Origin of the sequence: Streptomyces sp. NPDC058620 (genome assembly GCF_042717135.1) — a bacterium.
Taxonomy (GTDB): Bacteria; Actinomycetota; Actinomycetes; order Streptomycetales; family Streptomycetaceae; genus Streptomyces.
In genome coordinates, this window is record NZ_JBHXQO010000012.1 from 57,672 (window position 1) to 113,809 (window position 56,138).

Genomic DNA, 56,138 nt, shown 5'->3' on the forward strand with positions numbered 1-56,138 from the left:
CATGAAACCCGGATCAGTCTCTACTCCTTCGACCACAAGGTGGAGAACCTGGTCTGGGACATGGACGTGAAGCACCTGCCGTCCATGCGGGGCCTGTACAAGGTCAACAACGGCGCTACGGCACTCATCGAGGCCTCTCTGAAGTCCCTGGACGACCTGGGCCACATCTGGGAGGCGTACGGCGAGCACAGCTTCCTCCAGATCGTGGTGACGGACGGCGAGGAGAACGCCTCCGGAGGCGACAGGCGGCATGACGGCGACATGACCATCCTCGGTCCCTGGCTCGACAAGATCGCGGCGAAGATGGGTGCGCTTCCGGGCCACTGGACTTCCGCGATCCTCGTTCCGAACTCCCTGGCGAAGCGAACGGCCCAGAACTACGGCTTCCCGGCCGGAAACATCGCCATCTGGGATGCGGATTCCCAGGAGGGTGTCGAGGAGGCGATCGGTACCGTGCGCGCCGCCGCCACCAGCTTCCTCCGTGGCCGCGAGCAGGGCGTGCGCGGCACGAAGAACCTGTTCGCGGTCGGCCAGGACATATCGGTGGACGACGTGCGGGCGAACCTCGAACCGGTCCCGGCCGACAGGTATCGACTCCTGAAGGTCGATACGGAGGTCGAGATTCGATCCTTCGTTGATTCGCATCCGGGCGTGACGTACGAACGCGGGTCGTGTTACTACCAGCTGGGCACACGGGTTCAGGTCCAGCCCGACAAGGAAGTCATCGTGGTCGAGAAGGACACGGACCGCGCATACACGGGCGACGCGGCGCGCAGTCTTCTGTTCGGCACGGGTATTCAGGGGACCGTCTCCGTGAAGGCGGGGCGTAATCCCAAGTTGGAGGTATACGTCCAGAGTCGCTCGGTGAACAGGAAGCTCAAGCCGAAGACGCGCCTGCTCATCATGCTCTGACCTTCACGAAACGGGCTATCGCCACGATCACCAGCGCCGAGGCAGGCCGGACCACATCCCGTAGAGGTGTTGACGGACTGCGAGGGTTCCGACGAGCGGGTCAGATCCTCGTGTCGCGCCCAGGGGGCGATGCTACGGCGTGATCACGCCGGGCCGGTCCCCCGCTGCCCCGCGGGCCGTGACCAGGCCCGATTCGTAGGCCGCGATGACCGCCTGCGCGCGGTCGCGGACGGCGAGCTTGTCGAAGATGCTGGTGATGTAGTTCTTGACCGTGGAGAGGCTGATGTCCAGGGCGCGGGAGATCTCGGTGTTGTCGAGGCCGGTGGCCATCAGATGCCACACCTCGACCTCGCGGGGCGTGAGTTCACCCAGGCCGGTGGGGGCCGGCCGCGCGCCGTGGGGTGCCCGTACGTAGGTGGAGATCAGCCGGGTAAGCAGGCGCGGCGCGACGGCGGCCTCGCCGGCGTGGACGGTGCGGATCGCCGCGCTCAGGTCCTCCGGGGAGCTGTCCTTGGGCAGGAACCCGTAGGCTCCGGCGCGCAGCGCGCCCACGACGTACTCGTCCATGTCGAAGGTGCTGAGTGCCAGGACCCGGCAGTCGGGCACGGTGGAGGCGAGTTCCCGGGTCGCGGCGACCCCGTCGAGAACGGGCATCCGGATGTCCATCACCACGACATCGGGGCGCAGTTGGCCGGCGAGAGTGACGGCCTGCGCGCCGTTCTCGGCCTCGCCCACCACATCGAAGGACGGGTCGGGGGCGAGGATCAGCGACAGGCCGCGCCGCACCAGCGGCTGGTCGTCCACGATCAGCACCCTGATCCTCGGCGGCGTCGGCCCGGTCCCGGTCATCGGTGTACCCCGTCGTGCTGGACGGCAGCCTCGGCCGCCTCGTCCGTGGTCAGCGGCAGGTCGGCCACCACGGCGAATCCCCCATCGGCCTGCGGGCCGACGGTGAGGGTGCCGCCGTGCAGGGCGACGCGCTCGCGCATGCCGATGAGGCCGTAACCGCCCGAGCCCACCGCCGACGCCCCCTCCTGCGGCGGTGCGCCTCCGCCGTCGTCCCGCACCTCGACGGTGATCCGCTCCTGGTGGTACGTCAGTTGCACGGTCGCCCGGGCGGCCCCCGCGTACTTCCGGGTGTTGGTGAGGGCCTCCTGGGCGATCCTGAACACCGTGAGGCCGACGGTCGGCGGCAGCGGGCGCTGCGGCCCGCGGACGCTCAACTCGGTCGGCAGTCCGGCAAGGCGGGACTCGGCGACCAGGCCGTCGAGGTCGTCGACACCGGGCTGGGGCAGCGACGGCGCGGCCTCCGTTTCGTCGTCGGACCGCAGCACGTCCAGGAGTTGGCGCATCTCGCGCAGCGCGAGCCGCCCGGATGCCTCAAGGGTGACCAGTGCGTCCCGGACCACCTCCGGTTCGGCGAGGTTGGCCCGGGCTCCACCGGCCATCAGCTGCATGGTGGTGATGTGGTGAGCCACGATGTCGTGCAGCTCCCGTGCGATGCGGCGGCGTTCGTCGGCCACCGCACGGTCGGCAAGGAGTCTCCGGTTGGCCGCCACCTCCCGCTGCCAGCGGTTGACCGCCATGGCGGTGCCGACGACGATCAGGGTGCTGAGGGGCGAGGAAACGGCGTCCTGCCAGGGTGGAACCCATCCGTCGCTCTGGCTCAGCAGCGTCAGCGACACCGTCGCGACGGCCGCGACCGCCGTCACCCGGCCGGGGCAGGCCCTGGCGACCGAGTACAGGGCGACCACCAGGACGGCACCGAAGTGGCTGGGCAGCGGTACGGCCAGGGCGGCCGTCGCGTCGAGTGCCAGTACGGCGGCGAGCGCCGCCACCGGGTGGCTGCGCCGGGCGAGCAGCGGCAGGGCCGTCAGCGCGACGAGGAGAAATCCGGCCACCCTCACGTCGTGCTGTCCGTCGGGGTCGTTGACGAACACGTAGCTGAGCAGGTTCATCACGCAGGCCCCGCCGGTCACGAGTGCGTCGTTACGCGTCCACGGCGGCTCGGCGCTGTCGATGTGCAGCGGTTCCCGGGCATCGTTGGGCCCGATGTGTCGAATGCTGAGCATGTCTGTTCCCCCTGTGTCCGCCCTCCCCCCGGGACAGGGTTGCACAGCACCCGCCGTGCCGGCACCGGCGGCAGCGGTTGGCGGCCCCTGCCCCGGACGCGGGCCCCCATCGGGACCAGGACCAGGGTCCTGGTCGCGGGCCGGGGGAGGACCCAGGGCCCCGGTCCGGTTCATCCGCTGCCCCGACGCTGGGCGGCCCCTCCCAGTGATGGTCTGGAGACCGGCCGGGAGCCCCCGGCAGACGTCCGCACTCAAGACCGTCCGCCGGAGGACATCGTGATCCGCGCCCTGACCGGATACTCCACCAGACACCCATGGAAGGTCATCGCCCTCTGGGCGGTGCTGGGTGTCGTACTGAGCGCCCTGACCCCGACACTGATCGCCCGCGTCACCCAGCACCAGACCGGGGACTTCCTGCCCCGCAGCTACGACTCGGCCGCCGCGCTGCATATCGCCCAGGAACAGTTCGGGGTGGACCCCGACGCCACCACGGTGACCATGCTGGTAGCCCGGTCCGACGGCAAGGCCCTCGGCGCCGCCGACGAGACGCGGGTCGAGGCCGAGGCGGCGAAGCTGGCCCAACGCCGGGTGATCATGCCCAGGGAGGACGACGTCCCGCAGTTCCTGGTTCCGGACCGCTCACAGACGCCCCGGATCACCCCGGCGATGATGGCGCCCGACCGGAGTTTCGAACTGCTCTCCGTCCAGCTGACCGGGAACCCCTCGGACAAGGGGGTCCAGGGCGTCTACCGGGCCTTCCGGGACGCCGCCCAGGTGCAGTTCTCCGAGGCGGGAATGCGCACCGGCTTCACCGGGAGTCTCGCCGAGACCGTCGACACCACCGATGCCCACGAGACCGCCGCGACGGTCGGGAGCGCCCTCGTCATGGGGCTCATCGTCCTGCTCAACGTGCTGGTGTTCCGCAGTGTGCTGGCGGCCCTGCTGCCGCTGCTCGCGGTGGCCGTCATAGGCGGTGTGGCGGCGGGCGCCGTGGCGGGTGCGGCGATGCTCACCGGGCGCGATCTCGATGCGGGCACCCCGGGGCTGATCAGCGTGGTCCTGCTCGGCATCGGCGTCGACTACCTGCTGTTCCTGCTGTTCCGCTTCCGCGAACACCTACGCGACCGGCCCGAGCAGTCCGCACGCGAGGCGGCCGAACAGGTCTCCGGCCGGGTGGGCACCGCGATCACCTCGGCGGCGCTGACCATCGTGGCCGCGTTCGCCACGCTGGGCCTGGCGACCTTCGGGCAGTTCCGCTCGTTGGGGCCCGCAATCGCCGTGGCGGTCCTGGTGATGCTGCTCGGCAGTCTCACCCTGCTGCCTGCGCTGCTCGCGGCCGCCGGGCGCAAGATGTTCTGGCCTTCCCGAACTCTGCGCCACGAGCCGGGCGAAGGTCGTGCCGCCCGCTTCGCCGTGCTGGTCACGCGACGACCGTTGATGATGCTGATGGCCTCGGTCGCCCTGCTTGCCGCGCTGGCCGCCGGGCTGACCGGCATCCGCATGGACTACGGCCGGGGCGACTCCGGTGACCGGACCGCCGCCGCCGTCACCGCGGCCGAGATCTCCCGCACGCTGCCGGCCGGAGTGTCGGACCCGACGAGCGTCTTCGTCACCACCACGGACGGTGGCACCCTCACCACCGCCGGACTCGACGGCCTCTCCCGTGCGCTCACCCAGGTCGACGGCGTCGGCAAGGTCGCGCCGACCGTCCTCAACGAGGACCGCCGCGCCGCCCGGATCGACCTCTACCCGACCGCTGACCCGCAGAGCCAGGAGGCCCGCGACCTGGCCTCCGGACCGATCCGGGCCACGGTCGCCCAGCACACACCCGCCAGGACGACGGCACACGTGGGCGGGACGGCGGCGATCTTCGCCGACGTCTCGACCGCCGTCGACCACGACCTGAAGATCGTGTTCCCGGTCGCGGCCGCGCTGATCGCGCTGATCCTCCTGCTGCTCCTGCGCAGCCTGCTCGCACCGGTGGTCCTGATGCTCTCCGTCGGGCTCGGCTTCGCCGCCACCCTCGGCGCGGCCACACTGCTCTTCCAGCACACCCTCGGCAAACCGGGCGTCAACTTCACCCTCCCCCTGGTGCTGTTCCTGTTCGTCGTGGCACTGGGCACCGACTACAACATCCTGATCGCCGACCGGATCCGGGAGGAGATGCGGCGACCGGGCCCGGCCCGTGACGCCGTGGCCCGCGCGGTACGGCACACGACACCGGCCATCGCGACGGCCGGGCTGGCGCTGGCCGGCTCCTTCGCCACGCTCGCCACGACCCCGGGAAGCGAACAGGTCGCCTTCGCGATGGCGCTCGGCATCATGCTCTCCGCGCTCGTCCTCTCGCTGGTGCTGGTCCCCGCCGTTGCCGCACTCCTCGGCCGGGCCATCTGGTGGCCGGTCCGCCCGCGGCCCACCGCGGGCGGCCACCCGCAGCACCGTGCGACCACGCCTGCCCCAAAACCGGACCAGGTCACGGCGTACTGAGGCTCGGACCGGAGTGCCACGGGGGCGTATGAACCCGGTGGCAGCGGCGCGCACCCGGTCGCCCTCCGAACCCGTTGACCATGTGGCGGACCGCGCTACGGCAGGTCCAGGTCATCGGGTTCGGTGGCCGAGCGGACCGGACGTGTCCGCGACGTTCAGCGAGCCAGGAGTACGGGCGCCAGCACGACCAGGGCCGGAATCGTCTGGACGAAGAGAATCTTGCGCGACGCCGTCGCGGCACCGTACAGGCCCGCGACCGCTACGCAGATCACGAAGAAGACCCGCACCTGGAAGCCAACCGGGTCGGAGGCGAAGGCACCCCACAGGAGCCCCGCTGCCAGGAAGCCGTTGTACAGGCCCTGGTTGGCGGCGAGGGCCTTGGTCGCAACCGCGAACTCCTCCGTGGTACCGAAGGCGGCTCGCGCCCGTGGGCCGGTCCACAGGAACATCTCCAGGACCAGGATGTACACGTGCAGCAGGGCGAGCGCGACGACAGCGACCACGGCGAGGGCGTTCATAGCGGGCACACTATGTCACGCCATCACAGGCCAACGCTCAAGTCGTGACCAGCAGATCCTGTCGAGGTCGGGTAGCGCGGCGGCCCAGAAGCAGCCGCCCGCGAAGAGCGGGGTCTGTGCGTAGGTGAGCCGGCGTTCGGTCAGCGCCCACAGCCGCGGGGTGCCCGGCGCAGGGGCTCGTGCCGGGCGTACGACGGCCTCGGAGAACTCTTCGCGCGCCGTCTCGGCGGCGGCCAGTCGCAGGTTCTCCTTGGTCCCGAACAGCGTCGGGATTCCGCTCTTGCTCAGTTCCAGGTCGGTGGCGAGGCGGCCGATGGCGATTCCTTCCAGACTCCCAGTCGACCTCGCTCCCCGACTCCCGTTCGGCAGCGGCCCCTTCGGCCGGCGCGTGCTGTTCGGGGCCACGGGCGGGAGCCTCCACGGTCCGCGGCTGCACGGCGACGTGCTGCCCGGCGGCGACTGGGCCCTGTTCGGTCCGGACGGCACCATGACCCTGGATGTACGGCTGACATTGCGCGCGCACGACGGCGCGCTGGCGCACATGACCTACGGGGGCCGCTGGGTCACGCCGCCCCCGCTGCGCGAGGCGCTCGCCGACCCCGCCGAGCGGCTCCGGATCGACCCGGCCCGCTACTACTTCCGCACCACTCCCGTCTTCGAGCCCGGGGCCGAGACGTACGTATGGCTCAACGGCATTGTCTGCGTCGGGTCCGGCTGCCTGGTCCAGGACGGGATCGCCTACAAGGTCTCGCAGGTGCTGTGACCGTCGGCCGCCCCGTTCCTCCCTTGCCGCCGGGCGGCCGCCGCACCCCCACCACGAGGGGCGACGCCGACCGGAGTAGGAATAGGGCCATGACTTCCGTAAACCCCTCATCCGCACCCTCCGACGACAGCGTTCACCCGTTCCGCCTCCACATCCCGCAGGAGGAGCTGACCGATCTGCACGAGCGTCTGGATCGCACGCGCTGGCCGGATGAACTGCCCGGAGTGGGCTGGGAGTACGGCGTCCCCCGGGGCTACCTCAGGGAACTCGTCCGGTACTGGCGACACGAGTACGACTGGCGTGCCGCCGAGGCCAGGCTGAACACCTGGCCGCAGTTCACCACGACAATCGACGGGGCGCTCATCCACTTCGCCCACATTCGGTCCCCCGAACCGGACGCCACACCGTTGCTCATGACGCACGGCTGGCCGGGCTCGTTCGTCGAGTTCACCGAGGTCGTCGGTCCCCTCACCGATCCGCGGGCGCATGGCTGCGACCCGGCGAACGCGTTCCACCTCGTGTTGCCGAGCATCCCCGGCTTCGGGCTGTCGGGCCCGACACCTGAGACGGGCTGGGAGTTCCGACGGGTGGCCGGCGCGTTCGCCGAGCTGATGCGGCGCCTCGGCCACCAGCGGTACGGGGTGCAGGGTGGTGACTGGGGTGCGGCCATCTCACGGGAGTTGGGCCGGACGCTGCCTGACCAGGTCATCGGCGTACACCTGAACCTGCTTCCGAACTCGGGCGCCACACACGAACCCGATGCCAGGGAACTGGACGCGCTGAGCCCGCACGAACGCAAGCGCACGCTGGCTTCCTGGGAACGCTTCCAGGAATGGTGTCGTGAACGTCAGGGTTACGCGGACGTCCAGTCGACCCGCCCGCAGACACTGGCGTACGGCCTGACCGATTCGCCGGTGGGGCAACTGGCCTGGATCACAGAGAAGTTCAAGGAGTGGACCGACTCCCGGGACCGCCCGGAAGACGCCGTCGACCGCGATGTGATGCTCACCAACGTGATGCTGTACTGGCTGACCGGAACCGCCGGTTCGTCCGCACGCATCTACTACGAACGCGCCCACGCCGACTACTGGGGCACGCCACCCGGACCATCGACAGCGCCGACCGCCGTGGCCGACTTCGCACACGACAACTTCATCCCGCTGCGGCACATCGCGGACCGGACGAACAACATCGTGCAGTGGACGGAGTACGACCGGGGCGGTCACTTCGCGGCAATGGAGCAGCCTGACCTGCTGGTCGACGACGTACGAAGGTTCTTCCGGAAACTCCGCGAGACTCCCCCGCGATAAGGGGCGGCAGGTCCGTCACCGACGAGGGCGGCACGTAGACCGACCGCGATCGTTGATCAGCGATCGCGCTAGGTCGCGACGCGTTCCCCCGACGGTTCGGCCACCACGATCTGGATGTGCGGCGGCGCGTACTTGCGCGCCTTGCGGACCATCTTCGCCAGATCGAACCTGTCAGCCGGCACGGCGACGTGGATCGGTGCGGGCATGGACGGGTTCTGCGGCGGGACGACCGCACCGGCCGGCAAGGCCGCGCCGGGACGCAGTCGTGCACCGATCAGCGCGCACTGGCCGTTCGGCGGCGCGGCCACGACGAACTGGGTGACGTCGGTCCACGGCAGCAGTACGTTGCCGAACCGGGCGCCGGCGGCGTCGAACTGGAACGCTGTGCGTCGCTTCTCGTACCAGGAGATGATGAAGGGGGCCGCCGCGACGATGACCACACCACCCTTCGTGTCGAGTGCCCAGCCGAGCAGGACGGCGAGTGCCACGACACCCACGATCGCGCCCCACAGACCTGCCTGGTCCTGGGCGGAGAACGGGTGGGCGACCCGGTAACGCTCCCATCGCCCACCACGACGGGTGGGCTGTGCGCCGGGCGGGCGATTGACGTGCGACATAGTGATGTGGCCCTTCTCGATGATGTGGTGGATGGACTTCGCAGACCACGTGTTGCTCGGTGGTGGCCGGCTCCTCGCGCCGGGCAGTGCACCTCGGCGAACCCTGTTCGGACGCTCGCCCGGTTCACCAGGGGCCTCGGAGCCGTCACCGAATCCGTCGGCCCGGCCCGGACCTCTCAGCCCGGTTCGTCGACACCCGGCGCAACTTGGCACACTCTGTTCCGAGGCGCTGGAATGCCGATGAAATCCTGCTGAAGCAAGGCGCCTGCGACACTGCGCGGGCAAAGGGCGCACGGGGAAACGGGGAGAGTTCGGAATGGACGTGGATTCAGCGGGTTCCGGCGCGCATCCGGCCGACGCGAGGGGGCGCGTGCGGATCGATCTCCTCGGACCGGTCCTGGCGCGCCGGGGCGGTGCGCCGCTCGCGCTCGGCCCCGTACGACGGCAGGCGGTTCTCGCCGCCCTGATTCTCCGTGCGCCCGCCCTGGTGACGTACCGGCAACTCCTCGACGACGTATGGGGAAGCGAACCCCCGGGGACGGGCCACCGGGTCCTGCCGAGCTACGTCTACGCGCTGCGGAAGGCGTTGGACGCGCCGGGCGCCGGGCAGCCCGGCGCGTCGGTGATTCACGGTGAGCGCGGCGGATATCGTTTCGTGTCCGGCGGGGCCCGGACCGACCTCGCCGAACTCGCCGAACAGGCCGCCGAGGCGCAGCGCGCGAGGGCCGCCGGTGATCTCGATTCCGCGCTCGACCACGGCAGTCGGGCGCTGGAGCTGTTCCGGGGCGAGCCCCTGCCCGGTCTGCCGGGGCCGCTCGCCGACACGGAACGGCAACGCCTCGCCCAGCAGCGCCGCACGTTGCACCAGGGCCGGGCGGAGTGCCTGGTCCTGCTAGGCCGCTACCCGGATGCCCTGAGCGACCTCATGGCGGCGCCCCTGGCCCTGCCGTACGACGAACCGCTCGCCGCCCTCAAGATGCGCGCACTGTACGGCAGCGGTCGGCAGGCCGAAGCACTCGCCGCCTATCAGGAGATCCGGCGTCGGCTCCTCGACGAGCTGGGCGTGGAGCCGGGCGAGGAACTGCGCCGAGTGCACCAGGCGGTCCTGCGCAGGGAAGACCGGCTGGTGCTCGGCCGGGTGGCGCGGCCGAGCACCAGCGACGCCTTCGCTCCCGAGGGCGCGCAGCCTCCGTCCCCAGACTCCCCGGACGACCCCCGACTCCCCCACGCGTCCAACCCTCCCGGCCGCGTCCACCCCCGTCCCCACCCCCGCCGGAACGAACTGCCCGGAGACACCGCCTGTCTGGTCGGCCGCGAGAGGGAACTCGCCCTGCTCACCGCCCCCGCACCCCCAGGGGCTGTGTCCGTGGTGGCGGTCGACGGAACGGCGGGCGTCGGCAAGACCGCCCTGGTGGTACGCGCCGCCTGGGCACTCGCCGACGCCTACCCCGACGGCTGTCTGTTCGTGGACCTGCACGCGCACGGCGCCGCACACGAGAGCGTCGGTCCTCAGCGGGCCCTTCGCCGCCTCCTGCGCACCGTCCGCGGCGGCGGCGGTGAACTCGGCGATGAGGCCGACGACTTGAGTGACCTCGTCACGGCCTGGCGGACGGCCACGAGCGGACTGCGGTTGCTGCTGGTCGTGGACGACGCCCGGAGCGCGGAGCAGGTGCGTCCGTTGCTGCCCGCCGGACCGGGGAGCCGGGTCCTGGTGGCAGGCCGCCAGCGTCTGCCGGGCCTCGACGCCGATCTGCGGCTCACCGTGGAGCCGCTGGTCACCGCCGATGCCGTCGGTCTGCTCCGCGAGCTCCTCGGGGGGTCCCGGGCGGACCGTGAACCCGACGCCGCGCGCGACCTCGCCCTGCGCTGCGGCGGCCTGCCGCTGGCGTTGCGCATCGCGGGCGCCCGGCTGCAGAACCGCCCGTCCTGGACCCTGGCCTTTCTGGCCGGCCGGATGTCCGACGACACGCAGAGCCTCGGTGAGCTGCGGGCCGAGGACCGCAGCGTGGAAGCCGCCTTCAGGATGTCGTACGACCAGCTCGCGCCCGAACTGCGGCGCGGCTTCCGCGCGTTGGGCCTGGCGCCGACCGTGCGCTTCGACGGACTCACGCTCGCGGCCATGCTGGGCCGTCCTCGTGCGGACGCCGAAAGCCTCCTGGAGGATCTGGTCGACGCCAGCCTGTTGCAGCAGCCGCAGCCCGGCCGCTACCGGCTGCACACCCTCGTACGCGCACACGCGCGGCGCCTCGCCGCCGAGGCGCCCGCGGAGGCCGCTGCGGACCGTGTCGCCGTCCTGCACCTCTATACGGCTGCCGGACGTATCGCCGGCGACGGGGAACCCGAGGGCTTCCTGACCGGCCCCGACGTCACCGGTTCGCCCTTCCACAAGTGGCGGGAAGCCTCGGCGTGGCTGGACGCGGCGGGCGGAGAACTGGTCGACGTGGTGGCCTACGCGGCCGCCGCCGGCCAGTTCGACCATGCCTGCTGGATCGCCGAAGCCCTGGTCGACCACCTGGTCCGCCAGGGCCATTACCACGAGTGCCGTGCCGCCCTGGAGCATGCGCTGCCCTGCGCGGACATGGCTGACGACCGGCGGATGCCCGCAGCGTTGCGCAACTGCATGGGAATGGTCGACGTCTATCAGGGACGGTTCCGGCAGGCACACACCTGGTTCACCGACGCACTGCGCCACGGGGCAGGGCAGGACGACCAGCGGGACCGGGCCAGGGCGGTCGCCGGGCTGGGCGCGGCCATGTGGCCCCTGGGCCGCACCGAGGAGGCGGTCGCCCACCTGAGCGAGGCGGTGGAGCTGGCAGTCCGACTAGACGACGACTGGCTGGCCGTCATAGCGACCTGCAACCTCGGCGCGATCCACTGCCGGCACGGACGGTACGAGCGGGGGCTCGAGCACTACGCCACCGCCCTCACCCTGGCCGAGAAGAACGGCCGCCCCAGAATGATCAGCAAGACCCTGTGCTTCGCCGCAGACGCCCACGTCGCCCTCGGCCGGCACACGGAGGCCACGGCCCTGCTGCTACGGGCGGCCGAACTGGCCCGCGAGGCCGGGGACCTGCCCCTGCGCACGGTGTGCCTGTCCCAGCTCGCCGCCGCAGAACATGTCCAGGGCAACCTGCTCTCCGCGGTCGACACCCACCACGAGGCACTGTCCACGCTCACCGAGCACACGAGCACGTGGCTGGAGATGGAGGTGCGCATCCGTCTCGGCAGCACGTACGTGGCGGCGGGTCGGCGCGCGGAGGCACGCCAGGAATTCCGGACGGCGCTCTCCCTTCCCGGAGCCCGCGACCACCCCAGGGAGTACGGCATGGCACGCGACGGGCTGAGCGGCACGGCGCCGGCTGCGCGACCATCGGGCACCAGCACACGGGACGGGGGCAGCTGAACATCGCAGGAGTCCCCGCCGACCGGTTCCAGGGCACTGTCAGTGCCTCTGTCCACGCTCCGGCCACAGGCTGACGCTGCCCCGCTCCACACTGACCTCGACCCATGTGCCGTCGACCGTGTCCGGAGGCGGCGGGTCGGCGAGGTCGAAGAGGATCTGGGTACCGGCCACCTCCAGCACGCCCCGCACCGACGCCCGACCGACCGGTGAGCGCGGACCGGTGACGCGGGCCGGACACGTGAGGGGGGCCAGGCTCCCCGGTGGGGCGGGGGTTGTCCCTACGTTGCATGGGCGTGCTGCCGGGTTGGCCCGGCTGATCTTGAACGAGCAGGCTGGACTCATCCGGTTCACCGGTGCAACCAGCAGGCTCTACAGGGGAGTTCAGCCATGTCGGATCGTTCCCAACAGCGCGTTCGTGTTCGTTCGGAGTCCGGGCGGCGGCGAGGTATCGCGGCGGTGGCGGTGATCGCTGCCGCGCTGGCGGTCGGCGGCACACTGCCCTCGTCGGCGGCGCAGCCTCACGGCCCGCGTGATGCCGTACGCAAGGGGATGGAGCGGCTGGTGACCGAGGGCAGGTTCCCCGCCGCGCTGGCCGCCACCGTGGACCGCCAAGGCCGCGCCCGCAACTACACCGCCGGGGTCGCCGACCTGAGGACCAGGGCCAAGGTACCGGTCGACGGACAGGTACGGGCCGGCAGCAACACCAAGACCTTCACTGCCACCGTCATCCTGCAACTCGTCGGCGAAGGCAAGGTCGACCTCGACTCCCCCGTCGAGACCTACCTGCCCCACCTCCTACGAGGCCAGGGCATCGACGGCCGGGACATCACCGTCCGCCATCTCCTCCAGCACACCAGCGGACTCCCCAACTACACCAGCTTCATGCTCGAAGCGGTCCTCGGCAAGGACCGGCACACGTACTACCAGCCCCGCACCCTGCTCGACCTGGCCCTGGCCCGGAAAGCGCAGTTCGAGCCGGGCACCGGCCTGGCGTACAGCAACACCAACTACGTCGTTGCCGGGCTGCTCATCGAGAAGGTCACCGGCCGCCCGCTGGCCGAGCAGATCACCGAACGCGTCATCGACCGCATCGGACTGCGCCACACCTACTTCCCGGGCATCGGCGACCAGGCCATCCGCGAGGCCCACCCCCGCGGCTACCACGCGACCGGCCCCGGAGCGCCGCTGGAGGACATCACGGAGATCGACCCCTCATGGGCTTGGGCCGCCGGGCAGCTGATCTCCACCCCGAGCGACTTGAACCGCTTCTTCTCCGCTCTCATTGGTGGCAAGCTCCTTCAGCCCGCCCAGCTCACCGAGATGCGCACCACCGTGAAGGTCCCCGACGATCTGGGCTTTGTCCCGGGCACCCGGTTCGGACTGGGGCTGATCAGCGTGCCGCTGAGCTGTGGCGGCCTGATGTGGGGCCACGGTGGCGACACCCCCGGCTACCACACGTCTCCCGGCGTCACCGACGACGGCCGAGCCGCCACGATCGCCGTCACCGCCGACCCGCCGCCCACCGAGCAGGGCTTCACCCAGGCCGACGCCCTGCTCGACACCACCCTGTGCGGGTGACGGCCGGCGGCCTGCCGGTCGAGTGAGGCGCCGCCGGCCGCAGAGGCGGCGGAGGCGGCCGTACTCCTGTGACCGTTGCCAGACCGGCGGCCAGCAGGGAGCTTGCCGCCGGCGCCAGGAAGAGTGCGTCGTATCCGCCGAAGGGGCCGGAGAGGACGGTGCCGGCCCATGGAGCGAGGGCGGCGCCCAGGGAGGCCGGGACGGTGAGGAGGGCCGAGAGACGCGCGTAGTGCGTCGTGCCCCAGCGGGCAGGACGGCGTGGGGGGGGGGGGGCCCGCCCCCCCCCCCCCCCCCACGCCGTCCACCATCGCGACCGAGGTGAGTTCCCGGTCCAGGCCGGGATGGTGCCAGGTGTGGTTCAGCCAGTCCTCGTAGTCCGTGAACTCGGTGGGGGTGTCGCTCGGCTCGTCCGCCGTCGCCTCGGCGTCGGCCTCGAACAGCGGTCGCGGGTCGTCGCCGAAATCGGCGGCCGTACGCAGTTCGACGCCTGCCGGGACCACCTGGCGTTCCGGCAGGGTTCCGTTCGCCAGGTCGAGGTGGAGGAAGTGCGCCGGCCGGCTCGCCACGTAACCGCGCCTGCGGGCGAACTCCCGGTTGGCCGGCTCGTCGAGCACCCACGTGTAGACCGCGACCGCGCCGGCCTCGGCGAGGTACCCCTCGGCGGTGCTCAGGAGCAGCGAGCCCGCACCGCGCCCGAGCCGGTCCGGGCGGGTGTACGGATTGCAGAAGCCCTGCCCGGGCTCGGGAGTGTCGTAGGCGAAGCCGACCTGCGCCGTGCCGATGATCTCCCCGTCCTCCTCGGCGACCAGCAGGCGGTACTTCTTGTCGGGATGCGCGTGGGCCAGGTCGAAGGCGACCTGTTCCGCGGTGGTCACCATGTACGGCAGCGCGGCACGCCGCACCGCCACCCATGCCTCGGCGTCGGCGGGGCCGAAGTCACGAACGATCACAGTCATGCGCCGGAGGCTACGCGGACCGCCGCACCGGTCGCCTCCGATTTTCCGGCCGTGGGGACAGCCGCGGCGGACGGCCGTGGGAGACAATCGTGCGGTGACCCTGAAGATCGCTCTTGAAGCGGACGCCACCACCGCCCCGTACGAGCAACTGCGCACCCAGATCTCCGAACAGGCCCGCTCCGGCGCCCTGCCCGTCGGCTACAGACTGCCGACCGTACGCGGCCTCGCCGAAGAGCTGGGCCTCGCCGCCAACACCGTCGCCAAGGCTTACCGGGCACTGGAGGCCGACGGGGTGATCGAGACCCGTGGCCGCAACGGCACCTTCATCGCGGCCGCGGGGGACGCGGCCGACCGCAACGCGGCGGCGGCCGCGCAGGAGTACGCACAACAGGCGCGGCGCCTCGGGCTGTCGAGGGCGGAGGCGCTGTCGCTCGCGGAGGACGCCGTGCGGGCGGCGTACCTGCGGTGACCGGGGTGTCCGGTGGCCGCAGGCGTTCCCGGCCGTCGGCGGGGCCTGAACTGCCCGCTCGCGTACGGCGATGAAGCGCGCCCGCAGCACAGATCGCATCACAGATCGCGTCAGAGGCCGTGTCGGCCGTGTCAGACCCCGTGTCAGAGGCCGTGTCAGAGATACAGCCCCGAGTCCGCGCCCACGTCCTGCTTCGGTACCGACGCGGGCCCGTTGCCGCGCCGCAGGGCGTACAGCTCGGCGAGTGTCGCGCCCTCCCTGCCCAGACCTTCCTCCGTGCCCAGCCAGCCGGCCGACTCCTCGCGGGTCAGCGCGCCCACCTCGATCCGGGCCAGACAGCGGCCGGGCCTGACGACCGCCGGGTGGAGCCGCTCCAGGTCCTCGTTGGTCGTCACCCCGACCAGTACGTTGCGGCCTTGGCCCAACAGCCCGTCCGTCAGGTTCAGAAGGCGCGAAAGCGCCTGGCCCGCCGTGTGCTTGGCCTCGCCGCGGATCAGCTCGTCGCAGTCCTCCAGGAGCAGCAGCCGCCACCGCTCCCTGGACGTCCCGTCGTCCTCGCCGATCGCGATGTCCATCAGATAGCCGACGTCGTTGAAGAGCCGCTCCGGATCGAGCACGCAGTCCACCTGGCACCAGTCCCGCCAGGACCGGGCGAGCGTGCGCAGCGCGGAGGTCTTGCCCGTGCCCGGCGGGCCGTGCAGCAGGAGGAGACGGCCCGCGATGTCGTCCGGTGTCACCTTCATCAGCCGGTCCATCGCATCGGCCACCGGAGCCGTGTAGTTGCGGCGGACGTCCTCCCACGTACCGGCGGCGATCTGCCGGGTGGTGCGGTGCGGACCGCGGCGGGGGGACACGTACCAGAAGCCCATGGTCACGTTCTCGGGCTGCGGTTCGGGTTCGTCCTGGGCGCCGTCCGTCGCCTGCCCCAGGATCTTTTCGGCCAGTTCGGGGCTGGTCGCGGTGACCGTGACATCGGCACCCCGGTTCCACCGGGATATCAGCAGCGTCCATCCCTCGCCCTCGGCGAGCGTGGCGCTCCGGTCGTCGTCGCGGGCGGCCCGCAGCACCGTCGCGGCCGGGGGCAGCAGCGTCGCCGCCTTCTTGACGCGGTCGAGCGAGGAACTGTGCGAGTACGGCTGCTCGCCCGTCGCGAAGCGGCCGAGGAACAGCGCGTCGACCACATCGGCCGGTGAATCGCTGTCGTCGACATTCAGCCGGATCGGCAGTGCGGACTCGGGGTTGGCAGACATGGCGTCCATGATCCGGCACGCGACCACCCGGTGCACCCAGGTTTCGTCAGCCGGTGCCGTCCGCCTCCTCCGAGGTGACGCGGACTCAGAGGGGCGTCATGAAGCACTCGTCCAACGTTCTTGGCATGAACACTTCCAATAGTGCCGGAGGTACTGCTACCACGGAGTAGGCAGAAACCCTGCTCAAGGAGGTTCCATGAAAATGTCCAGACTCGTGGCGTTCTCGTCCTCTCTCCTCTTCGGTGCCGTCCTCGCCCTGACCGGCGCGGGTGCCGCGCAGGCCGGGGAATCCGCGGCCGTCGACTACGTCGCACTCGGCGACTCGTACTCTTCCGGAGTCGGTGCCGGCAGCTACATCAGCTCCAGCGGAGACTGCAAGCGCAGCACCCGTGCCTACCCCTCGCTCTGGGCCGCCGCCAACTCGCCCACCTCGTTCGCCTTCACCGCCTGCTCGGGTGCCCGCACGAACGACGTGACGGCCGGCCAGCTCGGGCCGCTGAACTCCTCGACCGACCTGGTCTCGATATCCATCGGCGGCAATGACGCGGGCTTCGCGGACGTCATGACCACCTGTGTCCTCCAGTCGGAGGCCACCTGCCTCAGCCGGGTCGCCACGGCCCGTGCCTATGTCGACTCGACCCTGCCCGCCAGGCTCGACTCCGTGTACTCGGCGATCAGCGCCAAGGCCCCGGCCGCCCACGTCGTCGTTCTCGGCTACCCCCGCTTCTACAAGCTCGGCGGCAGCTGCCTCGCCGGTCTCAGCGAGAACGAGCGCGCCGCCATCAACAGTGCCGCCGACTACCTCAACACGGCCACCGCCAAGCGCGCCGCCAACCACGGCTTCACCTTCGGTGACGTCACCCCGACCTTCACCGGCCACGAGATCTGCTCCGGCAGTGCCTGGCTGCACAGCGTGAACTGGCTGAACATCGGCGAGTCCTACCACCCCACCGCCGCCGGACAGTCGGGCGGCTACCTGCCCGCCCTGAACTCGGCCGCCTGACCGCACCCGCCCCGCTCGATCACTCCCCGGCCGACTCCTCGGCCGCCGGGTGGGAGGCCCCGTCCGTCGGGGTCTCCCGCTCGCAGGTCACCGAGAACTCCACACCGTTCGACGTCACCGCGACGGGGGAGCGGACCTCAAGCACGATCGTTCCCCGGTACGTGCCCCCGGGCGTCCCGTCCTGCTGATACGTCAGTTCCGTGTGGGAGACCTGCTTCGGTTCCCTGTCGCCCGCGGCGAACTCCAGGGACTTCCAGCCCGGGTCGGAGCCCGTGCCCTCCTTGAGCGCCCAGCGGTACTCGACCGTCGCCGGCGTGCGTCCCACGGTGACGGTCGCGGTGACCGCCGGCGCGAGGCCCTCCGGCGGCGGGCAGCCGCCCTCGTAACTGCCGCGCACCGCGCTCAGGTACACCGTCACCGACTGCGGCCGCTCCGTGGCCCCGCCGTGGCCGTTGCCCCCGTCCGTCCGCCCGCCGCCCTGCCGCGTGCTCGCGGCAGGCTTCGCGGGGGAGCTCGCGGCCTGCTTGTCCGGAGCGTTCGTGGCCGGGGCCGGAGCGCTGCTCGTCGCCCCCGCCGTCCTGCCCGCGCCCTTGATTCCCGGTTCCTTCTCGTCGCCGTCCGCGAGCGCCCAGACGACCCCGCCCACCGCCAGCAGCACCGCGACCCCCAGGGCCGCCGCGGCACCGGCCCGGCGCGGGCCGGCGGTGGGCGCGCTACCGGGAGGCGGGGTCCAGGGAGGCGGGGTTCCGGGTGGACGGGGTGCGGGCGGACGGGGCACGGGCGTGACTGCCGGGTGCGTTCCTGAGCCCGGCAGCGGCGTTCCCGCCGTCACGGTCGGGCTCGACGGGCCGGCCGCCGCGGTGCCCGCCGCCGTCCGGCCGCCACCGGCCGCCACGGTCCGCAGCTGCCGCTCGGCCTCCCCGGCGCTCGGCCGCTCGGCCGGGTCCTTGCGCAGGAGGCCCTCGATGACCGGCGCGAGAGCACCCGCCCTCCGGGGCGGCGGCAGCTCCTCGTCGACCACGGCCCGCAGCGTGCTCAGCGGGGTGTTCTGACGGAATGGGGAGTTACCCTCCGTCGCGGCGTACAGAAGCACTCCGAGCGACCAGAGATCCGAGGCGGGCCCCGGCGTGCGCCCCAGCGCGCGTTCCGGAGCGAGGAATTCGGGGGAGCCGATCAGTTCGCCCGTCATGGTGAGGGCGGACGAGCCCTCCACCGTGGCGATGCCGAAGTCGGTCAGCACCACCCGGCCGTCATTGGCGAGAAGGACGTTGCCCGGTTTCACGTCGCGGTGCAGCACCCCGGAGCCGTGGGCGCTGCGCAGGGCCGCCAGGACCTCCGCGCCGATGCGCGCGGCCCGCTGCGGCGGCATGGGGCCCTCGGCGTCCAGCACTTCGGAGAGGGACAGCCCCCGGATCAGCTCCATCACGATCCACGGCCGCGCGTCCTCGGTGGCCACGTCGTAGACGGTGACGACATTGCGGTGCGAGATCCGGGCCGCGGCCCATGCCTCCCGTTCGAGGCGGGCGTAGAGGCGCTGTACGTCCGGCCCGGGGAGCCCGGCGGGTGCCCGGACCTCCTTCACGGCGACCTCGCGCCCCAGCACTTCGTCGCGTGCCCGCCACACGACGCCCATCCCGCCCTCGCCCAGGGGGCCCAGCAGGCGGTAGCGCCCCGCGATCATTCGGTCGTTGCCCGGCACTTCGCTCACGGTGATCCCCCATCAGCAGTGGCGGCGGCGGCACGGCGAAACCCTTCCAAGTTAGCTCAACCCGGCCTCCGCGATGCCCCCTTGTGCGAGGCGGCCCTGACGGCACCGACCACCGACATGTCCAACTCGCCCTGGAATCGGCTGGATTCGGTAACTGGTCGTCAACCTCCGTATACGTGTGCGCAATCCTCCGCCCGGGATACACGAGTGCCGCCGAGGGGCGATAGGGTTAACCTGCCCGGGCCGGGTGCCCTCGTACGGGTGGGGAGTGACATGGAACAGATAACGGTGCGCAGCAGGCCGCGTGTGCCTGCCATCACGTGTGGGAGCAGTGCGACAAGTTCGCGCCTCGACCGCCATCTCGCAGTGCTCGGCGGCCCCGCCGTCCCGCAGCGCGAGTCGGCGGAAGCGACGCTGCTGATGCGTGAACTGACCTCGCGCGACGCCGCGCACACCCGCCGGAGCAGGAGCGCGCGTGTCTCGCTCTTCGCCCCGCTGCGGCGACTGCGGCGCTCGCTCTTCGGCAGCCGCCGCTGACCCGACGGCATGTCACCACTGATCCGGCCCGCCGCTCGGGGCGGATCAGGCGATCACACCGTCCCGGCGCAGCGCTGCTGTCTGCTCGTCCGTCATCCCCAGGGCCCGCAGGGTTGCGTCGGTGTGTTCTCCCAGCGCCGGTACGGCGCCCATCCGCGGCTCCGCCCCGCCCGGCAGCGTGATGGGCGGCAGCAGCGCGCGCAACGCCCCCACCGGTGACTCCACTTCCCGCCACCGGTCCCGGGCGGCCAGCTGGGGATGTGCCGCGACGTCGGCGACGGTGTTGAGCCGGGCGCAGGCGATTCCCGCCGCGTCCAGCGCCGCGAGCGCCTCCTTCCCGGTCAGGACCCCCAGCGCACGCGCCACCACCGCGTCGGTCCGCTCCCGGTTCGCGGTCCTGGCCGCGTTGGTGGCGAAGGCGGGATCGTCAGCCAACTCCGGTTGCTCCAGAACCTGTCCGGCCAGCCGGCGCCACTCCCGGTCGTTCTGCACGGAGAGCAGCACGCGTTCCCCGTCCGCGGTGGCATAGGCGTCGTAGGGCGCGATGACGGAATGTGCGAGGCCGGTGCGGGCCGGGGACCCGCCCCCGTGCATCCCGTGGTGCAGCGGGTGACCCATCCACTCGGTCAGCGCGTCCAGCATGGAGACCTCCACGGGCCCGCCGCGCCCGGTGGTGGCGCGTCGCAGCAGGGCGGCGAGCACGCCCGAGAAGGCGTACATCGCCGCCGCGATATCGGCCGCGGGAATCCCGGCCTTCACCGGCTGCCCGGGAGTGCCGGTGACCGACACCAGGCCCGCCTCGCACTGGACGAGCATGTCGTAGGCCCGCTTGTGGGCGTACGGCCCCTCGGCCCCGTATCCGGAGATGTCGACGGCCACCAGGCGGGGATGTCCGGCGCAGAGCGTGGCGGCGTCCAGGCCCAGCCGGGCGGCGGCGCCCTGGGCCAGGTTCTGCACGAACACATCCGCTTCCCCGACCAGTTGGCGCACCACGGCGAGGCCGCGCGGGTCCTTGAGGTCGATGGCCACGGACTCCTTCCCGCGGTTGCACCAGACGAAGTGGGAGGCGAGCCCCCGGGCCGCCGTGTCGTAACCGCGGGCGAAGTCGCCGCCGTCAGGGCGCTCGATCTTGATGACCCTTGCGCCGAGGTCGGCCAGCTGCCGGGTGGCGAAGGGGGCCGCTACGGCCTGCTCGACGGCGACGACGGTCACGCCGTCGAGGGGGAGGGGCTGAGTGCTCATGCGCCGTGCATACCGTGTATCCAGCGGCTTTGTCATCCCCGGACGGCCGGCTCAGGCGCCGCCGCGCGTGTACCGCCGCACCGTGAGCGGTACGAACACGATGAGCATGACCGCGCACCAGGCCAGGGTGCCCGCGACCGGGTGGGCGACCGGCCAGGCGGCGTCGGCGGCCGGAGCCGCGTTGCCGAAGAGATCGCGGGTGGCCGTGGCCATGGCGCTGATCGGGTTCCATTCGGTGACGGTGCGCAGCCACCCCGGCTGGTCGTCCGTCGGGACGTACGCGCTGGAGAGCAGCGGCAGGATGAAGGTCGCGCTGCCCAGCTGTCCGGCGGCCTCCTCCTTCCTGACGACCAGGCCGAGGAAGTAGCCCACCCAGGACGTCGCGAACCGGAAGAGGATCAGCAGACCGAACGCGCCGAGCGCCGGAGCCCAGCCGCCCTCGATGCGCCAGCCCACGGCGAGGCCGACCAGCATCAGGGGAATCAGGCCCAGCGCCGTGGTCAGCATGTCGGCGGTGTTGGCCCCGAGCGGCACGGCGGCCCGGCTCATGGGCAGCGTGCGGAAGCGGTCCATCACCCCGCGGTCGCAGTCCTGTGCCGCCGCGAACATCCCGATCATGATTCCGTTGGCGGCCGTCGCGGCGACGAGGCCGGGCACCAGGAAGGCGCGGTACTCCTGGCCCGGCATGGCCAGGGCGCTGCCGAAGACGTAGCCGAAGAACAGCAGCATCGTGATCGGCATGGTCTGGGTCAGGATCAGAATGCCGGGAGAAGCCTTGAGCCGCTGCAGATGGCGGCCGGTCATGGCCAGGCTGTCGGCGATCAGGGTGCCGGTGGCGGGTGCCGGGTTGTGCTCGGCGACCAGGGCGGTGGCGCTCATGCTGCCTGCTCCTTCAGTTGGTTGCCGCTGGGGCCGCGTGCGGTGAGGCGGAGGAACACCTCGTCGAGCGTCGGCGGTCGCAGACTCGCGTCGATCACGGGCACGCCCGCGGCGTCCAGTTCGCGGACGATGCGCGGCAGGGTGAGGGTGGAGTCGGTCGTGACGGCGCCGACCGTACGGTGCTCGGGGTCGAGTACCGGTTCGGTTCCGGTCAGCTGGTCCAGCACGCCCGCGGCCGCGGTGAGTGCCGAGGCGTGGGCGACGACGACTTCCGCGTAACTCCCGATGCGTGCCTTGAGTTCGGCGGGGGTCCCGCGGTGGGCCGCCCTGCCGTGGTCGACGAGCACGATGTCGTCGGCCAGCCGGTCGGCCTCCTCCAGGTACTGCGTGGTGAGCAGGACGGTGGTGCCCCGGTCCGCGAGCTCACGCACGGCGGCCCAGATCTGGTTGCGGCTCTGCGGGTCGAGCCCGGTGGTCGGCTCGTCGAGGAAGAGGACCTGGGGGCGGGTGAGGAGACTGGCGGCGAGGTCGAGGCGCCGGCGCATGCCGCCGGAGTAGGTGTGGGCGGGCCGGTCGGCGGCGTCGGTCAGCTCGAAGCGTTCGAGGAGTGCGTCGGCGCGGGCGCGGCCGGCCCCGCCGTGGAAGCGGAGCAGCCGGGCGAAGAGGCGCAGGTTCTGCCGGCCGGTGAGATCGCCGTCGACCGAGGCGTACTGCCCGGTGACACCGATCACGCCGCGCACGGCGGCGGCCTCGCGGACCACGTCGTGGCCCGCGATCCTGGCGCTCCCGCCGTCGGGCGAGGTCAGGGTCGTGAGCACGCGGACGGCCGTCGTCTTGCCTGCGCCGTTGGGCCCCAGCACGCCGCAGACGGTGCCTTCGGCCACGGCGAGGTCGAGTCCGCGCAGCGCGTGGACGTCCCCGTAGCCCTTCTCCAGACCCTCACTAAGTACAGCGTACGTAGTAGTCATGTGCTCACCGTACCGCACTACGTACGGTGTACGTAACTAGGATGGAGGTGAGGTGGTGATCGATGGTGGGGCGACCCGCTGTACCCGAAGTGATCTGGGCCCGTCCCGAACGTGCGGGCCGTGGTCCCAAACCGGCTTTCAGCAGGGCCGACATCGCGGCAGCCGCCGTGCGCATCGCCGACGCCGAAGGCATCGACGCGGTGTCGATGCGGAAGGTGGCGGCGGAGATCGGCTGCGGCACGATGTCGCTGTACAACTACGTGCCGCGCAAGGAGGACCTGCTGGAGCTGATGGTCGACGCCATCAGCGCCGAGTACGACCTGACGGCCCCGCCCTCGGCGGACTGGCGGGCCGCCGTCGTCGCGATGGCCCACCAGACACGCGCGCTGATGCAACGCCACCCCTGGGTGCCGGGCCTGATGTCGGGCGTCTACGGCTTCAGCCCGAACGTGCTGGCCTTCCTGGAGCACGAGCTGAGCCTCCTGGACGGGCTCGACGTGCCGTTCGGCGAGAAGATGGAGCTGATCGCCCTCGTGCAGGGCGTGGTCACCACGTTCGTGGCCAACGAGATCGCCACGGCGGAGCACAGCAGGTCCCTGCCGTGGACCGAGGAGCAGGAGAAGGCCGCCCGCACCAGCTATCTGGTCAGTCAGATCTCCACCGGGAAGTACCCGCGGATGGCGGCCGGATTCGCCGAGGACCCCGGACCGGCAGATTTGGACGTGTTCTTCGAACGGGCCCTGGGCAGGGTGCTGGGCTCGTTCGGCTCGTAGGGACCGGTCACAGCAGCGCGAACTGCCCTTCCGGGCCCTCCTCCTGGTGGCCGAGTACGGAGGCGGGTCGGCGGGCGCCCGCCGGGACCGGCAGAATCCCGGCCGCCCGCAGTTCGCCGCGCGAGAGTGCCGGGGCCTCGGCGAGCCGGTCGCGCAACGCCTCCTGCCGGGGGCCGAGGCCGTCGAGAAGCGCGAGCACGGTGATCAGTTCGAGCAGCTCAGAGGTCCACTCCTGCGGCCACTCACGCGGGCGCACCGCTTCCAGGCCCTCGCCCCCGGGCGACGCCGTGCGGCGCTCGAACCAGAGCTCCAGCATCCGTACCCCGTCCACCAGGAACTCCCAGGCCCCGGCGGGAACGGGCGAGATGCGCCCTTCGTCGAGGCTCAGCACCTCGGTGTCCGGGTCGTAGTGCAGCGTGGCCGGCCGCGGTGGCACGGCGGCGCGCACATAGGGGCGGCGGCCACCCGGCAGCCGGGGGCGCTCCCCGCCTCGCGCACCCCGTACCTGGAGGCGCAGGAGCTCCCGGCCCGTCCCGACCCCGGCCGACCAGAGCGCAGGGTCGGCGGGCAGCGGTACGCGGCACCCGGCGGGCGAGGGCCGGGCGACGGCGAGCGACCACGCGAGGACGGCTTCCGCGGTGACCTCGCGCCCGCCGGAGTCGCCGTACCGCGCGCGCAGCAGGCCGAGCAGGCCGGGCGCCAGATTGGGCTCGCGGCCGCCGGGCCGCCGGTGGAGCGGACGAACGCGGCCGGGGCGGCCCGCGGGGGAGTGGCCGTCGGGCAGCAGCGCCGTCACGGACAGGGCGGGACCGCCCGCCCGCGGTACGTGGCCGTGCTCGACGGCGAAGAGCTGGTGCGCGTCCGCCACCCGCCACAGCTCGGGGCGGGCCGCGTCGATCAGCCGGTGGTCGGGGATCAGCCACTGCTCGTCGAACGGTCCGTGCAGGATCCGCACCGGTTCCGGGTACGGACCCGGCTCCCGGGCGAACCTGCCCGTCGCGGTGGCCTGGCCCGGCAGTGCGGCGACCGCCGTACGAGGCGTACGCAGACGGCTCGGCCGGAACAGCCGGTCCTGCTCCGCGCCCTCGGCCCGGACCAGCAGGTCCCAACGGGCCCTGAGCGTCGCCCTGTCGGGGGCCGTCACCCATGGCCGGCCCGTCCGCAGCGGCCGTACCGACCACGGCATCAGCTCGTCGAGCAGCGGTACGTCCTCGTCGTCCCCGCCGGCTCCGGCCGCCACCCGCGCTGCCACCGTGTCGTCCTCCCCGTCACCAGGTCCGCCGCCCCCGGCATCGTAACGGCGCACCCGTGCGGCGGGTCAGTGCGCTTCGACCGTCACCGAGAAGGAGAAGCGGTCGCCCCGGTAGCGGATGCGGGCCACGTCCACCACCCGGCCGCTCTCGTCGTACGTCACGCCCGTGTAGTGGAGGATCGGGCTGAGCAGGGGCACTTGGAGGAGCTCGGCGGTGACCGGGTCGGCCAGGCGCGCCTCGACGGTGTCCGTGATCCGGGAGATGCGTACCCCCAGGGTGTCGCGGAGCACCTTGGTCATCGGCCACCGTTCGAGATCGGCCACGTCGAGCCCTTCGGCGATCTCGGGGCGCAGGGCGTTCTCCGCCCAGTTCGTCGGCTCACCCGTCTCTCCGTCGCAGCGCAGCCGCCGGTAGTTCACCACCTCGGTGCACCCCGGGAAGAACTCGGCGAGGTCCCCCGGCACGGCGGCCGGACCGTGTCCGAGGACGGTCGTCCGCTCGCCCGACTGCTGGGCGACGATCGCGTCGATCGAACCCAGCAGCCGGACCGGCGAGACGCGCCGGGCCCGCGGCTCGATGAACGTGCCGCGCCGCCGGTGCCTGCTGATCAGGCCCTCCGTCTCCAGTTCCTTGAGGGCCTGGCGCATCGTGAGGACGCTGACGCCGTAGTGCCCGGCGAGCTGTTCCTCGGTGGGCAGCCGCAGGGAGGCGTCCTGCGGGCGGCCCAGTATCGACGCCCGCAGGGACTGCGAGACCTGGTACCACAGGGGGAGTTTCCGGTTCAGGACCAGTGAGTCGGGAGCAAAGGCGGGCGTGTGATTCACCTCGTTCACCTGATTCATCCGGTTCACCTGGAGTCTCTGTGCTGCGGCCGGTCCGGGAGAGCTCTCCTACGGCCGGAAGTTGCGGCTCAGACCCTGCCACACGTCGTCGTAGCCGCGCTGGAGATGACCCGCGCCCGCCGCCTGGCCGGTCGCCGTGACCGGCCAGCGCGTCTCGAACATGAACGCGAGACCGTCGTCGATCTTCTGCGGCTTCAGCTCGGCCGCGCTCGCCCGGTCGAAGGTCTCGCGGTCGGGACCGTGCGCCGACATCATGTTGTGCAGCGAGCCCCCGCCCGCCACGAACCCGCCCTTCCCCGCCGACTTGGCGTCGTACGCGCCCTCGATCAGGCCCATGTACTCGCTCATCACATTGCGGTGGAAGTACGGCGGACGGAAGGTGTCCTCGCCGACCAGCCAGCGCGGCGCGAAGACGACGAAGTCCACACCGGCGAGACCGGCGGTGTCCGACGGCGAGGTCAGCACGGTGAAGACCGACGGATCGGGGTGGTCGTAGCTGATGGAGCCGATCACATTGAACCGGCGCAGATCGTAGACGTACGGCACGTGGTTGCCGTGCCAGGCGACGACGTCGAGCGGCGAGTGGTCGTACGTCGCCGACCAGAGGTTCCCGCAGAACTTGTTGATGACCTCGACCGGGCGTCCCGCGTCCCCGTCGTCCTCGTACGCCGCGACCGGCGCCCGGAAGTCCCGCGCGTTGGCGAGACCGTTGGCGCCGATCGGGCCGAGGTCGGGGAGGACGAACGGCTGGCCGTAGTTCTCGCAGACGTAGCCGCGTGCGGTGGCGTCGAGCAGGTCGACGCGGAAGCGGACACCGCGGGGGATGAGCGCCACCTCACCGGGTGCGGCGCGCAGCAGGCCCAGTTCGGTGCGGATCAGCAGGGCCCCGCGCTCCGGGACGATCAGCAGCTCCCCGTCGGAGTCGCTGAACACGCGGTCCGTCATGGAGGAGTCGGCGTGGTAGAGGTGCACGGCCATGCCGGTGCGCTGGGTGGCGTCGCCGTTGCCCCCCAGCGTCCACAGGCCGGCCAGGAAGTCGGTGCCGGGCGCGGGGTCGGGGAGGGGGTCCCAGCGCAGCCGGTTGGGGTCGGGGACCGTCTCGGTGAAGGGTGCGGAGCGCACCGCTCCGTTGTCGGTGCGGACGAACGGCGGATGGGCGGCCGAGGGGCGGATGCGGTAGAGCCAGGAGCGGCGGTTGTGGGCCCGCGGTTCGGTGAAGGCCGAACCGCTCAGCTGCTCCGCGTACAGCCCGAGCGGCGCGCGCTGCGGTGAGTTGCGGCCGAGCGGCAGGGCACCCGGGACCGCCTCGGAGCTGTGCTCATTGCCGAAACCGGTGGAGTACGCAAGTCCCTCCGCCGTCTTCCTCGCCTGCTCGATGCCGCTCATGATGCGCTCCCGGTGCGTTCGGAGTCCCTTGGACCCCGTGGACGATGAATCCTATGGTCAACCGTAGGAATCGGAACAGGCCGCGTCAACGGCATTCGTCGTGCGCAGGGGGGTTCCAAAAGCTGAACATTGCTCTACTCTCCGGCACATGTCGTGGACACGAAGACTTCTGGTGGTTCTGGCGGCCCTCGCCGCCGCGCTTCTGACGGCCCCAGCCGCCCAGGCGCACGAGGAACGTCCCGTCACCCTGCCCGACGGAACCGGCAGTGTTCCCGTCCACCGCACGGGCGAACCCGATCTGCTGGTCTGCAAGAGCGGCCGGGCCGACTTCGAACGGCGGATATCCGGCTTCCCGGCGCCCCTGAAGGCCCGGAACCTGGAGCTGTTCGACCGCTGCCTGGAGTCCGGCTACCGGCACCTCCAGCAGGCCGTCGACGCGGTCGCCCGGCCCGGCGTGAACATCGCGATCCTGCCCGGCCTGTACGAGGAGGAGCCCTCGCTCACGGATCCGGCCGGCGCCTGCGCCCGGCTGAAGGCCCCCGAATCGCAGCTCGGTTACCAGATCCTCAGCTACGCCCAGCAGAAGCAGTGCCCGCACAACCAGAACCTGGTCGCGATCCTCGGCAAGAAGAACCTCCAGATCGAGGGCACGGGCGCCACGCGCACGGACGTCGTCATCGACGCCAAGTACCAGAAGCTCAACGCGGTCCGCGCCGACAAGTCCGACGGAATCTACTTCAAGAACTTCACCGCGCAGCGGACCACGTTCAACTCCCTGTACGTCCTGGCCCAGGACGGCTTCGTCATCGACGACGTACTCACCCGCTGGAACGACGAGTACGGCTTCCTGACCTTCGCCAGCGACCACGGGCTGTACAAGAACTGCGAGTCGTACGGGAACGGCGACTCCGGCATCTACCCCGGCAGCGCGTCCGACATCAACACCGCACGGGGCTACGAGGTGCCGCGCTACGCCATCGAGATCACCGGCTGCCGCAGCCACCACAACATGGTCGGCTACTCGGGCACGGCGGGCGACTCGGTCTACGTCCACGACAACGAGTTCGACCACAACATGGGCGGCGCGTCGATGGACAGCGCCTTCCCCGGGCACCCCGGGCTGCCGCAGAACCACGCCCGCTTCGAGCGCAATCTGATCCACGACAACAACGCCGACTACTACCCCTACGTCGCCGACGGCACCTGCGCCAAGCCGCCCGTCGAGCGCGGTTACGAGGAAGGCGTGGTCTGTCCGCAGATCTCCATGCCGCCGGGCACCGGCATCATCACCGCGGGCGGCAACTGGAACCTCTACGAGAACAACTGGATCTACGGGCACCAGCGCGCCGCCTTCTTCCTGAGCGCGGCCCCCGCCTTCATCCGGGGCGAGGAGGCGCTGTCCAAGCAGACCGACACCTCGCACCACAACCGGTACGCCGGAAACCACCTCGGCACCGACAGGAACGGCAAGGCCCGGCCCAACCGCACCGACGTGTGGTGGGACGGCCAGGGCGAGGGCAACTGCTGGCAGCCCGGGACCGGGGCCGCGACGCCGCGCACCCTGCCCGAGTGCGGCAAGGAGCGCGGCGCGGTGTCCGGCGGCACGGACCGGCTGGCCGGCGAACCGGTGAAACTCGCCCAACTGCTGGTCTGCGCCGACTACAACGTGCAGGCGCGACGGCTGCCGGCCGGCTGCGACTGGTACGGGGCCCGGGGCATCGAGCGCGTCGAGGTACAGGCGGCCCTGGGCGTCGCGGTGGTACTCACGCTGGTGGGCGGGGTGCTGTGGTGGCGCAGACTGCGCCACAGCCGCGTGGGCACCGCGGCGGCAGTGCTGGGCGCGATCGGTCTCGCGCTGGACGTGGCCGGATCGACGATGGGCCTCACCTCCTCGTACCTGCCCGCCGTGGCGCTCCTGGTGACCGGCGTGGGATGGACCGGCATCGGCCTCGTCCTGCGGCACGAACGGCCCGGCCTGGGCTGGACCACCGTGGTGCTGGGCGCCCTGACCCTGCTCGACGCCTTCGACAAGGCGGTCCTGATGATCCCGTGGATTCCCCTGAGCCCCGCGTGGCTCCGCACGCTGCTCGGCGTGGTCTGGGTGCTCTGGGCGGTGGCCGCCGCGGCACGCGGGGGCAGGACGAGCGACGATACGGGCGCTGACGGCGGCGCGGAGCGTGTGGATGGCGCGGGCGTCGCGGGAGCGGACGAGGATGGCGCGGGCGGCGCGGGAGCGGACGAGGATGGTGCGCGCCCCGGCGCGGGCGTCGCCGAGGGGGAGCCTTCGTGAGGCGCACCCCCGGACGGGGTGCCCTCGTCCTCCTCCTCGCCGCCGGGCTCGTGCTGGGCGCCGGTGGCTGTGGCGGGCGGCCCACGACGCATCACAAGCCCGGCACCAGCCACGAGCAGGCAGACGGGAGCGTGGGCCGGCTGCTCGCCGCCGAGGACGGAACCGGGCACCGGCTGCGTCAGGTGGCCGCGGCCGGTGCCCCCGGGGTGACGCTCTCGGCCCGGCCCGACACCGAGGACGGCTGGAATCTCCACCTGTCCGTCCGCAACTTCCGCTTCACCCCCGACAGCGTGGGCGGCGCGGCCCTGCCCGGGCGCGGCCACGCCCGTCTGTTCCTCGACGGCCGCCCCCTGGCACGGACGTACGGCGCGTGGCACCACCTGCCCGCCACCCTCGTCCGCGGCGGTTCCGGCTCCCTCACCGCCCGGCTGTACGCCGACGACCACACCGCCTGGGCCGTCGGCGGAAAGCCGGTCCAGGCCACCATCCCCCTCACCACAGGCGCCACCGGCACCACCGGGACCCCCGCCCCCACTCCCACCGAGGCCGCGGACCGGACGCTCGGCATCGAGGTCGTCCGCGGCACGGTCCGTCCCGCTCCCGGCCGCACCGAGGTGAGGAAGGGCGACCGCATCGCGCTCCGGGTCCGCAGCGACCGGGCCGACACCCTCCATGTCCACGGCTACGACAAAGAGGTCCGGCTGCCCGCGGGCAGAACCGTCACCCTCACCGTCACCGCCGACCGCACCGGGCTCTTCGAGGTCGAGACGCACGAGTCCGGACTGCTCCTGACCCAACTCGCCGTCCGGTGAAGGGCGGCGTCCTCGCCCACGGTGTCGGCTCCCGGCACGACCTGCCGCTGTCCCCCTTCTACGCCTTCGCCGGCGCCTTCACGGCGCTCTTCGTCTCCTTCCTCGCACTCGGCCTGCTCTGGTCCGCCTCCCGCTTCCGTGGTGACGAGGCCGGCCGGCCGCTTCCCGCCCTCCTCCAGCGCCTCGCCGACGCCCGCCCGGCCCGGACCGCGGCGCGCGGACTCGGCCTGGCCGCCGCCCTGTTCGTACTGGGCCACCTCCTGCTCGGCCCGGACGACCCGGAGCGCAATCCGGCCGCGGGCACGGTCTACGTACTCCTGTGGGTCGGGCTCGTCCCCGCGTCCCTGCTCCTCGGCCCCGTCTGGCGCCTGCTCAACCCCCTGCGCACCCTCCACCTCCTCCTCTGCCGGGTACGCGGCCGCGATCCCGGCGCGGGCCGCCCCCTGCCCGCGTACCTCGGCCTGTGGCCGGCCGCCGTCGGGCTGCTCGCCTTCACCTGGCTCGAACTCGTCGCCCCCGAACCCGCGTCGAGACGTGCCCTCCTCCTCTTCCTCGCCCTCCACGCCGCGTGCCAGCTGGCGGGCGCCGCCCGCCACGGCTCCCGCTGGTTCGACCACGCCGATGCCTTCGAGGTCTACTCCGGCCTGCTCGCCCGGCTGTCCCCGCTCGGCCGCCGCCCGGCCGACCGCCGCCTCGTCCTGCGCTCCCCCTTCAACGGGCTCGACGCCGTCCCCCAGGCTCCCGGGCTCGTGGCCACCGTCTGTGTCCTGCTCGGCTCCACCGCGTACGACGGCTTCTCCGACGCCCCGTCCTGGATTTCCGCCGTCCAGACCTCGCCCCTCGGCCGTACCGCCGCCGGCACCCTCGGACTGCTCGGCGCCGTCGCCCTCGTCGCCGCTCTCTACGCCCTGTGTGCCGGAGCCACCCGAGCGATCTGCGGACCCCTGCCGCACCCCCTCACCGCTTTCGCCCACTCACTCGTGCCCATCGCCCTGGGCTATCTCGTCGCCCACTACTTCACGCTCCTGGTCACCGAGGGGCCACGCACGGTCATGCTGTCGCTCGGCGCCGGCCATCCATCCGTGCCCGAACCGCCGCTGGGGCCGGGCGGCCTCGCCGTCCTCCAGGTGTCCGCCGTCGTCCTCGGGCACGTCCTCGGCGTCGTCGCCGCGCACGACCGGTCCGTCCGGCTGTTCCCGCCCGGCCGGGCCGTCGCGGGGCAACTGCCGTTGCTCATCCTGATGATCGCGTACACCATCGGAGGGCTGACCCTGCTCATCGCCTGACGGGCCGGCGGCCACGGCCACTTCGGAGACCCACCCCGGAGACCACCCCGGAGAGGAGGCTCCACGGCATCATGGAGCCCGTGCCCCCTGTGAACGCCGGCCTCCGCCGCGCCCCCGTGCAGCAGCGCAGCGCCGAACGCCTCGCCCGGATACTCGACGCCTGCGCCCAGCTCCTCGACGAGACGGGCTACGAACAGCTCTCCACCCGGGCCGTCGCCGTGCGCGCCGAGGTGCCCATCGGCTCCGTCTACCGGTTCTTCTCCAACAAGCGGGCCCTGGTCGATGCCCTCGCCCACCGCAACCTGGACAGGTACGCCGAGCGCATCACGTCACGCCTCGCCACCATTCCCGCCGACGACTGGCACGCCGCCATCGATGCCGTGCTCGACGAGTACCTGGCCATGAAGCGCTCGGCCCCCGGCTTCGCCCTCGTCGATTTCGGGGCCCCGGCTCCCGCCCAGGACCCGGGCGGCGACGCCAACGTCCGGGTCGCCGGGCGGCTGGCCGAACTCCTCACCGCCCACCTCGGCCGCATCCCGGACGAGGACCTGCTCCGCATGATCCTCGTCTGCGTCGAGGCCGCCGACGCGCTGTTCCAGCTGGCCTTCCGCATCGAACCGGCTGGTGACCCGGCCATCGTCGAGGAGACGCGGCACCTGCTCCGCTCGTACCTGGCCCGCGTCCTCGACTGACGGCGGCCGGACCCCCGGGGGCCGGACCCCCCGCCCGGCCTGGGTGGTCCCGCAGGATCGGTGCCGCCGACACCTCCCCACCATCCGTACCGGTCGGTATGCTCACCCCTGTCCGCGTGCCGCCGTCGCTCACCGGGGAGGACCCGTGTCCACCAACTCCCGTACCGCTCTGCGTATCTGCCCCCTCTGCGAGGCCACCTGCGGGCTCACCCTCACCATCGAGGGGACGTCCGTCACCGGAGCCAGAGGTGACCGGGACGATGTCTTCAGCCAGGGGTTCATCTGTCCCAAGGGGGCCGCCTTCGGCGGGCTCGACGCCGACCCCGACCGGCTGCGCACACCCCTGGTCCGTACGGACGGGGTGTTCCGGGAGGCGAGCTGGGAAGAGGCGTTCGACGTGATCGCCGCCCGCATCCCGGCGCTCGTCGAGGAGCACGGTGCCCAGAGCGTCGGAGTCGTCCTGGGCAACCCCAACGTCCACACGATGGCCGGCGCGCTCTACCCACCCGTCCTGCTCAAGACGCTCCGCACACGCAACGTATTCACCGCGAGCACGCTCGACCAGATGCCCAAGCACGTCGCTTCCGGACTGCTCTTCGGCGACGCCCACGCCATCGCGGTGCCCGACCTGGACCGCACCGATCATCTGCTGCTCATCGGTGCCAACCCGCTCGAATCCAACGGCAGCCTCTGCACCGCCCCCGACTTCCCCGGCAGGCTCAAGGCGTTGCGGCGGCGCGGCGGCACCCTCACCGTCATCGACCCGCGCCGCACCCGGACCGCGCGGCTCGCCGACCGGCACGTCGCGATCCGGCCCGGCGCCGACGCCCTGCTCCTCGCCGCGCTCGCCCACGTCCTCGTCGTGGAGGAGGGGGCCGGCCCCGGACCGCTCGCCGACCACCTCGAAGGTCTCGGTGAACTCACCGAAGCCCTCAAGGACTTCACGCCGGAAGCGGTCGCCGCGGCCTGCGAGGTCGACGCCGCCACCATCCGTACGATCGCCCGTGAACTGGCCGCCGCCCCCACCGCCGCCGTATACGGGCGCATCGGCAGCTGCACCGTCGAGCACGGCACCCTCGCCAGCTGGCTCGTCGACGTCCTCAACATCCTCACCGGCAACCTCGACCGCCCCGGCGGCGCCCTCTTCCCCCTCTCGGCGACCGCACGGGCGCCCCGCCCCGCCGCGCCCGGCAAGGGCTTCGCCCTCGGGCGCTGGTCCAGCCGGGTCTCCGGGCACCCCGAGGCCAAGGGCGAACTCCCCATCGCCGCGCTCTCCGAAGAGATCGAGACCCCGGGGGAGGGCCGCATCCGCGCGCTGCTCGTGCTCGCCGCCAACCCCGTGCTCTCCGCCCCCGACGGCAACCGCCTCGACCGCGCCCTCCGCGACGGGCTCGACTTCATGGTCAGCGTCGACCCGTATCTCAACGAGACCTCGCGCCACGCCGATGTCGTACTGCCGCCGCCCCCGCCCTCGCAGAGCGCCCACTTCGACTTCGCGTTCAACTCCTTCGCCGTGCGCAACCAGGTCCGCTACACCCGCCCCGCCGTTCCCCTGGACGCGGACCGGATGGACGAGAGCGAGATCCTCGCCCGGCTCGTGCTCGCCGTCGGCGGGATGCACGGCGCTCCTCCCCACGCGGTCGACGACCTGGTCATCGACACCGCCCTCACCGCGGCCGGGGCGCCCAAGGAGCTCGCGGGCGAACTGTCCGGCACGACCGGACCCGAGCGGCGCCTCGACCTGATGCTGCGCCTCGGCCCGTACGACCTCACTCTGGACCGGCTGCTCGCCCATCCGCACGGCATCGACCTCGGCCCGCTGGAGCCCCGCGTTCCGCAACTCCTGAAGACCCGCAGCGGGCGCATCGAACTGTTCCCGGCGCCGGTCGCCGCCGATCTGCCCCGGCTCCGGCGGGCGCTGGACCGGGAGCCGGCCGGGCTCGTCCTCGTCGGCCGCCGCCATCTGCGCTCCAACAACAGCTGGATGCACAACGTCGCCGCGCTGAGTGGTGGGTCGAACGTCTGCACGCTTCAGGTCCACCCCGACGACGCGGCCCGCATCGGGCTCGTGGACGGCGCCACCGCCCGTATCAAGGCGGCCGGAGGCGAGATCGAGGCGCCGGCGGAGATCACCGACACGGTGCGGCCGGGCGTGGTGAGCCTGCCGCACGGCTGGGGACACAGCCGGCCCGGCACCCGGATGTCCGTCGCCTCGGCCGCCCCCGGAGTCAATGTGAACCAGTTGCTCGACGGCACGCTCCTCGATCCGCTGTCCGGCACCGCCGTGCTCAACGCCGTACCGGTGTCCGTGACCCCCACCTCGTAGCACCAAGTCGTTGACCTGGGGTTTTGCTCGTATTGCTCACACGTCAACATCTTGTTAACGCCGTAACGGGAGCCCTAACGTCATCCGAACCGCCGACTCCGGTGGGAGTTCAAAGGTGAACGTGAGGTACCCACATGCTGACAATCCTCGGATTTGCCATGATCGCGACCTTCCTGGTCCTGATCATGACGAAGAAGATGTCGCCGATCGCGGCGCTGGTCCTGATCCCCGCATTGTTCTGCGTCGCCGTCGGGCAGGGAGCGAAGCTCGGCGACTACGTCATCGAAGGGGTCGGCAATCTCGCGCCGACCGCCGCGATGCTCATGTTCGCCATCGTCTACTTCGGCGTGATGATCGACGTCGGCCTCTTCGACCCGATCGTCCGGGGCATCCTGCGGTTCTGCAAGGCGGACCCGCTGCGGATCGTCGTCGGTACGGCGGTGCTGGCCGCGATCGTCTCGCTGGACGGCGACGGTTCCACCACGTTCATGATCACCGTCTCGGCGATGTACCCCCTCTACAAGCGCCTCAAGATGAGCCTGGTCGTGATGACCGGTGTGGCGGCCACCGCGAACGGTGTCATGAACACCCTTCCGTGGGGCGGGCCCACCGCCCGCGCCGCGACCGCCCTCAAGCTGGACGCGGGCGACATCTTCGTGCCGATGATCCCGGCGCTCGCCGTCGGACTGCTCGCCGTCTTCATCCTGGCGTTCGTGCTCGGACGGCGTGAGCGCAAGCGGCTCGGCACGCTCTCCCTGGACGACGTGCTCGTCACGGAGACGGAGTCCGAGACGGTCCTGGTCGGCGCCGGCGACCGTCTCCGCAAGGGCTCCGGCCCGGCCGGCACGGGTGCGACGGGAACGACGGGTACGGGTACGGGCGCCGACGAGGACGAGGACGAGGAGGAGTTCAAGGGCCTCGACCCCCATCGCGCCACCCTGCGCCCCAAGCTCTACTGGTTCAACGCCGGCCTCACCGTCGCGCTCCTGACCGCGATGATCATGGAACTGATGCCGATCCCGGTGCTCTTCCTGCTGGGCGCGGCGCTCGCCCTCACGGTCAACTTCCCCCACATGCCCGACCAGCGGGCCCGCATCGCCGCCCACGCCGACAACGTCCTCAACGTCTCCGGCATGGTCTTCGCCGCCGCCGTCTTCACCGGCGTCCTCACCGGCACCGGCATGGTCGAGCACATGGCCGACTGGCTCGTGAGCGCCATCCCCGAGGGCATGGGCCCGCACATGGCCATCGTCACCGGTGTGCTGAGCCTTCCGCTGACGTACTTCATGTCCAACGACGGCTTCTACTTCGGCGTCGTCCCCGTCCTCGCCGAGGCGGGTGCCGCCCACGGCGTCTCACCGCTGGAGATCGCCCGCGCCTCCCTGGTCGGCCAGGCACTCCACATGTCGTCCCCGCTCGTCCCCGCCGTCTACGTCCTCGTCGGCATGGCGAAGGTCGAGTTCGGCGACCACACCAAGTTCACCGTCAAGTGGGCCGCGCTCACCTCCCTGGTGGTGCTCGGCGCCGGAATCCTCTTCGGCATCATCTGATGGACGGTCGGTCAGGGCCCGGCAGGGGCTGGCTGCTGCGCCTCGTCATCGCCTTCTCGTTCGCGCAGGGGGCCGTGTCGATGGCGCGGCCGGCCGTCTCCTACCGGGCCCTTTCGCTCGGTGCGGACGAGCGGGCGATCGGTGTGATCACGGGCGTGTACGCGCTCCTGCCGCTCTTCGCCGCCGTGCCCCTGGGCCGCCGCACGGACCACGGCCGGTGCGCCCCGCTGCTGCCGGTCGGCGTGGTCCTGATCGCGGGCGGCTGCGCCCTCAGCGGTACGGCGGGCTCCCTCCCGGCCATGGCGGCCTGGAGCGGCGTGATGGGGCTCGGACATCTCTGTTTCGTGATCGGCGCACAGTCGATCGTCGCCCGGCAGTCGGCCCCCGCCGAGCAGGACCGCAACTTCGGGCACTTCACCATCGGGGCCTCGCTCGGCCAGCTCATCGGGCCGGTCGCCGCGGGGCACCTCATCTCCGCGGGCGACGGCGCCATGGCCCGCACCAGCGCGGTCGCCCTCGTCGTCTCGGCGGCCGTGGCCGCGCTCTCCTTCGCCTCCCTCTGGCGCGTCGAGCACCGTGCCCCACTCCGGCCCCGCGAGGACCGGGCGGCGAAGGTGCCCGTCGGCCGCATCCTGCGTACGCGGGGAGTTCCCGCGGGCATCTTCATCAGCCTCGCCGTACTCTCCGCCACCGACATCCTCACGGCCTATCTGCCCGTCGTCGGCGAGCAGCGCTCCATCGCGCCCGCCACCATCGGACTGCTCCTCAGCCTCCGGGCCGCCGCGACGATCGCGTGCCGCCTGGTGATGACGCCGATGCTCCGGCTCCTCGGCCGCACCACCCTGCTCACCACGACCTGCCTGCTCGCCGGGCTCCTCTGCGCGGGCATCGCCCTGCCCGTCCCGGTGTGGGCGCTCGCCGTGATGCTCGCCGTGCTCGGCTTCTGCCTCGGCGCCGGACAGCCGCTGTCGATGACCACGGTCGTCCAGGCCGCCCCGGAGCGCGCACGCTCCACCGCGCTCGCCCTGCGGCTGACCGGAAACCGACTGGGGCAGGTGGCGGCTCCGGCATCGGCCGGACTGGTCGCGGGATTCGCCGGCACCGCGGCGCCTTTCGTCATGCTCGGAGCGCTGCTCCTCGGCGCGGCGGGTCTCGGCGTACGGGGGGGTCGCGCCCGGCCCACCGAAAAGGAGGCCGCCGGGCCCGTGCGGCGCACCGCGAGCACCCCCACGAACCGGAACCCCACCTGACACTTGCGGGCCGCCGGATCTCACTCTTCCCAACCTTCGCGCGAGTCATTCCCACACCCCGTCCAGTGGGCTAACTTTCAGGCCACGCAGCCGCTCCCTGCCGCGCGTTCCCTTTACCCTGCCGGGCGGACACCCCATGACTCGTGCCATCTCCCTGCACCACGTCAGCAAGGCGTACGGACGGGCTCCGCGCGCCGTCGACCGTTTCTCGCTCTCCATCGAGCCCGGGGAGTTCGTGGTGCTGCTGGGCCCCTCGGGCTGCGGCAAGTCGACCGTGCTCCGCATGATCGCGGGCCTGGAGGAGATCACCGAGGGCGAGCTGCGGCTCGACGGTGAACCGGCGAACCACATGACCCCGCGCGAACGCGGCATGGCCATGGTGTTCCAGAACTTCGCGCTCTACCCGAGCATGACCAATCGAGCCAATATCGGCTTCCCGCTCAAGCTGGAGAATCCCCGGCAGGACAACAACGAACGCATCGAGTCCACGGCCCGCATGCTGGGCATCGAGAGCGTCCTCGACCGCTTCCCGGCCCAGCTCTCCGGCGGTGAGCGCCAGCGCGTCGCCATGGGGCGGGCCATCTCGCGCCGGCCGTCCGCCTTCCTGATGGACGAGCCGCTCTCCAATCTCGACGCGAAGCTGCGCAACCATCTGCGCGCCGAAATAGCGCAGCTGACAGCCGAGTTGGGCGTCACCACGGTGTACGTGACACACGACCAGGCCGAGGCGATGTCGCTCGGGGACCGGGTGGCCGTGATGCGCGGGGGAGTGCTCCAGCAGGTGAGCACACCGCGCGAGGTCTACGCGCTGCCGGAGAACGTGTTCGTCGCCGCGTTCATCGGCACCCCGCGCATCAATCTGCTCCGGGCCGTGGTCCACGCGCCGCTGGATGGGCGCATGTCGATCGACCTCGGCCGGCAGCGGCTCGCGCTGCCCGAGCCGCTCAGCCCCGACCACCAGTTGCTCCGCATCCAGCAGGGCCGCGAGATCATCGTGGGGCTGCGCTCCGAGGCGGCGCGGATCGCGCCGCCCAGCCACGCCCGGCCCGGCGAGGTGGCTCTCAGCGGCATCGTCGAGCACGTGGAGTACCAGGGGCACGAGGCGCTCGTCCACCTCAGCACCGGCTCGCAGCCGGCCGTGGTGCCCGAGCTGGAATCGGCCAGGCCGCGGCCCGGTGTGCGGCGGCGTCGCGGGGGCGGCGGCGCCGGTGGCGGTACGGGGGCGGGGGTGCTGGAGCGGCTCCGGGAGCGGGCGGCCGGGCATGTCAGCGGGCCCGTCGTCGTCCTCGACGAGCCGGGGCCCGAGCGGCAGGGGCCGCGCGGCCCCGACCGTCCGCCGCTCACGGCCGGCGACCTCGTGGTCCGCACCGGACCCGATATGCGGTTGCGGCGCGGTGCGCAGGTGCCGTTGCTGGTCGACCTGGCGCACCTGTACGTCTTCGACCATCACGGCAGAAGGGTCTGCCCGCTGCCGAGGGACGTGCCGGGGCTGGACGTGTAACTCCCCGGGCAGGGGTTCGGTCCGGCCGGTGCAGGGGGCCGGCCGTGTCGTGGGTGAAGCGGTGGCGGCCCGCTCGGCGGCCACCCGCGGATACCGGGTCGCCCACGGGTGCCGGCGTGTTTCGGACGGGGGACACGGGTGCCGGGAGTGACGGGTGTCTCCGGCAGGTCCCTGGCGCCCAAAAACTAACGGCGCTAGTTTGGACTCGGACGGCGGCCGTACGACGGACGACTTCGGCGGTACGCAGCGCGAACCCGGGAGGAAACCCATGAAGGCCCATGACGGGATGTACATCGGCGGCCAGTGGCGCCCGGCCGAGGGACCGGACACGATCGCGGTCGTGAATCCGGCGGACGAGCAGGTCATCGGCCATGTTCCGGCGGGCACGGCGGGGGACGTGGACGCGGCGGTACGCGCCGCCCGCACGGCGTTCCCGGCCTGGGCCGCCACCCCGCCCGCCGAGCGCGCCGCACGGATCGCCGCCCTGCGCGACGTCCTGGCCGCCCGGAAGGACGAGATCGCCGAGACCGTCACCGCGGAGCTCGGCGCTCCGCTCGCCCTCTCGCAGGCGGTGCACGCGGGAGTGCCCGTCCTGGTCGCCGGTTCGTACGCCGAGCTGGCCGCCACGTACTCCTTCGAGGAGAAGCTGGGCAACTCCACCGTCCTGCTGGAGCCCGTCGGCGTCGTCGGCGCGATCACCCCCTGGAACTACCCGCTCCACCAGATCGTCGCCAAGGTCGCCCCCGCGCTCGCCGCGGGCTGCACGGTCGTCCTCAAGCCCGCCGAGGACACCCCGCTCACCGCCCAGCTCTTCGCCGAGGCCACCGAGGAGGCCGGGCTGCCCGCCGGTGTCTTCAACCTGGTCACCGGTCTCGGTCCGGTCGCCGGGCAGGCGCTCGCCGAGCACGAGGGCGTCGACCTGGTCTCGTTCACCGGGTCCACGGCCGTCGGCCGGCGGATCGGCGCGACGGCGGGCGCCGCGGTCAAGCGCGTCGCCCTGGAGCTCGGTGGCAAGTCGGCCAACGTGATCCTGCCCGGCGCCGACCTCGCCAAGGCGGTCAACGTGGGCGTCGCCAACGTGATGTCCAACTCCGGCCAGACGTGCAGCGCGTGGACCCGGATGCTCGTCGACGGCGAGCGGTACGAGGAGGCCGTCGCCCTCGCGGCGGCAGCGGTCGCCAAGTACGTGCCCGGTGAGCGGGTCGGCCCCCTGGTCAACGCCAAGCAGCAGGCCCGGGTGCGGGGCTACATCGAGAAGGGCATCGAGGAAGGCGCCAGGCTCGTCGCCGGCGGCCCCGAAGCGCCGCACGCGACGGGCTACTACGTCAGCCCCACCGTGTTCGCCGATGTCACTACCGAGATGACCATCGCCCAGGAGGAGATCTTCGGCCCGGTCCTCTCGATCCTGAAGTACGAGGACGTCGACGACGCCCTCCGCATCGCCAACGACACCGTGTACGGACTCGCCGGGGCGGTCTGGGGCGCCGACGACGCCGAGGCCGTCGCCTTCGCCCGCCGGATGGACACCGGCCAGGTCGACATCAACGGCGGCAGGTTCAACCCGCTGGCCCCGTTCGGCGGTTACAAGCAGTCCGGCGTCGGCCGCGAGCTGGGTCCGCACGGCCTCGCCGAGTACCTCCAGACCAAGTCCCTGCAGTTCTGAGCGACCCTTTCCGACCCACCCCTCCGCACCCTCCGATCACCGAGGAGCCCGTTCGTGGTCCGCGCCGCTGTACTGCCCGCCGTCGGAGCTCCGCTGGAGATCACCGACATCGAACTCCCGGAACCAGGACCCGGCCAGGTGCGGGTGAGCCTGGCCGCCGCCGGGGTCTGCCACTCCGACCTGTCCCTCACCAACGGCACGATGCGGCTCCCGGTGCCCGCCGTCCTCGGCCACGAGGGCGCGGGCACGGTCCTCGCCGTCGGTGAGGGCGTCACGCACGTCGCCCCCGGCGACGGTGTCGTCCTCAACTGGGCGCCCTCCTGCGGGAACTGCCACCACTGCGGGATCGGCGAGGTCTGGCTGTGCGCCAACGCGCTGAAGGGCGCGGCGAACATCCACGCGCGCACCGCCGACGGCACCGAACTCCACCCGGGCCTGAACGTGGCGGCCTTCGCCCAGGAGACCGTCGTCGCCGCGAACTGCGTGCTGCCGGCCCCGGCCGGGATTCCGCTCACCGACGCGGCCCTGCTCGGCTGTGCCGTCCTCACCGGATACGGGGCGGTCCACCACTCCGCCCGGGTCCGCGCGGGCGAGAGCGTCGTCGTGTTCGGGATCGGCGGGGTCGGTCTCGCCGTGCTCCAGGCCGCCCGGATCGCCGGTGCGTCGAAGATCATCGCCGTCGACGTCTCGCCGGAGAAGGAGGACCTGGCGCGGCGGGCCGGAGCCACGGACTACGTCGTCGCCTCCGACCGGACCCCGAGGGAGATCCGCGGCCTCACCGGCGGGCAGGGCGCGGATGTCGCGGTGGAGTGCGTCGGCCGCCCGGCCACCATCCGCGCCGCCTGGGACTCCACCCGCCGCGGCGGCCGCACCACGGTCGTCGGCATCGGCGGCAAGGACCAGGAGGTGACCTTCAACGCGCTGGAGATCTTCCACTGGGGCAGGTCGCTGACGGGATGCGTGTACGGGAACAGCGACCCTGAGCGCGACCTGCCCGTCCTGGCCGAACACATCCGCGCGGGCCGCTTCGACCTCTCGATGATGGTCACCGAGCGGATCGCCCTGGACGGTATCCCGGCGGCCTTCGACAACATGATCGCGGGCAAGGGCGGCCGGGCCCTCGTCGTCTTCCAGTAGCTGCCGCGCGGTACGGGCTCAGTTCCCTTCCCGTACCGCGGCCAGTCCGGGAGTGAGCAGCCGGGCGTCCATCTCGCCCTGCTCGAAGAGCCGGGAGGCCGGACCCACGATCAGCTGGTCCGGCACACCGATCACCGACGCGTCCTTGCCGGGGTAGTCGAAGCGCGCCAGCACGTGCCGCATCGCTTCGAGCCTGGCCCGCTTCTTGTCGTTGCTCTTCACCACGGTCCAGGGGGAGTCCGCCGTGTCCGTGTGGAAGAGCATCAGCTCCTTCGCCTCCGTGTAGGCGTCCCACTTGTCCAGCGAGGAGAGGTCGACCGGGCTCAGCTTCCACCGGCGTACCGGATCGATCTGCCGGATCATGAACCGGTTGCGCTGCTCGTTGCGGGAGACCGAGAACCAGAACTTCACCAGGTGGATGCCGTCGCGGGCGAGCATCCGCTCGAAGTCCGGTGCCTGGTGCATGAATTCCAGGTACTCGCGGGTGGTGCAGAACCCCATCACCCGCTCCACACCGGCCCGGTTGTACCAGGAGCGGTCGAACAGCACGATCTCCCCGGCGCTCGGCAGATGCGCCACATAGCGCTGGAAGTACCACTGGGACCTCTCGCGCTCCGTGGGCTTCTCCAGCGCCACCACACGCGCGCCACGGGGGTTGAGGTGCTCGGTGAACCGCTTGATCGTGCCGCCCTTGCCCGCCGCGTCACGCCCCTCGAAGAGGATCACGAGCCGTTCGTCGCGTTCCTTCACCCAGTGCTGGAGCTTGAGCAGCTCTATCTGCAGGATCCGTTTGGTCTTCTCGTAGTCGCGCCTGGCCAGCTTGCTGTCGTACGGATAGTCCTCGCGCCAGGCATCCCGGGCGTGCCCGTCGGGCGTCACCAGTACCGGGTCGTCGTCCCCGCTGTCGACGACGTCGAAGTTGTCGAGGTACGGGCCGCCGTAGCGTGCGGCCAGGGCCTCGGGACTCTGTTCGGAGCCGCCCTCCGGGGGCCCGGTCTGCTTCCGCTTGCTGTTACGGCCGGTCGGCTTGCTCTCGTTCCGTGTCATGACGAGGTCCTTCCACCGACAGGGCAGCCGGATGCGTCTGCTCCAGGCCAGTCTGCGGACGCCGCCGGGAGACCGCCACCCCTGCCAGGCAGAGAAGACCGCCTCCGATGGTGAGCAGGGCGGGCACCTCGTCGAGGAGCAGCCAGGACATGAGGACCACGAGCGCGGGCACCGCGTAGGTGGTCGCGCCCATCCGCCCCGCGGTGGTGCGGGCCAGTGCGTAGGCCCAGGTGGTGAAGGCCAGCGCGGTCGGGAAGACGCCCAGATACACCATGTTCAGGGTCGCCGGCAGGGGAGCGTCGGCGGCCTCGGAGACCAGCACACCGGAGAACGGCAGACAGGCGACCGTACCGATCAGACAGCCGAAGGTGGTGACCTGAAGGGCGGTGCCGTTCCGCAGGGCGGGCTTCTGGCTCACCACGCCGCCCGCGTACGCCACGGCGGCCAGCAGGCAGAGGAGCACCCCGAGCACCGACGAACCGCCGTGCCCCGACATGGAGAGTCCGACGACCGCGGCCCCCGCGAACGAGACGGCCATGCCGGCCAGCAGCCGGCGCGGCAGTCCCTCACCGAGCAGCCGGGCACCGAGCAGGGCGATCAGGATCGGCCCGATGTTGACCACCATCGCGGCGGTCCCGGCATCGACCTCCTGCTCGCCCCAGTTGAGCACCACCATGTACAGCCCGAACCAGAGCAGCCCGGACGCGATGATCCCGGGCCACGCGGCACGGGAGGGCAGCCCCTCTCGGCGTACGAGACAGATCGCGCCCAGCACCAGCGTGCCCGCGAGCAGCCGGCCGAGCGCCAGCGCACCGGGGGAGTACGCCTCGCCCGCGCTGCGGATGGAGACGAAGGCGGAAGCCCAGAGCAGCACCGTGGTGCAGGCCGCGGCGGGGGCGCGCCAGTCACGCGCCGGTATGGCCCGGCCGGTGGGCGGCGCGGCAGGAGTCGTAGTCATGGGCACGACGGTAAGGCCCGGACGCTTCGGCACCTACCGAATAGTCGCCGCTTCGATTCCGAGCAGTTCGGCCAGGGCCCGCTCCCCGTCGGGCGTCGCCTTCACCGCGCGCCCCGAGCCGATCCGTACGCACCAGCCGGTGTCCAGCGCGTGCCGGCACAGGGCGGCGCCCGCGGTACCGGCCAGGTGCGGCCTGCGCTCCGTCCAGTCCAGGCAGGCCCGTACGAGCGGCCGGCGGGTCCCGGACTCCAGGCTGATGCCCAGGGAGCCGAACCAGCCGAGCCCTTCGTCGGTGAGCGCGAACCCGGTGTCCTGGCGCAGCAGCCCCCGTACGGTCATCGCTTCGGTGATCGTGATGCCGAGCCGCCCCGCGAGGTGGTCGTAGCAGGTGCGGCCCCGCGCCAGCGCGCTGCTGACACTCGCGGCGCGCAGGCCACGCGGCCGTTCCCGGCCGTCCGGGGCGACCTGGGCGGCGAGTTCCTCGACGAGGTGCGCGACGCGTTCGCCGGCCAGCCGCACATAGCGGTGGCGGCCCTGGCGCTCCTCCGCCAGCAGTCCGCCCGCGACCAGCTTCCCAAGGTGCTCGCTGGTGGTGGACGGCGCCACCCCGGCGTGGCGGGCCAGCTCACCGGCGGTCCAGGCGCGGCCGTCGAGCAGGGCGAGGCAGAAGGAGGCGCGGGTCTCGTCGGCGAGCAGCGCGGCGAGCGCGGCCAGCCGGGGCGCGGCCGGATCGGGGGGTGTCGTGCGTGCCATACGGACCAGGATGCGTCAGCCGCGGTTCGGTGTGCGCCGAACCGTGCCGCCGCCCCGCACCATCTGCTCGTACTGGAGGGCGAGCCCGTCGAGCAGCGCCCGCAGGCCGGTCTCGAAGGCGCCCTCGTCGACCTGCTGGCGGCGGTCGGCGAGCAGGTGGGCCTGGCCCAGGTGCGGATAGTCGGTGGGGTCGTACGCCGTCTCGTCGTCGACGAAGCCGCGGGCGAAGGAACCGAGTGCCGAGCCGGTGACGAAGTACCGCATCAGCGCGCCGATGTACGTCGCCTGGGCGGGCGGCCAGCCCGCGCGGACCATGCCGCCGAAGGCGGCGTCGGCGACCCGCAGGCCGGCCGGGCGGCGGCCGGGGCCCTGGGCGAGCACCGGGACGATGTGCGGATGCGCGGCGAGGGCCGCGCGGTAGGAGACCGCCCAGTCGTGCAGCGCGGCGGCCCAGTCGCGGGCATCGGACTCGTCGAACATCGACAGGTCGACCTGCGCGGAGACGCTGTCGGCCACCGCGTCGAGGATCTCGTCCTTGTTGCGGAAGTGGTTGTAGAGCGAGGGCCCGCTGACGCCGAGTCCGGCGGCGAGGCGACGGGTCGAGACGGCGTCGAGCCCCTCGGAGTCCACGAGCGCGCTCGCGGCCTCGATGATGCGTTCTCTGCTGAGGAGGGGCTTGCGCGGTCGGGCCATGCGGCACATAGTAGGCCCTGCCAACAAGAAACTAGCAGTGCTAATTAAAAGTGGGGTGCACAGATGAACCTGGAGCTGAGCGAGGAGCAGGAAGCGGTCAGGCGGCTCGCCGTGGACTTCGTGGCGCGCGAGATCACCCCGCACGTCGTCGAGTGGGACCGGGCCGAGAATGTCGACAGGTCGATCGTGAAGAAGCTGGGCGCCCTCGGCTTCCTCGGGCTGACCGTCCCGGAGGAGTACGGCGGCTCCGGCGGCGACCACCTGGCGTACTGCCTGGTCACCGAGGAGCTCGGACGCGGCGACTCCTCGGTGCGCGGCATCGTCTCCGTCTCACTGGGTCTGGTCGCCAAGACCATCGCCTCCTGGGGCGACGAGGAGCAGAAGCGGCACTGGCTGCCGCGCCTCACCTCCGGCGAGGCGATCGGCTGCTTCGGGCTCACCGAGCCGGGCACGGGCTCCGACGCCGGGAACCTGGCGACGAAGGCCGTCGCGGATGGCGACGAGTACGTCATCAACGGCACCAAGATGTTCATCACCAACGGCACCTGGGCCGACGTGGTGCTCCTCTTCGCCCGTACCAGCGACACCCCCGGCCACAAGGGCGTCTCCGCCTTCCTCGTGCCCACCGACACCCCCGGGCTGACCCGCCGCACCATCCACGGCAAGCTCGGCCTGCGCGGCCAGGCCACCGCCGAAGTGGTCCTGGAGGACGTCAGGGTGCCCGCATCGGCGCTCATGGGTCCCGAGGGCAAGGGCTTCTCGATCGCCATGAGCGCGCTGGCCAAGGGCCGCATGTCGGTCGCCGCGGGCTGTGTCGGCATCGCCCAGGCGGCCCTCGACGCGGCCGTGCGCTACGCGGGCGAGCGTGAGCAGTTCGGGAAGCCGATCGCGGGCTACCAGCTGGTGCAGGAGCTGATCAGCGACATCTCCGTGGACGTCGACGCGGCCCGCATGCTGACGTGGCGGGTCGCCGACCTCGTCGACCGGGGACAGGACTTCGCCACCGCCGCGTCCACGGCCAAGCTCTTCGCCTCCGAGGCGGCCGTCCGTGCGGCCAACAACGCCCTCCAGGTCTTCGGCGGCTACGGCTACATCGACGAGTACCCGGTCGGCAAGCTGGTCAGGGACGCGCGGGTGATGACGCTCTACGAGGGCACCAGCCAGATCCAGAAGCTCATCATCGGCCGCGCCCTGACAGGGGTCTCCGCCTTCTGACCCGAGCACTCCGGCCCGGAACTCGAACGGACGTCTGAGTACCGGGCTGAGTATCCGGACCGATGTGGTGCGCGTCACGACCCCCGAAGCTGGGGCGCATGAGTGAGACAACTTCGGTCAAGCAGCAGGGCACCGCGGCCTTCTACGGCCAGGCCGTCGCGTCCTTCGGGGTCGCGATGGGCGCGGTGGCCCTCGGGATCTTCTTCCTCGACGCGGATGCCTGGGTGCGGGCCTTCCTCGCCATCGGCGTCCTCTACCTCGTCACTTCGTGCTTCACTCTGGCCAAGGTCATCAGGGACCGCCAGGAGGCGGGCCAGCTGGTCAGCCGGGTCGACCAGGCCAGGCTGGAGAAGATCCTCGCCGAGCACGACCCCTTCCGGAAGCGCTGACGCATCAGACCCTAAGCGCTTGCTCAGGATCGGGGTATGGTGTTCGTCCTGCCGATGGAAGGGGCGAGTGACGATGAGCACGGCGGAGGACACCGGCGACGACACGCCGTGGGGCGAGGTCACGCCCGAGGCGGCACGGCGGCTTCTCGTCGCCGCCGTCGAAGCCTTTGCCGAACGCGGGTACCACGCGACGACCACCCGTGACATCGCGGGCCGGGCGGGAATGAGCCCGGCCGCCCTCTACATCCACTACAAGACCAAGGAAGAGCTGCTCCACCGGATCAGCAGGATCGGTCACGACCGGGCCCTGGCACTCCTGGAAGCCGAGGCCGGCGGTGACGGTCCGGCGGCGGAGCGGCTCGCGGGCGCCGTACGGTCCTTCGTCCGGTGGCACGCCGAGCGGTACACCACGGCGCGCGTCGTGCAGTACGAACTCGACGCGCTGTCCGACGAGCACCGCACCGAGATCATCGAACTGCGCAGGCAGAGCGACGCGGTGGTGCGCCGGATCATCAGCGAGGGCGTGGCGGCGGGGGAGTTCGACGTCCCCGACGTCCCGGGCACCACGCTCGCCGTGCTGTCCCTCTGCATCGACGTGGCGCGCTGGTTCAACGCCCAGGGCAGCCGGACGCCCGACGAGGTCGGCGCACTCTACGCCGACCTCGTGCTGCGGATGGTCGCGGCTCAGAAGTAGTAGCGGGACACCGACTCCGCGACGCAGGCGGGCTTGTCGCCGCCCTCGCGCTCGATGGTGACCACCGCGGTGACCTGCACGCCGCCGCCCGCCTCCTCGACGCTCCTGAGCACGGCGGTGGCGCGCAGGCGCGAGCCCACCGGGACGGTCGAGGGGAAGCGCACCTTGTTGGTGCCGTAGTTGATGCCCATCTTCATGCCCTCGACGCGCATGATCTGCGGGACGAGCGCGGGCAGGAGCGAGAGCGTCAGATACCCGTGCGCGATCGTCGTGCCGAAGGGCCCGGCGGCCGCGCGCTCGGGGTCCACGTGAATCCACTGGTGGTCACCGGTGGCCTCGGCGAACTGGTCGATCCGCTTCTGATCGATCTCCAGCCACTCGCTGTGGCCCAGCTGCTCACCCACTCCGTCGCGCAACTCCTGTGCGGACGTGAAGATCTTCGGCTCTGCCATGTTCCTGGTCCCTGCCTTCCGGCTCTCTGCCCTGAACGCGCCACCTGATGTCTAAGCGCTTGCTCAGCATCCTTGGGTGAGTGCTGTCCTGTCAACGGAGGACCAGTAGGGTTCGAGAGGTGCCACAGATCCCGCAGACACTCCATGAACTCACGGTCGGCCAGCTCTCCGCGCGTAGCGGCGCCGCCGTCTCGGCCCTGCACTTCTACGAGGCCAAGGGCCTGATCAGCAGCCGGCGCACCAGCGGCAACCAGCGCCGCTACACCAGGGACGCGCTGCGCCGCGTCGCCTTCGTGCGCGCGGCCCAGCGCGTCGGCATTCCGCTGGCCACCATCCGGGAGGCGCTCGCCGAACTGCCCGAGGAGCGCACCCCCAACCGCGACGACTGGGCGCGGCTCTCCGAGACGTGGCGCACCGAACTGGACGAGCGCATCAAGCAGTTGGGCCAGTTGCGCGACCACCTCACCGACTGCATCGGCTGTGGCTGCCTCTCACTGGAAGCCTGTGTGCTCTCCAACCCGAACGACATCTCCGGTGAGCGGATGGCGGGCTCCCGCCTGATGCCCGAGCGCAGGAAGCCGGCCTCCTCCGAGGGCGACGGCTGCGCGTAGGGACCGCTGCCACGCCCGGGCGCGGCCGGTCGCCGGGCGCGGCGCAGGAGCGGCGCCTGTCAGGCCGCCGACGCCAGACCGTGCAGCCGTACCCGCCGGGCCCTCGCCAGCGCCCCGGGTGTCAGCACGTGCTGCGGCACCACGATCCCGCAGCCGCCGCACACCGGGCCCGACCACGGCTCCTGCTCCAGCTCCTGCCGCCAGGCGATGCCGCGCTCCGCGCAGACCGGGCAGGCGGTCCCCGGCTCCGATCCCAGGGCCGAGATCAGCCGCCCCAGAACCTCGGCGAGCGGCTCGGAGGGGTGGACGCCCGGATCCTCGCAGCGCGCGATCCCGTTGCCGCCCCAGGTCCGCCGGTGCCAGTCGTCGAAGGAGGCCGGGCGGCGCAGCCCGTCGCGCTTCTCCCGCCGCCGCCGCTCGGCGAACCCCGACTCGTACGCGAGCCAGACGGCCCGCGCCTCCTCCAGTTCCTTGAGCGCGCCCACCAGCCGCGCCGGGTCGGGCGCCCTGTCCTCGGGTTCGATCCCGTGCCGGGCGCACAGATGGTCCCAGGTGGCCCGGTGACCGTAGGGGGCGAACCGTTCGAGGCATTTTCGGAGCGAGTACCTCCGCAATGCCAGATCACCCCGCGGATCGCGGACCTGTCTCGCAAGACTCCGGAAACCGGCCATGTCACTGCCACCTCCGTCGCTCGTACTTCGGCGTCTCGTAATGGGACGTACGGCTGCCCGATTCGGCTCCATTCAAAAGTGACGCGTCCAGAACCTGAGACGGACCGGTCGGGGCGGTGCGGGTCCGGGAGGGCGTGACCGCCGGGCGGGTCCGGTGCGCGGACCCGCCCGGCGGGCCTGGTTCAGCGGTACTGGAGGTACTGCTTCCTGACCGCGCGGAACGCCGCCAGGTCCGCCTCCCAGGCTCCGACGACCTCATCGGTACCGGCACCCGCGTCGATCATCGTGCGGACCCGGGTGTTGCCGGTCAGCTTGTCGATCCAGTTGTCCGCGCGCCAAGCGAAACCACTCCAGGACTGCTTCGCCGTCACGAGCAGCGCGATGCCGGTACGGACCGGGTCGAAGACCGCCCGGTCCTGGACGTGCACCTGTACGCCGCCGACCGTCCTGCCCTGGAACTTGGAGAACGTCGGCGCGAAGTACGCCTCGCGGAACGCCACCCCCGGCAGGTCCAGCGCATTGGCGGCGGCCGCCCAGCGGCGGTCGACGCCCTCCGCGCCGAGCAGTTCGAACGGGCGGGTCGTGCCCCGCCCCTCCGAGAGGTTCGTGCCCTCGAAGAGACACGTCCCGGAGTAGACGAGCGCCGTCTCCGGCGTCGGCATGTTGGGGCTCGGTGGCACCCACGGCAGTCCGGTCTCGTCGAAGAAGTCCGCACGCCGCCACCCGGACATCGTGACGATGTCCAGCTCCACCGGCCGTTCGGCCAGGAACTCGGCGTTGAACAGCAGGGCCAGCTCGGTGACGGTCATGCCGTGCGCCTGGGAGATCTCCCGGCGGCCCACGAACGTCGCGAACGCCGGTTCCATGACGGGCCCGAGCGCGGCCCGGCCGGTCACCGGGTTCGGCCGGTCGAGCACGACGAACCGCTTGCCCGCGAGAGCCGCCGCCTGCATGCAGTCGTACAGGGTCCAGATGTACGTGTAGAAGCGGGCACCCGCGTCCTGGATGTCGAAGACGACCGTGTCCACGCCCGAGGCGGTGAAGATGTCGGCGAGTGCCTGACCGCTCTTCAGGTACGTGTCGTAGACGGGCAGCCCGGTCGCGGGGTCGTCGTAGCGGCCCTCGGAGCCGCCCGCCTGCGCCGTGCCCCGGAAACCGTGCTCGGGACCGAAGACCGCCGTCAGATTCACCCGGTCGTCGGGGTGCATCACATCGACGACGTGGCGTGCGTCGGCAGTGATCCCGGTCGGGTTGGTGACGATGCCCGCCTTCTGCCCCTTCAGCAGCCGGTAGCCGTCGGCGGCCAGCCGGTCGAACCCGGTACGGACACCGCCGCGCCCGGAACCCCGTCCCGTGAGGGCGGAGGCGCTCCCGGTCCCGGCCGCTGTGACGGCGAGGGCTCCCACGGCGCCGCCGGCGTGAAGCAAACCACGTCTGGACAGGCTCATTCGTCAACCTCCATGATCGCGCCGACTGTCATGGTCACGCACGCTAGCGCGGGCGCGGGCCGCACGGAACGACCCGGACCCGCGTAGATTCCCCGTCCTCGCGCCTACCCCTTCCCGGATCACATACCGACTGGTTAGTCTGCCGGTGCAGTCGGCTGAGAGAGGCGGGATCCGATGAGTACGGTGCAGGGCGCTGGCGTAGTGGTCACAGGAGCCGGAGGCGGCATCGGTGCCGCCCTGGCCCGCAAATTCGCCGCGGAGGGTGCGCGGGTCGTCGTCAACGACCTCGACATCGGCAGGATCAAGGCGCTCGCCGAGGAGATCGGCGGCACCGCGGTCGCGGGCGACGCCTCGCAGATCGTGGACGCCGCCCGCGACGCGCTCGACGGCACGGTGGACGTCTACTGCGCCAACGCGGGGCTCGCCTCGCCCGGAGACGCGTTCGCCGACGAGGAGGTCTGGGCCGCGGCCTGGGACGTCAACGTCATGGCCCACGTACGCGCCGCGAAGGCCCTGCTCCCGGACTGGCTGGAGCGCGGCAGCGGCCGCTTCGTGTCCACCGCATCCGCCGCCGGGCTGCTCACGATGATCGGCGCGGCGCCGTACAGCGTCACCAAGCACGGCGCGGTCGCCTTCGCCGAGTGGCTCTCGCTGACCTACCGGCACCGGGGCGTCAAGGTCCACGCGATCTGCCCCCAGGGCGTCCGTACGGACATGCTGACCGCCGCGGGCTCGGCGGGCGAGCTCGTGCTGACCCCCGGCGCGATCGAGCCGGAGGCCGTCGCCGACGCGCTCTTCGACGCCATCGAGCAGGACCGCTTCCTCGTCCTGCCGCACCCCGAGGTCGCCGGGTACTACCGGGCCCGCGCCAAGGACCCCGACCACTGGCTCGGCAGCATGAACCACCTCCAGCAGAAGTGGGAGGGGGCCGGCGCATGACCGAGTCGATCTACGCGGCCAAGCCGTGGCTCGCGCTGCTGAGCGAGGCCCAGCGCGCCCCCGTGACCCCGGCGGAGACGCTGGTGCACGCGTTCCGCGCGGCCGTCTCGCGCGCGCCCGGACACCCGGCGCTCGCCTACTTCGACGGGCGCCTCGACTACCGCGAGACGGACGCGCTCTCGGACTCCGTCGCCGGACACCTCGCGGCCCGGGGGCTGCGGCAGGGCGACCGCGTCGCGATCATGCTCCAGAACACCCCGCAGTTCGTCATCGCGCTGCTCGGCGCCTGGAAGGCGGGCGCCACCGTCGTCCCCCTCAACCCGATGTACAAGTCCGGCGAGGTCGGTCACGTACTGAAGGACGCCGAGGTGAGCGCGCTGGTGTGCTCGGACCGGGCCTGGGACTCCTACCTGCGGGCCACCGCGGAGGCGGCCCCGAGCGTACGGATCGCCGTCACCGCCTGCGAGCTGGACCTCCAGACGAAGAACGACCCCCGCGTCCTGGGCTTCGAGCGGCTTCCCGCGCCGAGTGAGGACGACTGGGCCGACGACCTGGTCACCGTCGCCCGCCAGGGCCTCGCCGCCCCGGCGGACCGGGAGCTCGGCGCCGCCGACGTGGCACTGATCAGCTACACCTCGGGGACCAGCGGCACCCCCAAGGGCGCCATGAACTCCCACGGCAACATCATGGTCAACGCCGAGCGGCAGCGCACCGGTCACCCCATCGCCGAGGGCTCCGCCTACTTCGCGCTCGCCCCGCTCTTCCACATCACCGGCATGGTGTGCCAGCTCGCCGCCTGCGTCGCCAACGCGGGCACCCTGGTCCTGGCCTACCGCTTCGAGACGAGCGTCGTCCTCGAAGCGTTCGCCGAACACCGCCCCGCCTACACCGTCGGCCCGTCGACCGCCTTCATGGCGCTCGCCGCCCACCCCGGCGTCACGCCGGAGCACTTCGCCTCCTTCCAGGTGATCTCCTCGGGCGGCGCTCCGCTGCCGCCCGCGCTGGTGGAGAAGTTCCGGGCGGGCTTCGGCCCGTACATCCGCAACGGCTACGGACTCACCGAGTGCACGGCCCCCTGCGCCTCCGTACCGCCGGAGCGCGAAGCCCCTGTCGACCCGGCGTCCGGCACGCTCTCGGTCGGTGTCCCGGGACCGGACACCGTCGTCCGCATCCTCGACGAGAACGGCCAGGAGGTGCCCTTCGGGGAGCAGGGCGAGATCGTCGTGCGCGGGCCCCAGGTCGTCAGGGGGTACTGGAACCTTCCCGAGGCCACGGCCGCCGCCTTCCCGGACGGCGAACTGCGCACCGGCGACATCGGCTTCATGGACGCGGCCGGCTGGCTCTACGTCGTCGACCGCAAGAAGGACATGATCAACGCCTCCGGCTTCAAGGTGTGGCCGCGCGAGGTCGAGGACGTGCTCTACACCCATCCGGCGGTCCGTGAGGCGGCCGTCGTGGGCGTCCCCGATCCCTACCGCGGCGAGACCGTCCGGGCCTACGTCAGCCTGCGGCCGGGGGCCGGGGCGGGCCCGGAGGAACTGGGCGCGTACTGCAAGGAACGGCTCGCCGCGTACAAGTACCCGCGCGAGGTGGAGATCCTGACGGAGCTCCCCAAGACGGCTAGTGGGAAGATCCTCAGGCGGGAACTGCGTTCCCCCCGTTAGAACAGTTCACGCATGTGTACGGAAGGCAGGTGGCGGCAATGGCCAAGGCGACGGACGGGAACGGCACTCCCGTCCCTCAGAGGCTGCTGGCCGCCGCCACCCGGCTCTTCGCCGAGCGCGGCTACGACCGCACCTCGGTCCAGGAGATCGTCGAGGCGGCGGGAGTCACCAAGGGGGCGCTCTACCACTACTTCGGCTCCAAGGAGGACCTCCTCCACGAGGTGTACGCCCGGGTGCTGCGGCTCCAGCAGGAGCGGCTCGACGCCTATGCGAACGCCGACGCGCCGATCGAGCGGCGCCTGCGGGACGCGGCGGCCGACGTGGTCGTGACCACCATCGAGAACCTCGACGACGCCTCGATCTTCTTCCGCTCGATGCACCATCTGAGCCCCGAGAAGAACAAGCAGGTACGCGTGGAGCGGCGCCGCTACCACGAGCGTTTCCGGGCACTTGTCGAAGAGGGCCAGAAGACCGGGGTGTTCTCCACGGCTACTCCGGCGGACCTCGTGGTCGACTACCACTTCGGCTCGGTCCACCACCTGTCCACCTGGTACCGCCCCGACGGGCCGCTCAGCCAGCAGGAGGTCGCCGATCATCTGGCGGACCTGCTGCTGCGCGCCCTTCGCCCGTAGGCCGGACACGGCCCAGGGCCTCTCGCCCCCGCGAGGACATTCACGTGCGCTTCCCGGCCCCGGGGAGCGCACGGTCCGTTTATCGAACGGCCATGTCCGGTTCCCGCTCTTGACGGTGCACGGTCATGCAGTTGACCATCGGTCACGCACGTCGCACCAGTAGCTCCAGGACCCGGTCGGGCACGGCGCGGCCGGGTCACCCCCCGCACGTTCCGTCAGTCCCCGAACGGAATCCGGAGCCCCGAAATGATCCCCACCCGCTTCGCGCTGCGCAGATCCCAGGCAGCCGCCGCACTCGCCTTCGTCGCCCTGCTCGCCACCGCCGCCCCGGCGGCGCAGGCGGCGGACCCGAGCGGGGCCGCGGCCCCGCAGGCCGCTGCCGCCCCCGACATCCCGCTCGCCAACGTCAAGGCCCACCTCACCCAGTTGCAGTCGATAGCCACCGCCAACGGCGGCAACAGGGCGCACGGCAGGGCGGGTTACAAGGCGTCCGTCGACTATGTGAAGGCCAAGCTCGACGCGGCCGGATACACCACGGCCCTCCAGCAGTTCACCTCCGGCGGCGCCACCGGTTACAACCTGATCGCCGACTGGCCCGGCGGAGACCCCAACCAGGTCCTGATGGCCGGCTCGCACCTCGATTCCGTGTCCTCGGGCGCCGGCATCAACGACAACGGCTCGGGCTCCGCCGCCGTACTCGAAACCGCGCTCGCCGTCTCGCGCGCCCAGCTGGCACCGGACAAGCACCTGCGGTTCGCCTGGTGGGGCGCGGAGGAGCTGGGGCTCGTCGGGTCCAAGTACTACGTCAACAACCTTCCGACGACCGAGCGTTCCAAGCTCAGCGGCTACCTCAACTTCGACATGATCGGCTCGCCGAACCCCGGCTACTTCGTCTACGACGACGACCCCGTCATCGAGAAGACCTTCAAGGACTACTACGCGGCCCTGTCCGTACCGACCGAGATCGAGACGGAGGGCGACGGGCGCTCCGACCACGCCCCGTTCAAGACCGCGGGCGTGCCGGTCGGCGGTCTGTTCACCGGGGCCAGCAACACCAAGTCGAGCGCTCAGGCCCAGAAGTGGGGCGGCACGGCGGGGCAGTCGTTCGACCGCTGCTACCACTCCTCGTGCGACACCACGGCCAACATCAACGACACCGCCCTGGACCGCAACAGCGACGCCGTCGCCCACGCGATCTGGACCCTCTCCGCCGGTACGGTCACCCCGCCGGCCGGTGACGTCTACTCGACGACCACCGATGTGAGCGTGCCCGACAACGGGGCCGCTGTGACCTCGCCGCTCGCGGTGTCCGGCCGCACCGGCAACGCCCCCGCCGCTCTCCAGGTCGGCGTGGACATCAAGCACACCTACCGGGGTGACCTGGTCATCGACCTGCTCGCCCCCGACGGCACGGCCTACCGGCTGAAGAACTCGAGCAGCAGCGACTCCGCCGACAACGTGATCACGAGCTACACGGTCAACGCGTCGGCCGAGGCGGCGAACGGCACCTGGAGGCTCCGGGTGCAGGACGTGGCCGCGCAGGACACCGGCTTCGTCGACAGCTGGAAGCTCACCTTCTGATCCGTCCAACCAGGCCACACCTTGTGAGCCGTCCGGGGAGGCGCGCAGCACGCGCCTCCCCGAACGCCACGCGTGACTAGAGGTACTTCTTGATCTCGCGGCGCGCCAGCGACCGCTGGTGCACCTCGTCCGGGCCGTCAGCCAGGCGCAACGTCCGGGCCGCCGACCACAGTTCGGCGAGCGGATAGTCCTGGCTGACCCCGCCCGCGCCGTGCAGCTGCACCGCTTGGTCGAGGATGCCGACCACCGCGCGCGGGGTGGCGATCTTGATCGACTGGATCTCGGTGTGGGCCCCGCGGTTGCCCACGGTGTCCATCAGCCAGGCCGTCTTGAGTACGAGCAGCCGCAGCTGCTCCACGGTGACCCGGGCGTCCGCGATCCAGTTCTGCACGACGCCCTGCTGGGCGAGCGGCTTGCCGAACGCCGTACGGGACACGGCCCGCCGGCACATCAGCTCGATGGCCCGCTCGGCCATCCCGATGAGCCGCATGCAGTGGTGGATGCGGCCCGGGCCCAGCCGCGCCTGGGCGATGGCGAAGCCGCCGCCCTCCTCACCGATCAGGTTCGTCACGGGCACCCGCACATCGTTGAACACGACCTCGGCGTGACCGCCGTGGGAGTGGTCCTCGTAGCCGTACACCTGCATGGCGCGCCGCACTTCGAGCCCCGGGGTGTCGCGCGGGGCGAGGATCTGCGACTGCTGGCGCCGGATGTCGGTGCCCTCGGGGTCCGTCTTGCCCATCACGATGAAGATCCTGCAGTCGGGGTTCATCGCCCCCGAGATGAACCACTTGCGCCCGTTGATGACGTAGCTGTCGCCGTCCCGCGTGATCCGGGTCTCGATGTTCGTGGCGTCCGACGAGGCCACCTCCGGCTCGGTCATCGCGAACGCGGACCGGATCTCCCCGGCGAGCAGCGGCTCCAGCCACTGCTTCTTCTGCTCGTCGGTGCCGAACTG

50 protein-coding genes and 1 pseudogene (2 of these 51 cut by a window edge) are annotated in these 56,138 nt (G+C 71.6%); 28 read left to right on the forward strand and 23 right to left on the reverse strand.

Going from position 1 to position 56,138, the window contains the following annotated elements:
* On the forward strand, window positions 1-912 hold the 3' portion of the coding sequence (locus ACFWSK_RS14760) for a VWA domain-containing protein (protein ID WP_383785035.1). Its footprint begins 147 nt before the window's first position; only the last 912 of its 1,059 coding nucleotides appear in the window; its start codon lies off the left edge, out of view; the stop codon is at window positions 910-912.
* 132 nt (window positions 913-1,044) lie between these two features.
* On the opposite strand, the gene ACFWSK_RS14765 is transcribed toward ACFWSK_RS14760, so the two are convergent.
* Both ACFWSK_RS14765 and ACFWSK_RS14770 read right to left on the reverse strand, forming a co-directional pair.
* On the reverse strand, window positions 1,045-1,761 hold the full coding sequence (locus ACFWSK_RS14765; RefSeq protein WP_383785037.1) for a response regulator: 717 nt from the start codon (window positions 1,759-1,761) through the stop codon (window positions 1,045-1,047).
* The gene (locus tag ACFWSK_RS14770) at window positions 1,758-2,984 is read right to left on the reverse strand and encodes a sensor histidine kinase (RefSeq protein WP_383785040.1); all 1,227 of its coding nucleotides are present in this window, start codon (window positions 2,982-2,984) and stop codon (window positions 1,758-1,760) included. The genes ACFWSK_RS14765 and ACFWSK_RS14770 overlap by 4 nt, the downstream gene beginning before the upstream one ends.
* Window positions 2,985-3,260: 276 nt before the next feature.
* Between ACFWSK_RS14770 and ACFWSK_RS14775 the strand changes: the two genes are divergently transcribed.
* Window positions 3,261-5,471, forward strand: coding sequence for an MMPL family transporter (locus ACFWSK_RS14775; RefSeq protein WP_383785043.1), 2,211 nt, complete (start codon window positions 3,261-3,263; stop codon window positions 5,469-5,471).
* Between the two features lie 155 nt (window positions 5,472-5,626).
* On the opposite strand, the gene ACFWSK_RS14780 is transcribed toward ACFWSK_RS14775, so the two are convergent.
* Both ACFWSK_RS14780 and ACFWSK_RS14785 read right to left on the reverse strand, forming a co-directional pair.
* Window positions 5,627-5,989 (reverse strand): DUF1304 domain-containing protein, encoded by a 363-nt coding sequence (locus tag ACFWSK_RS14780; RefSeq protein ID WP_383785045.1) that lies wholly within the window; start codon window positions 5,987-5,989, stop codon window positions 5,627-5,629.
* A 15-nt stretch (window positions 5,990-6,004) separates the two neighbouring features.
* On the reverse strand, window positions 6,005-6,394 hold the full coding sequence (locus ACFWSK_RS14785; RefSeq protein ID WP_383785048.1) for a hypothetical protein: 390 nt from the start codon (window positions 6,392-6,394) through the stop codon (window positions 6,005-6,007).
* On the opposite strand from ACFWSK_RS14785, the gene ACFWSK_RS14790 reads away from it, so the two are divergent.
* Both ACFWSK_RS14790 and ACFWSK_RS14795 read left to right on the forward strand, forming a co-directional pair.
* Entirely contained in the window at window positions 6,378-6,752 is a 375-nt protein-coding gene (locus ACFWSK_RS14790; protein WP_383785051.1) for a DUF3237 domain-containing protein, read from the forward strand. The genes ACFWSK_RS14785 and ACFWSK_RS14790 overlap by 17 nt on opposite strands.
* 89 nt (window positions 6,753-6,841) lie before the next feature.
* Window positions 6,842-8,062, forward strand: coding sequence for an epoxide hydrolase family protein (locus tag ACFWSK_RS14795; RefSeq protein ID WP_383785054.1), 1,221 nt, complete (start codon window positions 6,842-6,844; stop codon window positions 8,060-8,062).
* Window positions 8,063-8,130: 68 nt separating this feature from the next.
* Here the strand turns inward: ACFWSK_RS14795 and ACFWSK_RS14800 are convergent, their stop codons facing one another.
* The gene (locus ACFWSK_RS14800; protein WP_383785056.1) at window positions 8,131-8,679 is read right to left on the reverse strand and encodes a hypothetical protein; all 549 of its coding nucleotides are present in this window, start codon (window positions 8,677-8,679) and stop codon (window positions 8,131-8,133) included.
* Between the two features lie 316 nt (window positions 8,680-8,995).
* Here ACFWSK_RS14800 and ACFWSK_RS14805 point away from each other — a divergent pair, with 316 nt between their 5' ends.
* Window positions 8,996-12,082: a BTAD domain-containing putative transcriptional regulator gene (locus ACFWSK_RS14805; protein WP_383785058.1), complete on the forward strand. Its 3,087-nt coding sequence runs from the start codon at window positions 8,996-8,998 to the stop codon at window positions 12,080-12,082.
* A 39-nt stretch (window positions 12,083-12,121) separates the two neighbouring features.
* Here the strand turns inward: ACFWSK_RS14805 and ACFWSK_RS14810 are convergent, their stop codons facing one another.
* A complete protein-coding gene (locus ACFWSK_RS14810) occupies window positions 12,122-12,253 on the reverse strand; it encodes a hypothetical protein (RefSeq protein WP_383785061.1) in 132 nt (43 codons plus the stop codon).
* Between the two features lie 378 nt (window positions 12,254-12,631).
* On the opposite strand from ACFWSK_RS14810, the pseudogene ACFWSK_RS14815 reads away from it, so the two are divergent.
* Window positions 12,632-13,582: pseudogene (locus ACFWSK_RS14815) on the forward strand (serine hydrolase domain-containing protein); the annotation flags it as partial.
* Here ACFWSK_RS14815 and ACFWSK_RS14820 read toward each other — a convergent pair.
* A complete protein-coding gene (locus tag ACFWSK_RS14820) occupies window positions 13,531-14,616 on the reverse strand; it encodes a GNAT family N-acetyltransferase (protein WP_383785064.1) in 1,086 nt (361 codons plus the stop codon). The pseudogene ACFWSK_RS14815 and the gene ACFWSK_RS14820 overlap by 52 nt on opposite strands.
* Before the next feature lie 94 nt (window positions 14,617-14,710).
* Here ACFWSK_RS14820 and ACFWSK_RS14825 point away from each other — a divergent pair, with 94 nt between their 5' ends.
* The gene (locus ACFWSK_RS14825) at window positions 14,711-15,085 is read left to right on the forward strand and encodes a GntR family transcriptional regulator (protein ID WP_383785067.1); all 375 of its coding nucleotides are present in this window, start codon (window positions 14,711-14,713) and stop codon (window positions 15,083-15,085) included.
* A gap of 155 nt (window positions 15,086-15,240) precedes the next feature.
* On the opposite strand, the gene ACFWSK_RS14830 is transcribed toward ACFWSK_RS14825, so the two are convergent.
* On the reverse strand, window positions 15,241-16,335 hold the full coding sequence (locus tag ACFWSK_RS14830) for a DUF5925 domain-containing protein (protein WP_383785070.1): 1,095 nt from the start codon (window positions 16,333-16,335) through the stop codon (window positions 15,241-15,243).
* A gap of 196 nt (window positions 16,336-16,531) precedes the next feature.
* Between ACFWSK_RS14830 and ACFWSK_RS14835 the strand changes: the two genes are divergently transcribed.
* The gene (locus ACFWSK_RS14835) at window positions 16,532-17,338 is read left to right on the forward strand and encodes an SGNH/GDSL hydrolase family protein (protein ID WP_383785073.1); all 807 of its coding nucleotides are present in this window, start codon (window positions 16,532-16,534) and stop codon (window positions 17,336-17,338) included.
* A gap of 19 nt (window positions 17,339-17,357) precedes the next feature.
* Here the strand turns inward: ACFWSK_RS14835 and ACFWSK_RS14840 are convergent, their stop codons facing one another.
* Window positions 17,358-19,046, reverse strand: a complete 1,689-nt coding sequence (locus ACFWSK_RS14840; RefSeq protein ID WP_383785076.1) for a serine/threonine-protein kinase — start codon at window positions 19,044-19,046, stop codon at window positions 17,358-17,360.
* A 273-nt stretch (window positions 19,047-19,319) separates the two neighbouring features.
* Here ACFWSK_RS14840 and ACFWSK_RS14845 point away from each other — a divergent pair, with 273 nt between their 5' ends.
* A complete protein-coding gene (locus ACFWSK_RS14845; protein WP_173311906.1) occupies window positions 19,320-19,583 on the forward strand; it encodes a hypothetical protein in 264 nt (87 codons plus the stop codon).
* A 45-nt stretch (window positions 19,584-19,628) separates the two neighbouring features.
* Here ACFWSK_RS14845 and ACFWSK_RS14850 read toward each other — a convergent pair whose 3' ends face one another.
* From ACFWSK_RS14850 to ACFWSK_RS14860, 3 genes are all read right to left on the reverse strand, one after another.
* Complete coding sequence (locus ACFWSK_RS14850) at window positions 19,629-20,825, reverse strand: CaiB/BaiF CoA transferase family protein (RefSeq protein ID WP_383785079.1); 1,197 nt, start codon at window positions 20,823-20,825, stop codon at window positions 19,629-19,631.
* Between the two features lie 51 nt (window positions 20,826-20,876).
* Complete coding sequence (locus ACFWSK_RS14855; RefSeq protein ID WP_383785342.1) at window positions 20,877-21,629, reverse strand: ABC transporter permease; 753 nt, start codon at window positions 21,627-21,629, stop codon at window positions 20,877-20,879.
* A 71-nt stretch (window positions 21,630-21,700) separates the two neighbouring features.
* Window positions 21,701-22,672: an ATP-binding cassette domain-containing protein gene (locus ACFWSK_RS14860; RefSeq protein WP_383785082.1), complete on the reverse strand. Its 972-nt coding sequence runs from the start codon at window positions 22,670-22,672 to the stop codon at window positions 21,701-21,703.
* Between the two features lie 62 nt (window positions 22,673-22,734).
* On the opposite strand from ACFWSK_RS14860, the gene ACFWSK_RS14865 reads away from it, so the two are divergent.
* The gene (locus tag ACFWSK_RS14865) at window positions 22,735-23,445 is read left to right on the forward strand and encodes a TetR/AcrR family transcriptional regulator (RefSeq protein WP_383785086.1); all 711 of its coding nucleotides are present in this window, start codon (window positions 22,735-22,737) and stop codon (window positions 23,443-23,445) included.
* Between the two features lie 7 nt (window positions 23,446-23,452).
* On the opposite strand, the gene ACFWSK_RS14870 is transcribed toward ACFWSK_RS14865, so the two are convergent.
* The 3 genes from ACFWSK_RS14870 to hmgA form a co-directional block, all read right to left on the reverse strand.
* On the reverse strand, window positions 23,453-24,697 hold the full coding sequence (locus ACFWSK_RS14870) for a type ISP restriction/modification enzyme (RefSeq protein ID WP_383785088.1): 1,245 nt from the start codon (window positions 24,695-24,697) through the stop codon (window positions 23,453-23,455).
* Between the two features lie 66 nt (window positions 24,698-24,763).
* Window positions 24,764-25,540, reverse strand: coding sequence for a GntR family transcriptional regulator (locus ACFWSK_RS14875; RefSeq protein WP_383785091.1), 777 nt, complete (start codon window positions 25,538-25,540; stop codon window positions 24,764-24,766).
* Window positions 25,541-25,588: 48 nt separating this feature from the next.
* The gene (hmgA, locus tag ACFWSK_RS14880) at window positions 25,589-26,926 is read right to left on the reverse strand and encodes a homogentisate 1,2-dioxygenase (RefSeq protein WP_383785094.1); all 1,338 of its coding nucleotides are present in this window, start codon (window positions 26,924-26,926) and stop codon (window positions 25,589-25,591) included.
* 148 nt (window positions 26,927-27,074) lie between these two features.
* Between hmgA and ACFWSK_RS14885 the strand changes: the two genes are divergently transcribed.
* The 10 genes from ACFWSK_RS14885 to ACFWSK_RS14930 all read left to right on the forward strand — a co-directional run bounded on the left by ACFWSK_RS14885 (window position 27,075) and on the right by ACFWSK_RS14930 (window position 41,433).
* Entirely contained in the window at window positions 27,075-29,216 is a 2,142-nt protein-coding gene (locus ACFWSK_RS14885; RefSeq protein ID WP_383785096.1) for a right-handed parallel beta-helix repeat-containing protein, read from the forward strand.
* Window positions 29,213-30,028, forward strand: coding sequence for a hypothetical protein (locus ACFWSK_RS14890; protein WP_383785098.1), 816 nt, complete (start codon window positions 29,213-29,215; stop codon window positions 30,026-30,028). The genes ACFWSK_RS14885 and ACFWSK_RS14890 overlap by 4 nt, the downstream gene beginning before the upstream one ends.
* Window positions 30,025-31,314 carry a hypothetical protein gene (locus ACFWSK_RS14895; RefSeq protein ID WP_383785102.1) on the forward strand — a complete coding sequence of 430 codons (1,290 nt, stop codon included), beginning with the start codon at window positions 30,025-30,027 and terminating at the stop codon, window positions 31,312-31,314. Before ACFWSK_RS14890 ends, ACFWSK_RS14895 begins: the two co-directional genes overlap by 4 nt.
* A 71-nt stretch (window positions 31,315-31,385) precedes the next feature.
* A complete protein-coding gene (locus ACFWSK_RS14900) occupies window positions 31,386-32,006 on the forward strand; it encodes a TetR family transcriptional regulator (RefSeq protein WP_383785106.1) in 621 nt (206 codons plus the stop codon).
* Window positions 32,007-32,151: 145 nt separating this feature from the next.
* Complete coding sequence (locus ACFWSK_RS14905) at window positions 32,152-34,332, forward strand: molybdopterin oxidoreductase family protein (protein WP_383785109.1); 2,181 nt, start codon at window positions 32,152-32,154, stop codon at window positions 34,330-34,332.
* A gap of 134 nt (window positions 34,333-34,466) precedes the next feature.
* Entirely contained in the window at window positions 34,467-35,882 is a 1,416-nt protein-coding gene (locus ACFWSK_RS14910) for a CitMHS family transporter (RefSeq protein ID WP_383785112.1), read from the forward strand.
* Window positions 35,882-37,132, forward strand: coding sequence for an MFS transporter (locus tag ACFWSK_RS14915; RefSeq protein WP_383785115.1), 1,251 nt, complete (start codon window positions 35,882-35,884; stop codon window positions 37,130-37,132). Before ACFWSK_RS14910 ends, ACFWSK_RS14915 begins: the two co-directional genes overlap by 1 nt.
* Before the next feature lie 136 nt (window positions 37,133-37,268).
* On the forward strand, window positions 37,269-38,633 hold the full coding sequence (locus ACFWSK_RS14920; RefSeq protein WP_383785118.1) for an ABC transporter ATP-binding protein: 1,365 nt from the start codon (window positions 37,269-37,271) through the stop codon (window positions 38,631-38,633).
* 268 nt (window positions 38,634-38,901) lie between these two features.
* The gene (locus ACFWSK_RS14925; RefSeq protein WP_383785121.1) at window positions 38,902-40,296 is read left to right on the forward strand and encodes an aldehyde dehydrogenase family protein; all 1,395 of its coding nucleotides are present in this window, start codon (window positions 38,902-38,904) and stop codon (window positions 40,294-40,296) included.
* A gap of 54 nt (window positions 40,297-40,350) precedes the next feature.
* Complete coding sequence (locus ACFWSK_RS14930; protein ID WP_383785124.1) at window positions 40,351-41,433, forward strand: Zn-dependent alcohol dehydrogenase; 1,083 nt, start codon at window positions 40,351-40,353, stop codon at window positions 41,431-41,433.
* 18 nt (window positions 41,434-41,451) lie between these two features.
* Here the strand turns inward: ACFWSK_RS14930 and ppk2 are convergent, their stop codons facing one another.
* Genes ppk2 through ACFWSK_RS14950 form a run of 4 tightly spaced genes read right to left on the reverse strand, consistent with a single transcriptional unit; the run spans window position 41,452 to window position 44,884 of the window.
* Window positions 41,452-42,480 (reverse strand): polyphosphate kinase 2, encoded by a 1,029-nt coding sequence (gene ppk2 / locus ACFWSK_RS14935; RefSeq protein ID WP_383785127.1) that lies wholly within the window; start codon window positions 42,478-42,480, stop codon window positions 41,452-41,454.
* On the reverse strand, window positions 42,446-43,438 hold the full coding sequence (locus ACFWSK_RS14940; protein ID WP_383785130.1) for a DMT family transporter: 993 nt from the start codon (window positions 43,436-43,438) through the stop codon (window positions 42,446-42,448). Before ACFWSK_RS14940 ends, ppk2 begins: the two co-directional genes overlap by 35 nt.
* Before the next feature lie 33 nt (window positions 43,439-43,471).
* A complete protein-coding gene (locus ACFWSK_RS14945; protein WP_383785133.1) occupies window positions 43,472-44,191 on the reverse strand; it encodes an ArsR/SmtB family transcription factor in 720 nt (239 codons plus the stop codon).
* 15 nt (window positions 44,192-44,206) lie between these two features.
* Window positions 44,207-44,884 carry a TetR/AcrR family transcriptional regulator gene (locus ACFWSK_RS14950; protein WP_383785136.1) on the reverse strand — a complete coding sequence of 226 codons (678 nt, stop codon included), beginning with the start codon at window positions 44,882-44,884 and terminating at the stop codon, window positions 44,207-44,209.
* A gap of 63 nt (window positions 44,885-44,947) precedes the next feature.
* On the opposite strand from ACFWSK_RS14950, the gene ACFWSK_RS14955 reads away from it, so the two are divergent.
* The 3 genes from ACFWSK_RS14955 to ACFWSK_RS14965 all read left to right on the forward strand — a co-directional run bounded on the left by ACFWSK_RS14955 (window position 44,948) and on the right by ACFWSK_RS14965 (window position 47,182).
* Complete coding sequence (locus ACFWSK_RS14955) at window positions 44,948-46,099, forward strand: acyl-CoA dehydrogenase family protein (RefSeq protein WP_383785139.1); 1,152 nt, start codon at window positions 44,948-44,950, stop codon at window positions 46,097-46,099.
* A gap of 98 nt (window positions 46,100-46,197) precedes the next feature.
* Window positions 46,198-46,488 carry a YiaA/YiaB family inner membrane protein gene (locus ACFWSK_RS14960; RefSeq protein ID WP_383785142.1) on the forward strand — a complete coding sequence of 97 codons (291 nt, stop codon included), beginning with the start codon at window positions 46,198-46,200 and terminating at the stop codon, window positions 46,486-46,488.
* 73 nt (window positions 46,489-46,561) lie between these two features.
* Window positions 46,562-47,182, forward strand: coding sequence for a TetR/AcrR family transcriptional regulator (locus ACFWSK_RS14965; protein ID WP_383785145.1), 621 nt, complete (start codon window positions 46,562-46,564; stop codon window positions 47,180-47,182).
* Here the strand turns inward: ACFWSK_RS14965 and ACFWSK_RS14970 are convergent.
* Window positions 47,173-47,634, reverse strand: a complete 462-nt coding sequence (locus ACFWSK_RS14970) for a MaoC family dehydratase (protein WP_383785148.1) — start codon at window positions 47,632-47,634, stop codon at window positions 47,173-47,175. The two genes, ACFWSK_RS14965 and ACFWSK_RS14970, sit on opposite strands and share 10 nt — an antisense overlap.
* 119 nt (window positions 47,635-47,753) lie before the next feature.
* Between ACFWSK_RS14970 and soxR the strand changes: the two genes are divergently transcribed.
* Complete coding sequence (gene soxR / locus ACFWSK_RS14975) at window positions 47,754-48,245, forward strand: redox-sensitive transcriptional activator SoxR (RefSeq protein ID WP_383785151.1); 492 nt, start codon at window positions 47,754-47,756, stop codon at window positions 48,243-48,245.
* Window positions 48,246-48,304: 59 nt separating this feature from the next.
* Here the strand turns inward: soxR and ACFWSK_RS14980 are convergent, their stop codons facing one another.
* Window positions 48,305-48,916: a hypothetical protein gene (locus ACFWSK_RS14980; protein ID WP_383785154.1), complete on the reverse strand. Its 612-nt coding sequence runs from the start codon at window positions 48,914-48,916 to the stop codon at window positions 48,305-48,307.
* Between the two features lie 182 nt (window positions 48,917-49,098).
* The gene (locus tag ACFWSK_RS14985) at window positions 49,099-50,364 is read right to left on the reverse strand and encodes an exo-beta-N-acetylmuramidase NamZ domain-containing protein (RefSeq protein ID WP_383785157.1); all 1,266 of its coding nucleotides are present in this window, start codon (window positions 50,362-50,364) and stop codon (window positions 49,099-49,101) included.
* Between the two features lie 174 nt (window positions 50,365-50,538).
* Here ACFWSK_RS14985 and ACFWSK_RS14990 point away from each other — a divergent pair, with 174 nt between their 5' ends.
* The 4 genes from ACFWSK_RS14990 (at window position 50,539) to ACFWSK_RS15005 (ending at window position 55,180) form a co-directional block, all read left to right on the forward strand.
* Window positions 50,539-51,303, forward strand: coding sequence for an SDR family oxidoreductase (locus ACFWSK_RS14990; protein WP_383785160.1), 765 nt, complete (start codon window positions 50,539-50,541; stop codon window positions 51,301-51,303).
* Window positions 51,300-52,967: an AMP-binding protein gene (locus ACFWSK_RS14995; RefSeq protein ID WP_383785163.1), complete on the forward strand. Its 1,668-nt coding sequence runs from the start codon at window positions 51,300-51,302 to the stop codon at window positions 52,965-52,967. The genes ACFWSK_RS14990 and ACFWSK_RS14995 overlap by 4 nt, the downstream gene beginning before the upstream one ends.
* A gap of 38 nt (window positions 52,968-53,005) precedes the next feature.
* On the forward strand, window positions 53,006-53,599 hold the full coding sequence (locus ACFWSK_RS15000) for a TetR/AcrR family transcriptional regulator (RefSeq protein ID WP_383785166.1): 594 nt from the start codon (window positions 53,006-53,008) through the stop codon (window positions 53,597-53,599).
* Window positions 53,600-53,845: 246 nt separating this feature from the next.
* Complete coding sequence (locus tag ACFWSK_RS15005) at window positions 53,846-55,180, forward strand: M28 family metallopeptidase (RefSeq protein WP_383785169.1); 1,335 nt, start codon at window positions 53,846-53,848, stop codon at window positions 55,178-55,180.
* 76 nt (window positions 55,181-55,256) lie between these two features.
* Here ACFWSK_RS15005 and ACFWSK_RS15010 read toward each other — a convergent pair whose 3' ends face one another.
* Window positions 55,257-56,138 carry the 3' portion of an acyl-CoA dehydrogenase family protein gene (locus ACFWSK_RS15010; protein ID WP_383785173.1) on the reverse strand. 333 nt of this gene lie beyond the right edge of the window, so 882 of the gene's 1,215 nt are visible here — the last part of the coding sequence; its start codon lies beyond the right edge, outside the window — the gene reads right to left on this strand; it ends in the stop codon at window positions 55,257-55,259.

Excerpts from the sequence above, each read along its gene's own strand:
- ACFWSK_RS14765 (WP_383785037.1), bottom strand. The coding sequence starts at position 1,761 with ATGACCGGGACCGGGCCGACGCCGCCGAGGATCAGGGTGCTGATCGTG.
- ACFWSK_RS14770 (WP_383785040.1), bottom strand. The coding sequence starts at position 2,984 with ATGCTCAGCATTCGACACATCGGGCCCAACGATGCCCGGGAACCGCTG.
- ACFWSK_RS14780 (WP_383785045.1), bottom strand. The coding sequence starts at position 5,989 with ATGAACGCCCTCGCCGTGGTCGCTGTCGTCGCGCTCGCCCTGCTGCAC.
- ACFWSK_RS14795 (WP_383785054.1), top strand. The coding sequence starts at position 6,842 with ATGACTTCCGTAAACCCCTCATCCGCACCCTCCGACGACAGCGTTCAC.
- ACFWSK_RS14800 (WP_383785056.1), bottom strand. The coding sequence starts at position 8,679 with ATGTCGCACGTCAATCGCCCGCCCGGCGCACAGCCCACCCGTCGTGGT.
- ACFWSK_RS14805 (WP_383785058.1), top strand. The coding sequence starts at position 8,996 with ATGGACGTGGATTCAGCGGGTTCCGGCGCGCATCCGGCCGACGCGAGG.
- ACFWSK_RS14820 (WP_383785064.1), bottom strand. The coding sequence starts at position 14,616 with ATGACTGTGATCGTTCGTGACTTCGGCCCCGCCGACGCCGAGGCATGG.
- ACFWSK_RS14830 (WP_383785070.1), bottom strand. The coding sequence starts at position 16,335 with ATGTCTGCCAACCCCGAGTCCGCACTGCCGATCCGGCTGAATGTCGAC.
- ACFWSK_RS14835 (WP_383785073.1), top strand. The coding sequence starts at position 16,532 with ATGAAAATGTCCAGACTCGTGGCGTTCTCGTCCTCTCTCCTCTTCGGT.
- ACFWSK_RS14845 (WP_173311906.1), top strand. The coding sequence starts at position 19,320 with ATGGAACAGATAACGGTGCGCAGCAGGCCGCGTGTGCCTGCCATCACG.
- ACFWSK_RS14850 (WP_383785079.1), bottom strand. The coding sequence starts at position 20,825 with ATGAGCACTCAGCCCCTCCCCCTCGACGGCGTGACCGTCGTCGCCGTC.
- ACFWSK_RS14855 (WP_383785342.1), bottom strand. The coding sequence starts at position 21,629 with ATGACCGGCCGCCATCTGCAGCGGCTCAAGGCTTCTCCCGGCATTCTG.
- ACFWSK_RS14860 (WP_383785082.1), bottom strand. The coding sequence starts at position 22,672 with ATGACTACTACGTACGCTGTACTTAGTGAGGGTCTGGAGAAGGGCTAC.
- ACFWSK_RS14865 (WP_383785086.1), top strand. The coding sequence starts at position 22,735 with ATGGTGGGGCGACCCGCTGTACCCGAAGTGATCTGGGCCCGTCCCGAA.
- ACFWSK_RS14875 (WP_383785091.1), bottom strand. The coding sequence starts at position 25,540 with ATGAATCAGGTGAACGAGGTGAATCACACGCCCGCCTTTGCTCCCGAC.
- hmgA (WP_383785094.1), bottom strand. The coding sequence starts at position 26,926 with ATGAGCGGCATCGAGCAGGCGAGGAAGACGGCGGAGGGACTTGCGTAC.
- ACFWSK_RS14885 (WP_383785096.1), top strand. The coding sequence starts at position 27,075 with ATGTCGTGGACACGAAGACTTCTGGTGGTTCTGGCGGCCCTCGCCGCC.
- ACFWSK_RS14900 (WP_383785106.1), top strand. The coding sequence starts at position 31,386 with ATGGAGCCCGTGCCCCCTGTGAACGCCGGCCTCCGCCGCGCCCCCGTG.
- ACFWSK_RS14910 (WP_383785112.1), top strand. The coding sequence starts at position 34,467 with ATGCTGACAATCCTCGGATTTGCCATGATCGCGACCTTCCTGGTCCTG.
- ACFWSK_RS14915 (WP_383785115.1), top strand. The coding sequence starts at position 35,882 with ATGGACGGTCGGTCAGGGCCCGGCAGGGGCTGGCTGCTGCGCCTCGTC.
- ACFWSK_RS14920 (WP_383785118.1), top strand. The coding sequence starts at position 37,269 with ATGACTCGTGCCATCTCCCTGCACCACGTCAGCAAGGCGTACGGACGG.
- ACFWSK_RS14925 (WP_383785121.1), top strand. The coding sequence starts at position 38,902 with ATGAAGGCCCATGACGGGATGTACATCGGCGGCCAGTGGCGCCCGGCC.
- ppk2 (WP_383785127.1), bottom strand. The coding sequence starts at position 42,480 with ATGACACGGAACGAGAGCAAGCCGACCGGCCGTAACAGCAAGCGGAAG.
- ACFWSK_RS14940 (WP_383785130.1), bottom strand. The coding sequence starts at position 43,438 with ATGACTACGACTCCTGCCGCGCCGCCCACCGGCCGGGCCATACCGGCG.
- ACFWSK_RS14945 (WP_383785133.1), bottom strand. The coding sequence starts at position 44,191 with ATGGCACGCACGACACCCCCCGATCCGGCCGCGCCCCGGCTGGCCGCG.
- ACFWSK_RS14950 (WP_383785136.1), bottom strand. The coding sequence starts at position 44,884 with ATGGCCCGACCGCGCAAGCCCCTCCTCAGCAGAGAACGCATCATCGAG.
- ACFWSK_RS14955 (WP_383785139.1), top strand. The coding sequence starts at position 44,948 with ATGAACCTGGAGCTGAGCGAGGAGCAGGAAGCGGTCAGGCGGCTCGCC.
- ACFWSK_RS14960 (WP_383785142.1), top strand. The coding sequence starts at position 46,198 with ATGAGTGAGACAACTTCGGTCAAGCAGCAGGGCACCGCGGCCTTCTAC.
- ACFWSK_RS14965 (WP_383785145.1), top strand. The coding sequence starts at position 46,562 with ATGAGCACGGCGGAGGACACCGGCGACGACACGCCGTGGGGCGAGGTC.
- ACFWSK_RS14970 (WP_383785148.1), bottom strand. The coding sequence starts at position 47,634 with ATGGCAGAGCCGAAGATCTTCACGTCCGCACAGGAGTTGCGCGACGGA.
- ACFWSK_RS14980 (WP_383785154.1), bottom strand. The coding sequence starts at position 48,916 with ATGGCCGGTTTCCGGAGTCTTGCGAGACAGGTCCGCGATCCGCGGGGT.
- ACFWSK_RS14985 (WP_383785157.1), bottom strand. The coding sequence starts at position 50,364 with ATGAGCCTGTCCAGACGTGGTTTGCTTCACGCCGGCGGCGCCGTGGGA.
- ACFWSK_RS14990 (WP_383785160.1), top strand. The coding sequence starts at position 50,539 with ATGAGTACGGTGCAGGGCGCTGGCGTAGTGGTCACAGGAGCCGGAGGC.
- ACFWSK_RS14995 (WP_383785163.1), top strand. The coding sequence starts at position 51,300 with ATGACCGAGTCGATCTACGCGGCCAAGCCGTGGCTCGCGCTGCTGAGC.
- ACFWSK_RS15000 (WP_383785166.1), top strand. The coding sequence starts at position 53,006 with ATGGCCAAGGCGACGGACGGGAACGGCACTCCCGTCCCTCAGAGGCTG.
- ACFWSK_RS15005 (WP_383785169.1), top strand. The coding sequence starts at position 53,846 with ATGATCCCCACCCGCTTCGCGCTGCGCAGATCCCAGGCAGCCGCCGCA.